Below are 57,671 nucleotides of genomic sequence, written 5' to 3' on the forward strand. Positions count from 1 at the left end.
TCAGCTGCGGGCGCGCCATAGCGGCTTCGTGGCAGACCTGCGCAAGCCCATCGCCGACCGCCTCGAGCCCATGATATTTCACAACGAAACTGCGGCCAAATTCACCCAGCGCATGGCGCGTTTCGCTGGACTGGCACAGGGTGTCCAGCGCCTCTTCCATCTCTAGGTTTTCAGCGCCGCCATCCCCAATGCCAAACATTCCGCTTTGCAAAAAATCGTCGGTGCTTTTGGGCGTGAAGAGGCGCGCAAACCCACGCTCGCCGATCACCACAAGCGGTTTGGCAAAGGCCAGACCACGCAGCGCCGAACCGCCCATGCCCAGCACGATATCGCTTGCGTCATAGGCCGGGCGCGGGTCGTTCATCGCGCCGATCAAAATCACCGCATCGCGTCCAAGCCGGGCATTGACCACATCGGCCATGTGCTGCAATTCAGCGCGCGCTTCACCATCGCCCACGATCACCAGTTTCAACGGCAGCCGAGCCCCCAATTCGCCGACCACCTTGATCGCGCGCACCAGACCTTCGGATTTCATCACCTTCGCAAGGCGCGACACCGAGACCAGCGCGATCTCGTCTGCGCGCACGCCATGGCGCGCCCGAAACGCCGCCGCCCCATCGCCAATGCCGGGCGCATTGGCGTGCACATCGACCGGGGGTAACAGCAGATGCGTGTGTCGCCAGCCCGCGCGCACCGCGCGATCACGCTGCTCGACAAAGCCAAAAGTCGTGGGCACCTCGCGCGGCATCGCGCGTGTGAGGCTCATCATCATGTCGGAAATCACCAGCGGCACCCCCATCGGAAGATGTACACCGCTATAGGCCTCAAGCCCCTGCCACCAATCCCACGCATGGATCAGATCAGGCTGCTCGCGCTGCACCAGCGCACGCAACGCCTTGATTCGCGCCATCGAGGGATGCAAACGCACATCCGGCGCGGGCGAGTAGATCAGTTTATGCGCCGCAACCAAGTCCAATGCTGGACCTGGCGCGGCGTGGAAGACGATATCGAACCCGTGCCGATCGCGAAGATCGGCAGCAAGTTCGATCGCATTCACCTGCGTTCCTCCGAGTTCCAGCCGGTGGCCGAACACGATGAGTTTCACAGATGCGCTCCGTTTGACATCATGCCGCGAGCCAAAGCCTCGGTATGGGGTTCCACGGGACGGGTCCGACGCAGCAGCGGCGCTTTGCGTTGCGGAGCACTCGAAGGGGCGGAAAGCTCGCCTTCGAAATAGGTGATCGTGCGCATCAGACCTTCGCGCAGCTCGATCGTGGGCGACCATCCCAGATACTCGCGTGCGCGCGAGATATCGGGCTTGCGCTGGGTCGGGTCGTCTTGGGGCAACGGCCGGGTCGTCAGGATCGAACGCGAGCCGGTCAGCTCCAGGATGGTTTCAGCCAACTGTCGCATCGTGAACTCAACCGGATTGCCCAGATTGCACGGCATCGGCACGGTATCTGGCGCATTCATCAGCCCCATGATGCCGCGAATGAGATCATCGACATAGCAGAACGAGCGTGTCTGCATCCCGTCGCCATACAGCGTGATCGGTTCGCCTTTCAGCGCCTGCATAATGAAGTTCGACACCACGCGACCGTCATCGGGGCGCATCCGCGGCCCGTAGGTGTTAAAGATCCGCGCCATCCGGATATCGACACCATATTGGCGGTGATAATCAAAGAACAGCGTCTCGGCACAGCGCTTGCCCTCGTCATAGCAGGCGCGCGGACCGATCGGATTGACGTTGCCGAAATAGCCCTCGACCTGCGGATGCATCGCCGGATCGCCGTAAACTTCGCTGGTGGAGGCCTGAAAGATCTTGGCATTGGCGCGCATCGCCAGATCCAGCATGTTGATCGCGCCATGCACATTGGTGCGCACGGTCTGCACCGGATCGATCTGGTAATGCACCGGCGAGGCAGGACAGGCGAGGTTGTAAATCTCGTCAATCTCGGCGCAGATCGGCACCGTTACGTCATGGCGGATCAGCTCAAAGCGGTAGTCATCCAGCAGATGCAGAATGTTGCTCCTGCTGCCGGTATGGAAATTGTCGAGGCACAGCACATCATTGCCATCCTCCAGCAGGCGTTCACACAAGTAAGAGCCGAGAAACCCCGCACCCCCCGTTACGAGAATTGTCTTATCCGCGCACATATTTCTGTCTCCTAATCATAAAACCAGCACGCCCAACCACGCGCATTTAGTAAGCTCCCTTGCGCCCGAGCAGAGCCGCAAAGGTTCCCAGAACGATCCACAGGTCGAGCCAGATGGACCGGTTATCGATGTAATGTTCGTCAAGCTGTTGCTGCAGCGCGAGATCGGCATCGCTGCGCGCCGTGATCTGCCAAAGCCCGGTGATCCCCGGCGCGACAGAGCCCCGCTTGATCCGAAACTCCGGGGGCATCGCAGCCAAGTGATAATCGGGAAACGGGCGCGGGCCGACGATGCTCATCTCGCCGCTGATCACATGCAGCAACTGAGGCAACTCATCACAGCTTGAGGCGCGCAGGAACTTCCCGATCACGGGCAAGATGCGCGGATCGTTATGCAGTTTGAAATGGGTTTCCCACTCGGCGCGCGCGACAGGATCATCGCGCAGCAAAGCTTGCAAACGCGCATCGGCATCGCGATACATCGTGCGCAGCTTGAGCATGCGCAACACGCGGCCATTATGGCCATCGCGCGCCTGACGGTAGAACACCGGGCCGGGATCGACCATCCAGATCGCCGCGCTCGCCAGCGCAAGAATTGGTGCCGCCACGATCATCGCAGGGATCGCAATCGCCAAATCAAAGGCGCGTTTGCGCGCGCTGATCGGAACGTAGGACAGATCGACAATCTTTTCGCCCACCGCGCCGCGCAACGCGCGCGGACCAATTCCCGAAATGCGCATCTGGGGAAGATCGGCCAGAACCAGCACCTGCGCATAACGGCGATGCAGATCGGCGGCGGCCTCGGGGCTGGGGGTGCGGTCCAGCGCGGCGATAGCGCCGGGCGCTTGGGTCGGGATCAAGCCATAGCGCCAATTAAGCGCGAAAAAGCTCTCAAGACGGCGCGCCATATCGGGCGCGGTGAGAAAATGGGTCGGCGTGCCCCATAGCCCTAACTGATGCAGCAAACGCTGTACGAGATAGCGCGCAGGCATCTGCAAGACCGTCGCGATCACCAAGAAAAACTCGGACATCGCAACGCCGCTCCAGCCGCGGGAATCAAATCCGCCAATCCCCGCCACCAGCACCGCTGCACCAAGAAACGCCAGCAGATCGCGACGCAGAATTTCTTGCGGCTGCAAGCGATCTCCGGGATAGAACCCGACCAGCCAATGCAGGGCCAAAACTGCGATCACGATCGCTACAGGCACCCACCCCAGCACACTGGCATCTACCACGAAGCTCAGGTGAAGATAGGCCGCGCCAAACGCCACGATATCGGCCAACGCAACCGCCCCGGCGCAAAGCGCGCGCCGCGTTGTCAGCGGCAGGGTGCGTTGCCATGGCATCGTTACCCCTGAGGGGGCTTCAGACACCGAACCGCTGCTCAAAACGGGGCTCGCCCCGGCCAAGGGGTCAGGCGCAATGGTGCTGTTGCTTGGGTTCGCAGAGGGCCACGAAAGCGAGGCGCGATGAATGTCACCAATAGGTTTTGTCATGATTGTGACCTTCCAGAATTTGAAACGTCGATAGCGGGCACAATCGGAAAGGCCCGCAGCCCGGTCTTTTGCAAAAACCGCAGCCAGATATAGGCGGGCACACACTTGGCGTAGCGCCGCCACAGCCGACGCGGTTCTGTCATCAGACGAAACGCCCATTCCAGCCCGGCGCGTTGCAAAAACGCGGGCGCGCTTCGCTTATTGCCTCCGATGAAGTCGAACGCGGCGCCAACGCCAATCAAGACCGGAGCTTCCAGCTTGTCGCGCATCGCGGCCATCCAACGCTCTTGCTTGGGCGCGCTTAGCCCGACCCAAACGACATCGGGCTTGACGGCATTGATCACAGCGCTCACCTCGCGCTCTTCCTGCGCACTCAGCGGGCGGAAGGGTGGCGCATGAACGCCGACGATTTCGGCCCCGGGATATTGGCTTTGCAACGCCACACTCAGCCGCTCCAGCGACTCGGGTGTGGTGCCATACAGGAAATGCCGCATCCCGCTGGAGACGCCTTTGGCAAACAACAGGCGCATCAGATCGGGGCCATAAACCCGCCCCGCGCTGTCATGCCCGTCGCCATGCAGTGCCCAAACCAGCGGCATGCCATCGGGCGTCACTGCCATCGCCGCATTATAAGCATCACGCAGACTGGGATCGGTTTGGCATTCGACAAGCCCATGCGCCCCTGCCACGCAGATATAGCCCCGCCGGCGCGTTCGCACCGCATCCTGAACCAAGCTCACCGCCTGATCCATATTCAGCGCCGACACCGCCACGCCCAACACATTGGTTGTTCCAAGAGGCTGCACTGGCGCTGCATGGCGCGCGGCCATCCCCTCGTTCAGCGGCACATCGATTGGCGTCGCGTCCCAGGTCTGATCTTGCAGGCTTTCACTACGCAGGGTCATCGCAAGCTCCGAGATGTTTGCACCCCTCGACGGTAGGCGCGCGCCAATCCACGGAAAACTTGGATGAATGACACAACGCTGCGCTTTCTGGCTGGGTGGCCCCCTTCATTGGAAGCAAGCCCACTGCACCAGGGGGATAGCCCTACGCCAAAAGGAGGTGTCCCCGCTCCTCCGGAGGATACCGCGCGCAACGATCGGTGGGATTTACTTGCGCCTCACAATGACCGTCGATGGAAAGAGACTTTGACTGAGGCTCGGGCGCGCGACTGCCGTGCGAGTGCACGCGCCATTCGCACGAGCGAGCCTTGGGGTCAGATGTGAAACAGCGCCGCATTGGCTCGGCTGCACAGCTTTGCAAAGGATGATCGACCATGGCAAACGGTATCGAAATGACTCATGCAGAGGCCCGCGGGCGCGTGCAAGACACGCCTGCCTCAGCGGCCGAAACACGTCGCGACAGTCGCCCCGGATCAGAGCCGAGACGCCCCAAGGGCGCGGCAACGATCACCCCTGCCCTTTTGTGCGGCGGCTCTGGAACCCGGCTTTGGCCGCTCTCGCGCAAAAGCTATCCCAAGCAGTTCGCGCCCTTGATGGATGACCAGACCCTGTTTCAGGCTGCGGCACGGCGGATGTCAGGCGCGGGGTTTCACGCCCCGATCATCCTGACCCATACCGATTTCCGCTTTATCGTGACCGAGCAGCTCGCCGCGGCCGGGATCACCCCGTCTGCCGTGCTGATCGAACCGCTGGCACGAAACACCGCACCAAGCGTTCTGGCCGCCGCCGTGCATCTAGAGCGCACATCGCCCGACGGTCTGTTATTGATCGCGCCCTCGGATCATGTCGTCACGGACAGCACGCGATTTCTGGCCGCCATCGAGGCGGGCCGAAGTGCTGCAATGGCGGGTAAGATTGTCACCTTCGGCGTATCCCCAACCCGACCTGAAACCGGCTATGGCTATATCGAACCCGCCCCGTCGAGCGATCCCGAAACGGACAGCCAGCAGCCACGCGACATCGTGCGTTTCATCGAAAAACCCGATGCGGCGCACGCGGCTGATATGCTGGCCCAAGGCGGCTATCTTTGGAACACCGGGATCGTGCTGGCCTCGGCGCGCACGATCATCGCAGCCTTTGCCGAGCACGCGCCAGACTTGCTGGATCCGGTCACGTCTGCTGTTGAATCGGCACGTCCAGATCTGGATTTTATCCGTTTGGATTCCGCCTCTTGGGCCGAAGCGACCGAGATTTCCTTTGACTACGCCATCATGGAGCGCGCGCGCAATCTTGCGGTGGTGACATTGGACACCGACTGGTCGGATCTGGGCGATTGGGCCGCGGTCTTGCGCGCCTCGAACCCGGATGCGCGCGGCGTTGCGCTGTCAGGGGCCGCCACGGCGATTGATTGCGATATGAGCTTGCTGCGATCTGAAGATGAGGGGCTGCAACTGGTTGGCCTTGGCCTGCACGGCGTGATCGCCGTGGCGATGCCTGATGCGGTGCTTGTCGCGGATGCCTCACGCGCCCAAGAGGTCAAAGAAGTGGTCGCAAAACTGCGCGCCCAAAAGGCCAAACAGGCGACGGAATTCCCCAAGGATCACCGGCCTTGGGGCTGGTTTGAAAGCCTCGCCACCGGCAGCCGGTTTCAGGTCAAGCGCATCGTGGTGCATCCCGGCGCGGCGCTATCGCTGCAATCGCATCACCACCGCTCGGAACATTGGATCGTGGTGGCAGGAACCGCCCGTGTGACGGTCAACGACAAGGTGAGCCTGATCAGCGAAAACGAGTCGGTCTATATCCCGCTTGGGGCGACCCATCGCATGGAAAACCCCGGCAAGTTTCCGATGGTGCTGATCGAGGTGCAAACCGGCGCGTACTTGGGCGAAGACGATATCGTGCGCTACGAAGATGTGTATGCGCGCAAGTAACCGCCCTGCGCGCGCCCGCTGAAACTAGTGCGGCGCGCGCAGCCCAAACATTGCGACAACGGTCATCATCATCAGGGATTGAATGTCGTTTTGCGCCAGAAAGTTGCTCTCCGACAGGTTGAGCACGACCATCACCCCGATGCTCACATTCATCCACGCCCAGCCCGCTTCGGGTTGCGCACACAGCAACACGCCCCCCCGCCGGATCGCGCGCACAATCGTCAGCACCAGCAGCACAAGCCCCGGAATCCCGAAGTTCAGCAACATATCGCGATAGCCATTATGGGCATGCGGCGGAATCCATTGCAGCGCCTCTTCGATGACAAATTTGGCCGGGTTGCTCTGGCTCCAGAACGCCCCATAGCCATAGCCCCGCCAAGGGCGCTCAGCGATATAACCATCCACCAAATGCCACAACGGCACACGACCCGTCAGCGTCGCATCCTTCCCCAGAGATTCCAGAACAGGCACCAGAAACTCGCTTAAAAACAGCAACAACAGCGCTGCCAGTTGCAACACAACCAACACCAAAAGCGCGCGCGCGAGGCCGCGCTTACGGTGCAACAGCGTGTAAACCCAAAACAGCACCAATCCCGTGACCGCCGCCAACAGGCTGGTCGAGGATTGCGACAGCACGAGGCACGCAATGCTGGCCAACAACAAGACGACGCCACGACGAAACAACCGCCCTCCGGCATCCGCCATCAAACCCAGGGCTAGAATGAAGCCCAGACAGGCCGCCCAGCCCAGAACATTCTTATGGGTATAGATGCCGCGCAATCCGGTATCATCGGGCATGAAGGCGATCTGCGGCGCGATCACCCCAACAATCAGGCTCAGGCCCAGACAACCGCCCAAGATGGATGAGAACAGCACCAAAAGCTGGCGCGGAGTGAACCGGATCGCCAAAAGATAGGCCAGCAACATCGCCGCTATCAACGCAATCGCGCGGCGCAACGTGATCGACGGAGAAATCGACCAGAACGCCGACGCAAACGCCAGCAAAGATAGCGAAAACATCGGCAGCGTGCGGCGAATGGCCAGCAGAAGCTCGCCCAGATGGCGGCTCAAAAGGATCAACGTGATCGCGATCACCGGCAATTGCATCAGGCGCAAAACGCCGCGCTCTGAATCGCCAAGACTGCCTGACTGCACCATCAAGAGCAGTGGAAACACCGCCCCCGATAACAAGAACAGCGAAATCGCAACGCCCCACCATTCCAGCAATCGCCAGCTTACATGCAGGCTTTGCCTGCGATAGCGGCGCGCCGATCGGGCTGCGGGCGTCACGACGGCCAAGGGCAAACCTCCAGTTCCAGACTCAAGACGGCTCCCCCCGCCCGGATGCGTCCACGCATCATCCTCACGGCAAGGGCGCTCGCCTTCGACTGTGACGGTGCGCAGAAGCTCAGGAAAGCCCCCTTTCCGCATGGGGGCGCATCAACTGGATGAGGGCTCATGCCCCCTTACGGCGTCAAAAGAGGTAGAGTGGCACGCAACTTACGCCTGATAGGCATGTTAGGTCTTGGGCAAGAACCCGCTAGTCTGACCTATGTGGCCACTATTGCCTCTGGAGGGAACCGTGGGGATATCTTCGCAAATGAGACGGATCATGCGTGGCGCGCGGGTTGTCTGCGCCCTTGGCGCGATCTGGCTGGCGCAGGGGATCGGCGCTCCGGTCCTCGCCGAGACCTTGGTTGAGCGCGGCGATGTGCTGTATGTCGCGGTCGTGGGAACGCCCGAGATGACGCGCGATGCACGGGTCGACGCCGATGGCCGCGTCCGCCTGCCGCTTGTCGGGGGCATTCCCGTGGCCGGCAGCGACCTTGATGAGATCAGCGCGCGGATCAAAGAGGCGCTGGTCAAGGCTAACATTCTGCTCGATCCGGTGGTGCTTGTCGAAATCTCGACCTACCGCCCGATCTATATCGGCGGCGCGGTGAAACGCAGCGGTGCTGTTCCCTATGAACCCGGATTGACGGTGCGCCATGCGCTGATCGCGGCGGGTGGGCTGGAGACCGCAACAAGCGTCGAGCCCGTGGGCATTGGTCAGGTTCTGGAATTGCTGGCGCGCCAGCGCGCAGCTTCGCTGTCGCTGGCACAGACCGATAGCGAGATCGCGCGCCTCAAGGCCCAGCTAGCCCAAGCCGATGCACCCGCTCAAGACCCGCCCGAGATGGCCCAAAACGCCGCTCCAGACGCCCCCGCCGAGGCCCGCGCGATCCAGAAAATCGACAGTGACCTGTTGCGGGATCTCTCGTTTCAGCGGTCCTCGAATCTGGCCTATGCCAAGACTGCGGTAAAGCTTGCCGAGGTCGAAATCGACGTGCTGGAACAACAGGCGACCTTTCAAAAACACGAACAGCAGTTGCAGCACGATGAGGTGGAGCGCACCCGCACCCTTGTGGAGCGCGGTCTGGTGCCGCTGCCTCAGTTGATGGAATTGCAACGTGAGGATTCGCGTCTGTCGCGCGACCTGCTTGAGAATTACGCCTTCGCCGCGCGCGCCCGCCAATCGATGGAGCGCATCCGTCACGAAACCAGCGTCGAGGCGACCCAGAACCGCATCAAGAACCGTGAATCCTATCGCGCAGCATTGCGCGAACGTGCGGCCCTGCAATCTGAACTGGATATCATCGCCGGGCATCTTTTGGCGGCAGGGCAAAAAAGCGATCCGCAGGCAGGGATCGCCGCTGTGGAGCCCAATGTGGTGATCTATCGCCGCGCCTCCAATGAAACCCGCAAGGTGCCCGCCACGATGGAGACCCCCCTTGAGCCCGGCGATATCGTCGAGCTGAACCTGCCCGATCTGGTGCGTGGCTAACGTGGCGCGTCCAATCGGATCTGGCGTTTCGCCCCCCCTTGCGTCTTGGCAAACCGGTCAAGGCGGCAAGGCAATCTGTCACGCCGAGCGGAGCATTGCTGCATGACCTCTCCTTTGATCAGCGTCATCATCAACAATTACAATTACGGCGCGTTTCTGGCGCGCGCCGTGCAAAGCGCGCTGGATCAACGCGACGTGCACGCCGAGGTGATTGTGGTGGATGACGGCTCTAGCGATGACAGCCGCGCCGTGATCAACAGCTTTGGCGATCAGATCGTGGCGGTGTTTCAGGCCAATGCCGGACAGGCGGCCGCGATCAATACCGGCGTGCGCTACAGCAAAGGCGAGATCCTGTGTTTTCTGGATGCCGATGACTGGTTTCCCCCGACCAGCTGGCCGCCACCGCCGCCGCTTTTGCGCGCGATCCGCGCATCGGGCTTGTGTATAACCGCCTGCAACCCGTGCACCCCGATGGCAGCGACGCTTTTGCGCCCATTCCGCGCAGCCTGTGTCAGGGCGATCTGGCGGCGCTGATGGCGCGCTCGGGCGGGCGCTGGCCGTTTCCAATGACCTCAGCCGTCTCGGTGCGCCGCAGTCTGTGGCAGCGCATCGGCGATATTCCCGACAGCTTTCGTATTTCTGCCGATGCCTGGCTGGTCGGGATCTATCCGTTTTTCGCGCGCGTCGCGGCCCTGCCCGAGGTCTTGGGGTTTTATCTTATTCACGCCAACAATTGGTATCGCGCGCAAGATGACGCCGAGATGCTGCAAAAACGCATGGTGCATTGGGCTGCGACTGTCGCGGCGAGCAATGAGTTTCTGATCACGCACGACCTGCCCCATCGCCTTGAATTAGATGATCATTTTCCCTACCAGGTCGCGCGCGCGCGTCTGGAAGGGGCCGCACCCAGCGCCCGGCTTGACCTGCTTTGGAACGGCTTGCGCGACCCCGGAGAGCCGAACCTTGCGCGCCGTATCCTCGACTGTTTGCGCGCGATGCAACAGGTGTCGAGCGCGGGCATTGGGGGCGCTGATCCGGTGCGCGCGCGATGAACCTGCTGTTGATCGGATCCGAGCCGGTCGATTACACCATTGCTTTCGCCAATGGGGTGGCGGCCAATATGCCCGTCACATTGGTGGCCCCGCGGGCGCGGTTCGCCGCGCTGACCGAGGCGCTTGATCCGGCGATTGAACTTATCTTGATGGATTGGCCACGCCATCGCAGCCTTGCCAACCCGGCCTTTCTGGCGCGCCTGACACGGCTGATCCATCAGCGCAAACCCGATCTTGTCCACCTGCTCTCCAACACCGCGCTTTGGCTCAATCTGGCGGTGCCGTTTTGGCGCCCAATCCCGCTTCTGACGACGATCCATGACACGCGCCTGCATCCCGGAGATCGCGACACCGCGACCCTGCCAGCTTGGGCGCCGCGCCTGATGGTGCGCCAGTCGCGCGATGTCGTGGTGCATGGCGAAAGCCTGCGCGACAGCGCCGCTGCGACCTTTCACAAGCCCGCCGAACGCATCCATGTGCTGCCCCATCCCGCGATGCCGCGCTACGCTGATCTGGCGCGCGCCAAGGGGTTGGCGCGGCGCGCCCCTGACGACAGTTTCACGGTTTTGCTGTTTGGCCGGGTCTTTGCCTATAAGGGGTTAGATACGCTTTTGCGCGCCGAGGCACTGCTGGGCGAACGCGTGCCGGGCCTGCGTATCGTGGTGGCTGGGCGGGGCGATGATCCGATGGCGCTGCGCGATCTGATGGGCCGCCCCGAGCGCTATGACATCCGCCACCGCTTTATCGAAGATCCCGAGGTGGCGCAGCTGTTTCTCGACGCGGATCTGGTGGTGCTGCCCTATCACGAAGCCTCGCAAAGCGGCGTGCTGCCAGTTGCCGCCACCTTTGGCAAGCCGGTGGTGGTCACCGATGTCGGAGAGTTGCGCGCCAGTGTCGAACCCCATGGAACCGGGCTGGTCGTTGCCCCCAATGACCCGGCGCAACTGGCGGATGCGATCGCACAGATGGCGCAAGATCGCGATCTGCTGGCGCGCTGCGGCGAACGCGCGCGCGCATGGGCTGACGGCGTGGTTGGCCCCGAAATTGTCGGCGCGCAGGCCCATCAACTTTACGCCCGCATCCTCCAAAGGGTCTAGGCAGTCCACCGAACAGATGGGCGCGATATCGGGAAGTCACGTTGTTTGGTGCCAAGGCCTGCCGGACAGTAAAAGCAGTATTGGACAGGTTTCAGGTAGGTTCACGTGCACAACAATACCCATAAACTTCCAGAGCCGATGCCAGAGCCGAGCGTTCGTCACTACGTCGCTGGCGGCACCGAACATGGCGGCGGCATCGGGCGGCTGATTGGCTATATTCTGGCCTCGCACCCGCAAAACAGCCATGACCACCGCGTCACCGACACGCGCGGCCCGCGCTGGGACAAGCTGCGCTCGCCGTTCATTCTATGGGGTGCGATGGCGCTGATGATCAAAGACCGGCTGGTCGCACCGGGGCGCGTGCATCATCTGCATATCGCGGGACGCGGCAGCACGGCGCGCAAGCTGGTTCTGGGGGCGTGCGCGCGCACGTTGGGCTGCACCCATGTGCTGCATCTGCATGACTTCGATTACGCCGCCGATTTCCTACGCCGCCCGATCTGGCAAAGACGCGCGATCCGCGCCTTGTTTCGCGGGGCCGACCGCGTCATCGTTCTGGGAGAGCGCGACCGCGCCACCGCCACCGAATTGCTGGGCGTGCCTCCGCGCAGCATCGGCGTGCTGCACAACGCCGTCCCCGACCCGCAGCAAGGGCGGGATGCGCCGGCCAAGACACAGGCCACAGCGCCACAGGCCGATCCGCAAGGCACACCCTGCAAAATCGTCTTTCTTGGCCAGCTTGGGCCGCGCAAAGGCGTGCCCGAACTGCTGAGCGCCTTGGCCCATCCGAACATGCAATCGCTGAACTGGTCAGCGGTTTTGGCGGGCGATGGCCCCGTCGATGAGTATCACGCCGAGGCAGAGCGTTTGAGTCTGCTGGACCGGGTAAGCCTGCCCGGCTGGCTGGGCAGCGCAGAGACCCGCGCGCTATGTGAGCGCTCGGATATTCTGGTGCTGCCGTCGCATGGCGAGGGCATGGCAATGGCAGTGCTGGAAGGTCTCGCGCATGGGCTGGCCGTCGTGACCACACGAGTGGGCGCACATGAGGAAATCCTGCGCGATTGGGAAACCTGTCTGTTCGTCCCTGTCGGCGATGTCGAGGCCCTGGCCAACGCGCTTGGCAATCTGATCGCCCACCCCGAGATGCGCGCAAAACTCGCGCAGGCAGGGCGGGCGCATTACCTGAACGCGCTGAGCATTGATGCCTATGTTGGCAAGCTCGACGCGCTGCACCGCTCTGTTTCCCAAGGTGCCCTGCAACGCGTGCCCACCCAGCGAGGGGCGGCATGAACCAGCTTCAACACAACCGCCATGCGCCGCTAACCTTTGCTGCGCCAGATCCCGCAATGCCGCGCGAGGCCGATTTCGACCTTAGCGCGATGCTGCGCATGATCCGGCGCAATGTGCGTTTTATCGGGGCAATCACCGCCCTGCTGACGCTTGCGGCACTGCCCTTTATCATCGCAATTGACCCGGTCTATCGCGCGCAGGCACGGTTTCTCATTCACCCCACGCTTGCGGTCGAAACAAACAAAGATGCGGCCGCGCCCGATCTGAGCGATGAGGTTGAACGCTTGCGCTCACGCGTGATCGCCGATCAGGTCATCGCGCGTTTCGATCTTGCAGCGCTACCCGCCTTCAACCCGAAAGCCAAACCGCCCAGCGCGATCCAGAGCACCGTCACAGAGCTGAAATCAGCCCTCAGCGTCACCGCAACACCCAATAGCCAACCCCTTGGCACCCAAGAGCGCATCTTGGCGTCGTATTATCAGCACCTCTCGGTCTGGCACGAAACCAAAAGCCAGGTCGTGCAAATCAGCTTTAGCGCGCCCACTCCAGAATTGGCAGCCGAGGTGCCCAACGCGATGATCGGCATCTATCTCGCCGATCGCGAAGCCAAGCATCGACAGCGCGTCTCAGCCGCATTGGAGCTGCTGGACGGGCAGATTGCCGAGCAAAAAGACAATGTCGCCAAGGCTGCCGCCGAAGTGCAGGCCTATCAGGTCGAAAGCGGCGTCACCTCGGTTGGGCGCGCGGAAACGCTGGAACAAAGCCGCATCATTCTGGTCAATGAACAGCTGTCCGATATTCAGCGTCAATCCTCGGAACTGCATGGCAAGCTGCGCTCGGTCGAGGCGGCACTGGCAGGGGACGGGGGCATTTCGCCCGACGAGCCCGAGGTCATCAGCGATCTGCGCAAGGCGTTGCAACTGCGCAAACGCGCACTCGCGCAGCTTACGGCCAGCTATGGCGATGCCTATGGCGGTGTCTTGACCGAACGCGCCCATGTCATCGAAATCGAGAACTCGATCCGCGATGAATTGACAGCCTGGGCGGCTTCGATGCGCGCCCAAATCGGCCAGCTTAACGACGACGAAGCGACCCTCACGAAAAACCGCAACACCTTGGAGGGCACGCTGTCAAAGACGACCGTTGCAGAGTTGAACCTGATCAACCTGATCCGGCGCGCCGATGCCCAGCGTGAAATTCTCGATGGCTATGAGGGCCAGCGCCGCCAGCTTGCCGCCCGTCTGGCGCAGCCCGCGCTGGATCTTGAAATGATCGCCCCCGCGACCCCGCCCCTCTGGCCAGAAGGGCGCGGGCGCAAGGTCTATCTTCTTTTCACGATGCTCGCCGCGGGGCTGTTTGCATTAACCCTTGCCGGGGCGCGCGATCTGACCGATCGCAGTGCCCGCTCGCATCTGCAATTTGAAGATGACCCCGATATTATTGACGCGGGAATGCTGCCGATATTGCGCCGCCGGGGCAAAACCCGCACTGCGGATCGACACCTCAAGATGGCGCTGAACGCGACGATCCGGGTAATTGCCACACAGGAAGGCGGGGCATTGCCGCGCAGCTTGATGGTCACGCCGGTGCAGGCCAATGACGGCGCGCGCTTTGTGGGCTATGAGCTGGCGCGCGAACTGGTTGCCAGCGGTCAGGGCGTTTTGGTGATCGACACGCTTGGCCCTAAGCAGCCATGGTTTGCCAAATGGCTGCCGCGAAAGCTTCGCCTTCGTCTGAAATCGGCCAAGCCGGGCCGAAAGGGCTTTGCCGAGCATCTGCGCGAGGGCACGGATCTGACCGAGTTGGTGGTCACCGGACGCGCCACCGGGCTTCGGGTTTTACAGCGTGGCAATGGGGTCATTCCGCCGCTTGACGATGCGTTGGCCATTCGATCGATCCTGAAATATGCCTCAACCTATCGCTTGATGGCGATCTTCATCTGCCCGCCTGCCCTAAGCAGCGCATCCACGACCAAGATCGCCTCGGTGATGGAGCAGGTTTTGGTGGTGATCGGTTGGGGGCATTCCCCCCAAGAGGCCGTGCGCGCTACGGCGGATCATTTGCAGATGGCGGGGGTGGATCGTGTGCTTACAGTGCTGAACCGCGTCGATGCGCGGCGCCAAGCGCTGTATCCGTTTGGCGACGGCACGGCCTTCGCCCATGCCGCGCGCGCGGATGCCTGGTAGACGCAAGGTCGTGGCCCGCAGAGGCGCGCAGCCACATCTTTTAGGCAAGTTCCATAGCTACGCGCGCGCCCTTTCGTGGCGCGCGCAAGTCCTTTTGCGCGGGGCAATTGATGATAGCCGAGCGAACCCCACCACTGCGCATCTCATCGCCTAAAGCTGAGAGACGCAGCGTGCATTGCGCCCTTTGGCACAGCCGCACTGAGCCGTGCGGCACGCGATCACTCATATTGTCAAACGGGGGGATGGGCGATGCACAGCCTGCGCATCGCCCGCAAGTCAGCCGCGGAAGGCGCGGGCGAAATAGTCGCTGAGCGGCTTGATCAGATAGGCCAGCGGGGTGCGATCCTGGGTGCGGATAAACACCTCGACCGGCATGCCGGGGATCAGGGTCACATCGTCGGGCAAACGGTCGCGCTCGGTTTCACTCAGGGTGATTTCAACGCGGTAATAGCTGGCCTTCGATCCCTCATCCTGAAACGCATCCGCCGAGATTTGCACAACTTTGCCGGTCAATTCCGGCGTGGTGCGCCGATCCAGCGCCGAAAAGCGCACGCGCACGTCCTGACCGATCCGGATCTGGTCGATATGGCTTGGCACGACCTGCGCGTGAATAACCAAGGGGCGATCCTGCGGCACGATGTACAAGATCGGCTCGGCGGGCTTCAACACTGAGCGCGGCGCGAACACCTGCAGGCCATAGACCACCCCCGAAACCGGCGCGACGATGTCGAGCCGGTCAATCTGTTCCAACAGCGACGAGCGTTGCTCGCGCAGCTCCAACTCACGATATTGCAGGTCTTGCAACGTCGTGTTGGTCTCTTCGCGCAGCCCCGATTGTAGCTTCAGCAGTTCGATGTCGATTTCGGTCATGCGGCCCTCGGACTGCGCTTTTTGCGCCGTCAAATCGCCCAGACTGCCCTGCAACCCGGCCTGTTCGCGCCGCAATGACAGCACGCGCGAGGCCTGCGCCAGCCCCTTGTCGAGAAGGGATTGCTGATCGCTCAATTCGCTGCCGATCAGGTCGGTCTGTTCGCGCAGCGCGTCTTGCTGCGCCACGATCCCTTTGATCTGATCTGCGATCTGGGATTTGCGTTTCGTGAGCTGGGCGATCTCGTTGGTCAAATTCCCCGCGCGCGCGGCCAGCAGCCGCTTTTGGCCCTCGATCAGACCGCGCACATCGGCGTTGTCACGCGCCGCCTGCACCAGCAGCGGATCAAAGCTGGCCTGCGCATTGCCATCGCGTTCGGCTTCCAGCCGGCCCCGGCGCGCCATCAGCTCATACAGCTCGTTCTCGGTGATCACGAGCTTGGATTTCAGCGTTGTCGCATCCAGACGCAGCAAGGGCTGGTCAGCGGCGACCATCTCGCCCTCATCGACCAAAATCTCAGAGACGACCCCGCCATCGGGATGCTGCACCACTTGGCGATTCTGATCGACCTCGATGCGTCCGTTGGCAATGACCGCGCCTGCGATATTGGTGAACGCCGCCCAGCTGCCAAAGCCGCCCAGCAGCAGAACAAGGCCCAACACCCCGATCGAAATCGGCCAGCGTGCCGACCATGCGGATTTCTGTGCGAGAGTCATTAGCGGATACCTCCCGTGCCGACGGATTGCACGATCTTGGTGCGGTTTTGCACGACTTCGCGCAACACATCATCTTTTGGACCAAAGGCACGGACTGCGCCGTTTTCGAGCATCAGCAAGATGTTACATTCCTTGATTGCAGCGGGGCGGTGGGCCATGATCAGCACCGACTTTCCCGCCTCCTTGAAGCCCCGGATCGCCCGGTTCACCGCCGCGCTGCCCTCGCTATCAAGATTTGAATTGGGCTCATCGAGCACCAAGATCACCGGATCACCATACATCGCGCGCGCCAGACCGATGCGCTGCATTTGCCCCCCTGACAAGCGCCCGCCATTGGCTGAAACCGGGGTGTCATAGCCTTGCGGCAGTTTGAGGATCATCTCATGGGCATCGGCCTTGGTGGCCGCAGCGACCACCGCCGCCGGATCCGGCGCATGTGAAAGCCGGGCGATATTCTCGGCAATCGTGCCGTCAAATAGCTGCACGCGTTGGGGCAGATAGCCGATATGGCGCCCCAGGACATGGGGCGCAAACTGATCCAGCGTCGCGCCATCCAGCCGGATGGTTCCCGAACGCGGCCGCCACACCCCGGTGATCGCGCGCGCCAGCGTGGATTTGCCAGACCCCGAGGTGCCGATCACGCCGATAGCCTGCCCCGGCTCGACCGTGAAGCTGACCGCTTTCAACACCGGATCGCTTTCGCCCGGCGCCAAGATCGTGAGGTTTTGCACCTCAAGTCGCGCCTTGGGGCGGGGCAATTCGGTGCGTGCGCTTTCAGGGGGAACCTGTTCGAGCAGCACTTCCAGACTGCTCCAGCCCTTGCGGGCGCGCTGGATCATCGCCCATTGGCCAACGATCTGTTCCACCGGCGCCAAAGCGCGCCCCAGAAGAATTGAGGAGGCGATCATCGCCCCGGCCGTCATCTCGCCGCGCAGCACCAGATAGGCCCCAAGCCCCAGCATGGCCGATTGCAAAAACAGCCGGAACGTCTTGGTGGTAACGCTGAACGTGCCCCCCAGATCAGAGGCGCGGATCTGCGCCCCCAGCGCACGCCCACGCGCCTTGTGCCAGCGGTCAAACGCCGCGTCGCGCATGCCCATCGCCTGAACCATCTCAGCCTCAGAGCGGATCTGATTGGCCATCACCCCGGCCTGAACCGCAGCTTGGTTGGCATTCGTCAGCGAGTTGCGCGTGGCGAACTGGTTGGCCAGCGCCACCAGCACCAGCAGCCCGCCCCCCGTCAGCGCCAGCGTTCCCAGGAACGGGTGGAAGATCCAGATCCCGGCGAGAAAAAGCGGCGTCCAGGGCAGGTCGAACACGGCGGTCAGCACTGGCGATGCGATCAACCGCTGCACCGATTCCAGATCGGCAAGCCCGGTCGTTGTGCGCTCATCCGGTGCAATCGCGGATTTGCGCACCACCGCATCAAAGACGCGACGATCAAGGCGGGATTGAAACCGCGCCCCCACCCGCCCCATGACGCGCCCACGTGCATAATCCAGAATCCCCATCATGCCATAAAGAAACGCTACCAGCGCTGTCAGCGCGACCAGCGTTTCTACTGATCGGCTACCCAACACCCGGTCATAGACCTGCAGCATGTAAAGCGGCCCCGTCAGCATCAGCAGGTTCACGAAAACGCTGAACACCGCGACAAAGACGTACAGGCCCCACGAGGCCCTGCGGGCCGCGCGCAGCTCGGCTCGGCCATGAGAGGGGACTTGCTGGGTCATCTTGGGATCATCCTTGCTGAGCGGCGGGTTGAACAGATGCGCATGAACCAGAGCGCGACGCATCCTGGATCGGGAGCTGGATCGGGGCTGCGCGCCGTGGTTGCTTGGGCTGCGGTCTTTGATCATGCAACGCGGCATTGAACCATTGCGGCCTTGCGTGGCAGGCTATTTCCCGCCACCCGTTCGGCAAGAAGCAAGCCGATGACCGCAAAACTCGAATCGTGCTAAGGTGATCGGGCCGTCGAGCAAACCGCCCACTGCGGCCCAACCCAGCTGAATGAAACGGGATTTTTCGGTGACACGACCTAAAGTAGTTCTGATCGGCCTGAGCGGAAATACGCGCGAAATTTTCGAAGCGGTGCAGGCGCAATTCACAATCATGGCGATCTTGTCGGATGATCCCGCGCATGCCTCCGGGTTTGAGGGCATTCCGGTGGCCCCGCTGGCGCAGGCCCATCGCTTTGCCGACTCGCAATTCCTGTTCCTGATCGGCTCGCAAGCGTCCTATCTGCACCGGCGCGAGTTGATCGCGCGCCTCGGCGTCCCGCAGGATCGCTACACTCAAATCATTCATCCGCGCGCAACCGTGTCGCGCTTTGCCCGGCTTGGCGCAGGGTGCGTGCTGCATTGCGGTGTGACGCTGACCTCGAACGCGGTTTTGGGCGCGCATGTGATGGTGTTGCCCCATACGGTCATTCATCACGATGTCACGGTCGGGGACTATTCGCTGATCGGCTCGAATGTGACCATCGCGGGGTCGGTCGAGATCGGCGAGAGCTGCTATATCAGTAGCGCCTCTTCGATCCGCAACGGCGTGCGGATCGGGGATGGCGCGTTGATCGGCATGGGCGCGAATGTGTTGAACGATGTCGCGCCCGGAGCCGTGATGGTGGGCAATCCGGCGCGCGCAATCCCACGCCGCAGCTAGGGATTTGCTTCTCTTGCGGCGTGGCGTGTGCCCCCGATCAAGGCCCGGTATCATCACCCCGGCTCGCGCATCGCGACCGCGTCAGAGGCAGTGTGCATCGACGCCGCTGGCACCGCCACCGGTTCGCGTCTGGGTTTGGCCGGACGGACGCCCCGGCGCGCCTTTGCCATCTCATCGCGCAGCCTGTCGGCGACGATACCGACCTCGCCATCGCTCATCTGCACATATAGCGGCAACAGGATCGCGTGATCGCGCGCCTCCTCAGAGCGCTTGAGCGAATGACGCAACTCGACATCAGCCTGCGCGGGTTCCAGATGCATGCACATGATGCCACGCCGCGTGGTCACGCCCCGATCCAGCAAGCCTTGCATCAAGGCGCGCTGATCAATCGCGCTGTCCAGTCGCACCGCATAGCTTTGCCAGTTCGAGCGCGCCCAATCGGGCTCGACCGGCGTGGACAGCCCCTCGATCCCGGACAGCATCTCGCCATAAAGCGCGGCAATCTCGCGACGGCGGCGCACGATTTCATCAAGCCGCCCAAGTTGCACCCGCCCGACAGACGCCTGAATATCGGTCATGCGATAGTTATAGCCGCGCTCGATATAGCTTTCGAACACGACACTTGCGGCGGCGTGACGCGCGGTGTCGGAAATCGACATCCCATGCTGACGCCACAGCCGGAATTTCGCATCATATTCGGCGTTGCGCGTGGTCAGCATCCCGCCCTCGCCGGTGGTGATGACCTTGCGCGGATGAAACGAGAAGCAGGCGATATCGCCATGCGGCGCGCCGATCTTGCCCCATTTCCCGTCAACGCGGATTTCCGAGCCGATGGCGCAGGCTGCATCCTCGATCAGCGGCAGATCATGGGCGCGCGCAATCGCGAGCAGCGCCGTCAAATCGCAGGGCATCCCGATCTGATGCACACACAAGATCGCCTTGCTGCGCGGCGTGATCGCCTGCGCGACCGCCTCGGGATCAATGTTATAGCCGTCCGCCTCGATATCAACGAACACAGGCATCGCGCCGCATTGCCGGATCGCGTTGCCGCTGGCGATGAAGGAATGGCTGACGGTGATCACCTCATCGCCAGGGCCCACGCCCAGCGCCTGACAGGCCAAATGCAGCGCAGTGGTGCAGTTGGACACAGCCACCGCATGGGGCGCGCCTACGAGGGCGGCGAAATCGGACTCGAACGCGGCGACCTGCGGCCCTTGTGAGACCCAGCCCGACAGGACGGCGGCATGGGCGGCATTGGCCTCGGCCTCGCCCAGAAACGGTTTTGCAATCGGTATCATGCGAACATCTCCCGTGCTTGCGTGGCCATGGTTTCCCCCTGCCACCATGCGATCAGATCGTGCAGCCCGATGTCGACGGGGATCTGAGCCGTAAAGCCAAGCTGTTTGGCGGCCAACGCGCCCGAGGCAAGACGCCGCGGCACCGGGTTGACGTTGCGCTCGGGCGCATGGGTTGGCACCAAATCGGGGCGCCCCATCCCGGCCGACAGCAGTTTCGCCAGTTCCAGCAGCGAGGTTTCGGTTTCGCTGCCGACGTTGAACACCGCATCCGACACCGGCACGCTGGCCGCCAGAATATTGGCCCGCGCCACGTCGCGCACGTCGATCATATCCATCGTCTGAAGCCCGTCGCCGAACACGATCGGGGGTTCGCCATTGGCGATCCGCTCCATCCAGCGCACCATGACCTCGGTGTAGCGACCATGCAGGTCCATACGCGGGCCATAGACGTTGAAATAGCGCAGCGCGACATAGTCCAGCCCATACATATCGTTGAACGAGCGCAGCATCCCCTCGCCAAAAGCCTTGGCTGCACCGTAAAGCGTGCGATTGGGATAGGGCGGTTCGGATTCGGTGGTCGGGAAATTCTCGGCCAAGCCATAGATCGAGGCCGAAGACGCCATCACCACCTTACGGGTGCCTGCACGCTGACACATCTGCAACAGATCAAAGGTCGCCTGCACCATCACCGACATCGCCTCATCGGGTTCGGCAGCGCAATGGGTGATGCGCAAAGCGGCCTGATGAAACACGGTATCGGTCCCCGCAACAAGGCGCTCCATCAGATCGCTGTCGCGAATATCGCCCTCGATCAGCTTGACCCGCTTGTCGCCCAGCGCCGTTGCAAGATTTTCGCGCCGACCCCGCACCATGTTATCAACCACGATGATCTCGCTGCAATTCTCGGCCAGCAGAAGATCGACGATATGCGACCCGACAAAGCCACTTCCGCCGGTCACCAAAACGCGCTTGTTCGCCAGAATACCTTGAGTGCTCATGGGACTATCCTTGCATTTCCATTGGCGCCATCGCGCCGGCAAATCGGTTCACCGACTCCACGATATGATCGACATGCTTGTCCGTGAGATCGGGATGGATCGGCAGCGAGACGGTGGTGTCGGCATAGGCCTCGGCCACCGGGAAATCGCCGCGCGAATAGCCCATGCGGGCATAGGCGGGTTGCAGATGCACCGGCAACGGGTAGTGCACACTGGTGGGCACGCTGGCGGTTTCCAGATTGGCTTGGAACTCGGCGCGATTGGCGACACGAATGGCATAGACATGACCGACATGATCCTCGCCAAACGGCCCCTTGGCGCGTGAAATGTCAGGCGCGAGCCCCTCGTGATACATATTGGCGATCCGGCGCCGCGCAGCATTCCACGCATCCAGATGGCGCAGCTTTACGTCAAGGATCGCGCCCTGCACCGCATCCATGCGGAAATTGTAGCCCTCGACCACATGGTTGCCTTTGCCTTTTTGGCCCCAGTCGCGCAGGCAGCGCACCTTCTCATCTAACTCTGCCGAGCTGGTGACAATCGCGCCACCCTCACCACATGCGCCAAGGTTCTTGCCGGGATAAAAGCTGAAACAGCCGATATCGCCGAATGTACCCGCACGCTGCGTGCCCCGCTGCGCGCCATGCGCCTGCGCGGCGTCTTCGATCACCAGCAAGCCATGACGGCGCGCAATCGCGACGATGGCCTCCATATCGGCCAACCGACCGTGCAAATGCACCGGCAAGATCGCGCGGGTGCGTGGCGAAATCGCGGCTTTGATCCCGCTTGGGTCCATGTTCCAGGTCTCGGGATCGATATCGACCAGCACCGGGGTTGCACCCGTATAAAGAATGGCCGCGATCGTGGCGACGAAGGTGGAGGGCGTGGTGATGACCTCATCGCCCGGCCCGATCCCGGCAGCCAACAACGCCAGATGCAGCGCCGAGGTGCCACTGCTGACACCAATCGCAGACCCCGCGCCACAATAGAGCGCGAAGTTCTCTTCAAAGGACTCGACCGGCTCGCCCAGCACATAATTCCCGCTGCGCAAGACCTGCAGCACGGCCTCTTCGAGCTCGGGGGCGATGGCGCGATACTGGGCGCGAAGGTTCAGGAACGGGATCATGACGCCTCTCTTTTCTGGCCAAGTTCGACGGGAAAGCCCCGACGCGTTGTGGAAAGGGTTGCCGCCGCGAGCAGTTCGACCACCCGCAGCCCGCCGACCCCATCGGTCAGAGGCGTGGCTTTGGTGTCGATGCAGCGTGCGAATTCCTGAACTTCGGTGACCAGCGCCTCCTTCGAGGACAGCGCGGGCGCACGCATGTCACCCAAGCGATACGAGACCAGCGGCTCATAGCGATCAACCCCGGGGGCAGCGCCGCGGTCATAGACCTTGACCTTCTCGCTGGTCTGCATGTCGTCATAGATCACCATACGCTGGCTGCCACCGATCACGGTCTGGCGGATCTTGACCGGAGCCAGCCAGTTCACGTTGAGATAGGCCATCACCCCGTCGTCATAATAGATCGACAGATGCGCCATATTGGCCGGGCTGCCCGCGATGCAGGTCGCCGCACTGGCCGAAACCGCAATCGGGCTGGCCCCGAGAAGGTGGTCGAGGATAGCAATGTCATGCACCGCGAGATCCCAGATCACATCGACATCGCGCTGGAAAATCCCAAGGTTCACCCGCGTGGAGTCGTAATAATACATCTTGCCGAGTTCGCCCGATGACATCAGCTCTGAAATCTTCTGCACCGCTCCGGTATAGATGAAGGTGTGATCGACCATCAGGATCACGCCTTTATGGGCGGCCGCTTCGACCAGTTTTGCCGCGCGCAAGGGCGTGTCGGCCATCGGCTTTTCGACCAGCACATGCTTGCCCGCCTGAATGGCCGCCATTGCCAGATCGTAATGGCTGGCGACGGGCGTGGCGATCATCACCGCATCGACTTTGGGATCCGCGATCATCTCATAGATATCGGTGCTCAGGCGGGCCGCCGGGTGGCGCTGTGCTGCGCGCCCCAAGGCCTTGCTGTCACGATCCGCGATCATCTCGACGCGCGCACAGCCCGATTCCGAGACCGCACGGGCGAGGTTGGGGCCCCAATAGCCGTATCCTGCGACTCCTACGTTGATCATGTCCGGTCCTCCGGTTGCTGTGACGAATGTGTCTTTGAAGGGGATTGGCCGCTGCCTTGCGCAGATGGCACATCCCCGATGATGCGCGCGGGCACGCCCGCCACGACGGTGCGCGCGGGCACGTTGCGCGTGACCACGGCCCCCGCGCCGATCAAAGCTCCCGGGCCAATCGAGATGCCGCAAAGAATGGTCGCATTGGACCCGATGGACGCGCCGCGCCCGATCACAGTCTCAAGGCATTCCCAATCCTGCGCACCTTTCAGCGAGCCGTCGGGATTGGTGCTGGCGGGATACATATCATTGGTGAACATCACGCCGTGGCCGACGAAGACCTCATCTTCAAGGATGACGCCGCTACAGATGAAACTGTGCGAAGACACCTTGCAGCGCGCTCCGATCCGGGTGCCTGACTGGATCTCTACGAACGGGCCAATCTGGGTGTGACTGCCAATGCTACAGCCATAGATGTTCACAAGATCAGGGTGCGTGATCTTTACGTCTTTGCCGAGAGAACAATTCACGATTGGCACATCACTGATCCGTTGCTGGGCCGCAGGGTCTGACGAGAGAGCCACTGGCAGCATTTATCCCTAGGACAAAGCTGACAAATCACGCGCCGATAAAGAACCGCGCTATTGGGCGTAGCGCGTTGCGGATCGGGGGAAATGGGCTGTGCTGTGCCACCGCCAAACGCCGCGCAGGCACCGCTGATTTGCGTCATGGCGCGCCAAAAGGCACAGGCGCATCTGCAAGCGCGCGCCCTTTTGACACCCGCGCTTCCGCCAAATGCGCCCCAGCATGACCATTCGGAGGAGCCCGCAAATCTTGCCCAGGCAGCCCAAGCAAGCGCGCCTTCGCAAGCACGAAAACGAGTCGCGTTTCGCTCTGTCAGGCAACCAGATATCGCCGTCGACAAGCGGATGATCGCCAAATAGCGGCATATTTTGCGGATTTAGCCCTGTCGCAAGGCCTTAATCGGCAACAATCCGCGCATCAGATTCGCAAGACCTCTCTCGGGCCAAGTTGCTGAGGACGGGGTGAAAATTTCGACGCGTTTGGGGCCGAAGACTCGGATCGGCATAAAATGCACCCATCCTTTGTAAGTTGCCGCTTATGCGCCCAGCCCTGTCTGACGTTTAAGGATTCCCAATGCTATCAATCCCTCGCAATATGCAATTGATCGAAGCAAAAGATCTTTCGGCCGATGCCACTACTTCAAAAGAAGTAGCCCCACAGAACGCAAGGCCGAAAGCCCATTGGAGGCGAACATGACTGTTTACTATGTCGACACGAACGGCAACGACAACGCGAACGGCAGCTCAGGCTCTCCGTTTCGCACCATCAACCAGGCGCTCAATGCCAATCTCAACCCTGGAGATGAGATTGTTGTGCGCCCTGGAACCTATAACGAAGCGCTCAATATCGACCAAGGTGGCTCGGCGGCAGGCGACGTCACCATTCGCGCAGAAACCCCCGGCACAGCCCTGATCCGTCCCCCCTCAGGGTCGTGGAACGCGATCAGCGTGAATGCGAACTATGTGAAGATCGAGGGCTTTGACATCGCCAACGCCAATGGCGACGGGATCGAGGCCAACAGCGTCCATCACATCACCATTGCCGACAATATCGTGCACAACAACGCCGAGTCGGGCATCCAGTTCAACTACTCGGAATTCATCACCGTCGTCGGCAACGAGACCTATGGCAACGCCTCGTCGGGTTGGTTTTCGGGTATCTCGATCTATCAAAACCGCAATGTCAGCGGCGATACGACGACGCCCGGATATCGCACGATCATCAAAGACAACATCACCCATGACAACGTAACGCAAAGCGGTGCGCATACCGATGGCAACGGCATCATCATCGATGATTTCCAAAGCACCCAAACCTCCGGTTATCCGAATTACACCTACCCCACGCTGGTCGAGAACAACGTCTCTTACGGCAATGGCGGCAAGGGTATTCAGGTCACCTGGAGCGACTATGTGACGGTGAGCAACAACACCGCCTATCACAACAATGTCGATCTGCAGAATGACGGCACCTGGCGTGGCGAAATCTCGAATGCGCAGTCGAGCAACAACACCTTCGTCAACAACATCGCCGTGGCCGATCCCAGCATCAATGGCAATAACACCGCGATCGATAACAACTCGTATGGTGGCTATTCCAACGACAATGTCGTCTGGCAAGACAACGTGCTGTATAATGGCACGGACGGAAAGCTCTCGGTCTCGACGGATGGCGGCAATGCCGCCCCAAGCGCGGCTGATGGCAACCTAATCGGCGTCGATCCGCAATTCGTCGATCCCGAGAATGGCGATTTCAGCCTTGCCTCGGGCTCGGCCGCGATTGATCTTGGCGCCTCTGTAGGGGGCTCTGACTCGGTTGTTTCGCCCCCCAGCACCCCAGACCCTGTCGTCACCCCCGACCCCGTCGTGACACCCGACCCGGTACCAGCGCCTGGTACACCCGCAGTCGAAAACACGGCCCCCGTGGCGCATGACGATATCAACTTTGAGACCACGCCAACCACGCCCTTGGTCTTGAAAGAGGCGCAACTGCTGTCCAATGACACGGATGCGGATGGCGATGTTCTGGTGTTGACCAATATCGTCGGCACCACGAAGGGCAGCGCGGTGATGAACGATCAGCACGAGATCACCTTCACGCCCGACAGCACGGCCAGTGGCACGGCAAGCGTGACCTATCGTGTGTCTGATCAGCAAGGCGGCACGGATACCGCAACGGCCTTTATCGACATCACCGCAGCTTCGGCACCCACGACGCCCGATACCACCTCCCCTGCCGCCGATGACGCGCTTTACAGCGTCTGGTCGGCGTCGGACACACCTGCTGTCACCGCAGAGAACGACCATAACTCGGTCGAGCTGGGGATGCGCTTTGAGGTCACTGCCGATGGCGAGATCGATGCCGTGCGCGTCTATCGCGGCGAGGGCAACACCTCGACGATGCCCGCCACGCTATGGGACGCCGATGGCAACAAGATCGCCACGGCAACCCTGTCGGATACCGGAACAGCGGGCTGGCAACAGGTCGCCTTTGACACCCCGGTGCAGGTCTCGGCGGGCGATAGCTATGTGATCTCGTATCACGCCCCGCAAGGCCAATACGCGGTGAGCCAGAACTACTTCGACGATACCATGTCGACGGGTCCGATCTCGACCGAGGCCAATGCGGGCGTCTATAGCTACGGCTCACAATCCGCACTGCCGACCCAAAGCTACCACGCCAGCAACTACTGGGTGGATGTGGTCTTTGACGCCGGCAACGGAGTGGACGCCAACGCCGATGAGTTTGTGTTCACGCCGGACACGCAAAGCGCTGTGGCTTCCAACCTGTCCGCCGCACCTTTGGACGTGGCAGCACCCGCAACGGATGTCGCGGCTGCGACCCATGATGCTTCATCCGTCGACCCGGCCACGATTGACCCCGCCGCAGCAGATAGCCTGCCTGCGCTTGAGACCTCTCATGTCTTTGGGCACCATTCTGGCTGGTCGTTCTGGGGCGACATGGCAAGCTGATCGACGCCACGCCCAAGGCGTAGCACGCAATCCCGACGCGTCCGGCTTTTGCCGGGCGCGTTTTTCGTTCTGGCCCCCCTCGCCTTTTGACGCCCTGAGCCGGCTCCCAACCCGCCCTTTGATCCGCGCAATCGTCAATCCGAAGATCGGCGCGCGCGCCCACCCCCATTTGCATAATGCAACGATCAATCGGTGAGGAAGAATCAGCCGTTCGGTGAGTATTCCCACGACGCGATCGCGCGCAGACTGTGGCTCGATAGGGCTGATTTCCGGCCAGACGCAGAAAAAGGGCGACACGTCATGGCAGACAACCCGATTGTTATCGAAAATCAGAAACCCGGCACCGCGCGCGCGATCTGGGATGCGCCTGCAAGCAACCAGATCGAAGGGTTCGCGACCGATATCAGCGTCGATACGGGCGATGAAATCTCGTTCAAGATCAACGTGAACGCCGCTGACGGGGTCGATGTGCCCTATCACATCGAGATTTATCGCCTGGGCTATTATGGCGGCGATGGCGCGACGCTGGTCACCACGATCAACGGCCTTGTCGGCAACGCACAACCCGACCCGATCACCGATGATCGCGGGCTGGTCGATGCCGGAAACTGGAGCGAATCGGCCTCGTGGCTGACGCCAGAGACCGCCGTGTCGGGCGTCTATCTGGCCAAGCTGGTGCGCGACGATACCGGAGACACCAACCAGATTCCGTTCATCCTGCGTGAGGATGATCTGCGTGCAGATGGCAGCCGCAGCGATATCGTGCTGCAGACCTCGGACACGACATGGCAGGCCTATAACGGTTGGGGCGGCAACAATGGCGAGGTCGCGGGCAATTTCTATGGCGGCTATGCGGACGCACCCCCGCCGCCCGAAGATGCTGGCCCGTTCGGTGCCGATCGCGCCTTTGCGCTCTCTTATAATCGCCCGATCATCACACGTGACGGTGGCGGCTATGCATCGGGTCCGCAGGACTATCTGTTTGGCGCCGATTACGCGGCGATCTACTGGCTTGAAGAGAATGGCTATGATGTCAGCTATATCTCGGGGGTCGACACGGATCGGCTTGGCCCGGGCGCGTTGCTGGGGCATGAGGCCTATATCTCGGTCGGGCACGACGAATACTGGTCGGGCGATCAGCGCGACAATGTCGAGGCAGCACGCGATGCGGGGGTGAACCTGCTCTTCTGGGGCGGCAATGACGTTTACTGGAAAACCCGCTACGAGCCCAGCATCGACGGCACGGACACCGATTACCGCACGCTGATCACCTATAAGGAAACCTGGGCGAATTATTCGCTTGCGGCGGGCCCGGATGACTACGCCAATATCGACCCCTCCAACGAGTGGACGGGAACTTGGCGCGATCTGCGCTTTGTTGATGCGGTGGATGCGCAGGGCAATCCGACGGCCGAGGGCGCGATCCCTGAAAACGCGCTGACGGGCCAGTTGTTCATCGGTGATGGCGGCGTGTCTGATGTGGGCCTTGATGTGCCGCAGGAATTGTCCGGGCTTCGGCTGTGGCGCGATACCTCGGTTGCGGGGGTAGGCGCGCAAGACCTTTCGCCTGCGATTATCGGCTATGAATGGAACACCGTGCCCGCAGATGAATATCGCCCCGCCGGGCTGATCTTGCTGTCGAGCACCGAGGTGGCGTGGGATGAAATCCTTGTCGATCAGGGCAGCCGGACGGCTCCGGGCACTGGCACGCACAGCCTGTCGCTGTATCGCGCGCCAAGCGGGGCGCTGGTCTTTGGCGCAGGCACCGTATTCTGGACCTGGGGTCTGAGCGACGAGCATGACTCCTCGCCCTATGGCGGCAATATCGAAAACGCAGCGCTGCAACAATTCACCGTCAACCTGTTTGCCGATATGGGCATCCAGCCCGGTGTGTCCGATCTGGTGCTCGCCTCGCAAGGTTTGGTGCGCGCAACGGCCTCGACCGACACGGTGGCGGCCACCGCCACGCTTGACGATTTGCCCAATGAGGTCGTTGCCCTCTCGCCCTACCTCATCACCGGCACGGCGACCGATGACGACGGCAATCCGCTGACCGATGACGGGCAAGTCGCGATGGTCGAAGTCTCGTTTGACAACGGCGTGACGTGGCGACCCGCCTCGGGGTTCAGCACGTGGAGCTATGAATGGACGCCCCAGCAAGAGGGCAGTTTCCAGATCGTGGCGCGCGCGATTGATGACAGCTTGAACATCCCCTCATCGGTCGGGTTGGCCTCGGATGTGGTCACGGTGACCCCGGCCCCCTTGCCCGAGACGTTCTCGTTGTTTGAGGGCGCGCCGATCACCCCGCAGGCGCAGAACGATGGCGCATCACTGGAACTTGGCATGCGCTTTGCGCCAAGCCAAAGCGGGATCATCACCGAGCTGCATTATTTCCGCGCCCTCAGCGATTCCGATGATACCGACCTGCGCGATGGCCATTTGTGGGACGCGAATGGCAACCTGCTGGCGACCGTAAGCTTCACCTCGGTGCCCGGCCAAAGCGGTTGGCAAACGGCCGCGCTGTCGGCCCCCGTCACCGTGATCGCGGGCACGACCTATACCGCCTCCTATCACACCGAAAATTTCTATGTCGGAACGGCGGGGTTCTTTACCAGCGATTTCAGCGATCCCTATGATCTGTTGACCGCGCCCTCTGGCTCGAACGGTGTCTATGCCTATAGCGTCACGCCCGTTGTGCCCGAAGGGTCGTATGAGGCGACGAATTACTGGGTCGATGTGACCTATCAGGTCGGTGTTCCGGGCAATGCGGCCCCGGTATTTACCTCTGATAGCGGGTTCAACATGATCGAGAACCAGATCCTTGCTGCGATCTTGGGCGCAGACGATCCCGATGATGATCCGCTGACGTTCTCGATAGCGGGCGGAGCCGATGCGGCCCTGTTCTCGATTGGCTCAAGCAACGGCGCGCTGTCTTTCCTGACAGCCCCCGATTTTGAGGCCCCGGGCGATGTGGGCGGGGACAATGTCTATGACCTGCTGGTCAGCGTCACCGATGGCATCACGGACCCGGTCATCCAGGCCATCCAGATTGCGGTGGGCGATCAAGTCAACGAATCGCCATCATCCAATCTGTATTCCCTGTTCAACGAGGGGGTGGTGTCGGCCACTACGATCAACGATTCCTCAACGGTCGAGTTGGGAATGCGGTTCACCCCGACCCAGACTGGCACGATCACCGAATTGCGCTATTTCCGCTCGGTTGGGGATTCCAACGATACCGACCTGCGCGATGGGCATTTGTGGGACGCGAATGGCAATCTGTTGGCCAGCGTGCAATTTGACTCCGCCCCCGGAGACAGCGGCTGGCAAACAGTGGCCCTGTCCTCTCCCATCCTTGTGAGCGCGGGGCAGACCTATACCGCCTCGTATCGCACAGCGGATAACTATGTCGCATCGCAGGGCTATTTCACCACCGATGTGACCGATGCGTCTGGCAATCTGACCGCGCCCGGGGTGGTCAATGGCGTTTATTCCTATGGCAGCGCGCTCAGCGTGCCAACGGCAAGCTATAACTCAAGCAATTATTGGGTGGATGTCGGGTTTGATCTGAACGTTCCGGCCAATGAGGCGCCTGTCATCACCTCGCAAGCGGCCTTTGATGCGGCGGAAAACCAGACCAGTGCCGGGGTAATCACCGCGACAGATCTTGATGGCAATACGCTGAGCTTTGCGATTGCGGGGGGAGCGGATGCGGCGCGCTTTGGTATCGACGCGCAAAGCGGTGCGCTCAGCTTCCTGTCCAAGCCCAATTTCGAACTTCCCTCCGATGCCGGGGCCGACAATATCTATGATGTGACCGTCAGCGTGTCTGACGGGATCGCGCCTGCCGTGACGCAAGCGGTGCAGGTCACGGTGACCGATGTCGAACCCGAAACCGCCCCGACATTTGCAACCCTCTTTGAGGCAAGCGACGCCCCCGCCGCGACGATCACAAGCGAGGCAACCGATTACGAGCTGGGGGTGAAATTCACCGCCAATTCAGCGGGCGAAGTGACCGAGCTGCGCTATTTCCGAGGTGCAGCAGATGCGGGCGACACCGATCTGCGCACGCTCAATCTTTGGGATAACAACGGGGTCAATCTGGGCTCTGTCACGGTGCAATCCGATCCGGGTGACTCGGGCTGGCAGGTCGGCGCGCTGGCGACGCCCATCGCCTTGACGCCGGGGGCCAGCTATGTGGCGTCTTACGGCACGACGCAGAACTATGTCGCGACCAACAACTATTTCGACACGGGCCATGACGGGACCGATGGGCTTCTCAGCGCTCCGGGCGGAAGCAACGGGGTGTTTGCAGCCAATACCACCGGGATCTTCCCGACCCAAAGCTGGGCGTCGTCGAATTACTGGGTGGACGTCGGGTTCACACCGGATTTGCCCGAGGATGAGTTCATCTTTGCCCTCGATCCGGCCCCGGCTTCGGGTGACTTGCTGTTCTAAACAACACAGGCCCGCAGTCCGATACGTGACTGCGGCCTGTAGCCATGGCTAGAACACCGTCTTGGCCCTGAGATAGCCCGGATCGAACCCGGCCAGCTTGCTGAGCTGGTCGTAGTCGTCGATGAACACCTCGCCCTTGCGAAAGGTCAAAAGCCCGTCTTCACGCAGCTCGCGCAGGACGCGATTGATGTGGATCGCGCTAAGACCCAGCGCATCGGCCATGTGATATTGCGTCAGCGGGCAGGCGTAATTGTCTTTGCGCCCCTGCCCGGCCTCCTCCAGCCGCGCGCCCAGTTCCAAGAAGAAATGCGCAGTGCGTTCGGGCGCACCACGCCGCCCGATACTGACCAGATGCTCGACCGTAATCGCTTGATCGCGTGCAATTCCCGCTAGGATGGCCGACATCAAACGTGGCACTTTTGTGCCCGCGCCCAGCAACTCGCCAATCTGGAACTCGGTGACCTCGACATCCGTAAGCGGCTCGATGAACAGATCCGACATTGGTGACAGCAACCCGCGCAGGCCCAGAAAATCCCCCGCCACGCGAAAATCCACGATCTGGCGCGACCCGTCATGCAGCAAAATATACGAAAACGCCCAGCCCCGCGTCAGGATAAACGCCGCGCTATTGGCCTGCCCTTGCTGGGACAGCCCCTGATCCGTGCTCAGCGTCAACTTGCGTTGCGCCACCCCCGCCAGCGTTTCTATTTCGGCTGCGGTCAGAGCCATAAACTTGCTCAGTTTTTGCGTCAGAGCATTGGAATGCATTTGGTCCATTTGAGCGGGCTCACCGAAATACTCTGTTGCGAGAACAATCCCTTAATCTGACACAGAGCGGACAACATAAGCCAGTTAATCATTTGGCCAGCTTTGCCCAAAATATAGGCAAAGCTGAATCCGCCACCCGCCCCGACTGCAACAAGGCGGGGTTGGCTAGGTTCCAGACCAGTTTGGCGGACGCTTTTCAAAGAACGCAGCAATCCCCTCGGCCACGTCCTGGCTGCGCGACAACGCCTGCAAAGAGCGGTCATTGGACTGCCAAAGAGAGGCCTCTTCACTGCGAAACATCTGATCTGAAAGCGCAAGACTTTCGGTGATGCTTTGCGGCGCGTTTTGCGCGATCTCGCGTGCCAATCCCAGTGCGGTTTCAACCAAGTCCTGCGCGGCCACCACTTGGTTGATCAGCCCCCAGCGCAGCATTTCTGAGGCCGGATAGGTCTTGCCCGTCAGCAGCAACTCATTGGCCAGCACGCGCGGGATGCGCTGCGCGAGCCGGATCGCCCCGCCCCCGCCTGCAATCAGCCCCAGCTTCACCTCGGGCAGACCAAACACCGCCTCTTGCGTGGCCACAACCAGATCGCAGGCCAGCATGATCTCAAACCCGCCCGCAAGGGCCGCGCCATGCACAGCGGCGATCACCGGCTTGCGCCGTTCACGCGCCACGAACCCGGCAAAGCGATGCGGGCCATTCAGGATCGCATCGGCCTCACCCTTGGTGAAACTTTTCAGATCCATCCCGGCGCAAAATACCGGCCCTGCGCCGCTAAGGACCGTGACGCGCACGTCCGGGTCCGCCTCGATACGGTCGAACGTGGCGCGCAGGGCGGTGACCATCTCGGGGTTGATCGCATTGCGCTGCTCGGGGCGGTTGAGCACGACCGAGGCCACCCCGTCCGACACCTCGACACGCACCAAATCACTGCTGTTCATTGTCTGCCTCCTCCTGCGCCAAAGCGCGCAATTGCGCGCGGATAATCTTGCCCGTCGTGGTGGCGGGCATCACCTCGATGAACCGAACCACGCGCGGAAATTCATAGGCGGCAAGCTTGTCTTTCACATGCAGCGCAATTTCATCTGCCAGCTCCGGGCTTGGCGTAAAACCTTGGGAAAGCTGGATATAGGCGGCCACGATTGACCCGCGCACCGGGTCGGGCTTACCCACGACCCCAGCCAGATGCACCGCGGGATGCGTTAGCAGACAATCCTCAATCTCGGCGGGGCCGATGCGATAGCCTGACGAGCCGATCACATCGTCATCGCGCCCGATAAAGGCGATCCGCCCCGAGGGCGTCACCCGCCCCTTATCCCCCGTCAGCAGCCATTTCTGATCGCCCACGCTCAGGAATTTCGCCGCCGTGGCCTCGGGGTTGTTCCAATAGCGCAGGAACATCACCGGATCAGGGGCAAGCACGGCGATAGCACCCTCAGCCCCCGGCTCGGCCTGCGTGCCGGTTTCCTCGTCCAGAATAGCCAACGTGTGACCGGGCACCGCAAAGCCCATCACGCCCGGCTCGGCGGGCTCAAGCGCGGCGCAAGACGACACGATCATGTTGCATTCGGTCTGGCCGTAGAACTCGTTGATCGTGCAGCCAAACACCCGCTGCCCCCAAGCGATCAGCTCTTTGCCTAAGGTCTCGCCGCCGCTGGCAACCGAGCGCAGATCAAGGCGCTGCGTCTCGGCTTCGGGCCAAAGCCGCATCATCTTAAGCGCGGTGGGCGGCAAAAACGCATTGCGGATTTTCTGGGCACGCATCAGATCAAACGCCGCCTGCGCACTGAATTTGCGAAACCGGCAGGCGACCACCGTCACCCCGTGATGCAGCGCGGGCATCATCACATCCAGCAAGCCGCCGATCCACGCCCAGTCGGCGGGCGTCCAGATGCGATCGCCCGGTTGGGGAAAGAAATCATGGCTCATCTCGACACCGGGCAGATGCCCCAGCAACACCCGATGCGCATGCAGCGCGCCTTTGGGATTGCCCGTCGTGCCCGAGGTGTAAATCAGGATCGCCGGGTCTTCGGCCAGAGTTGGGGTAAACGCGAACTCAGCGCTTTGCGCAGCACAGATGGTTGCGAAATCAAGCACTGGCGCAGGCGCGGGATCGACGCAAATGACATGGCGCAGATCGGGCAGTTGGTCGCGGATCTGGGCGATCTTGGCGACCCCATCGGCATTGGTGATCACCACGCTGGCCCCGGAATCGCGCAGCCGATGCAGCAGCGCATCGGGGCCAAACAGCGTGAACAGCGGCAGCGCGATACGTGCGGATTTGGTGATCGCGATATGGGCCTGTGCGGTCTCGATGGATTGCGGCAGCAAGACGCCGATCCGGTCGCCCTTGGCGCTGATCTCGCCCAGCGCATTGGCCAAACGGTTCGAACTTTGGCGCAAGGCCTCGAAACTGCACTGCCGGGTGGAGCCATCTTCGGCTACGTCGATGATCGCAATCGCTTCGGGGCGCTGCGCCGCATGGCGGTCGCAGATATCCACGCCGATATTATAGTGCTGTGGGATATCCCAAGCGAACTGATCGCGCGTCTGCGCATAAGTTGGCTGTTGTCCTAACATCGGCCCTCCCCTCCGAATAATTGAACTTACGTTCAATTAAACGCTAGCGCCTGACGGAAGACCATTCAAGGCTTTGTCATCGCGAGTTACAGGGCGCGATGCGAATAGGCGCTTCGCGCTGTGCCCCGATCACCGTGCAGCCCACCGAACACAGCGTCCAACCCGACACCGTCGCCCCCGAGGCCGCCAGTTCGAGATTGGGCACCTCGGGGCCGGTCGTGCTCCAGACCCACCAGCCGTCTTCGAAATGTCCGCCCGGCCCCGGCTCCATCCCCGCACCCGAGCCCTTGACCGCCGCCCCGACCAGCCGCAGCGTTTGGTGATCGGTGAGCTGCCAATGCTCGCGCCAGCCCTCATGTTCGACCGAATGGGTCCATTCGAGACTGAACTGGCCCGAGGGCGCCAGCGCGATCATCATGGCACCGACCATCAGGCACGCGCTCATGCGGTGGCCGCGCCTTTGCGCATCCACAACACGGCGGCAAAGCCCGCAACCAGCGCAAAGCCGATCTCATCGGTGAGCGGCAGCGCGGCGATCAGCGTAAAGGCCGCGACCATCGCAAGGCCGCGCTCCCATAATGCCAGCGGACGGCCCAACCAGCCGATCACTGCCACACCCCAAAGCGCAATCGCGATCACCGCCTTGAGAATAACGTAGGCGACCGCAGGCCAATAGCCGATTGCCACCGCCAAAGGCCCGCCATCTTGCAGCATCAAAGCGGGCGTGTAGACCGCCATGAAAGGCACCACGAATCCAGCAGCAGCAACCTTGATCGCCTCAAAACTGATCTTGAGCCCACTTTCCTTGGCGATGGGCGCGGCGGCAAAACAGGCCAGCGCCACGGGCGGTGTCAGATCGGCGAGAATGCCGAAATAGAACACGAACATATGGCTCACGATCAGCGGCACGCCCAGCGCCAGCAGCGCAGGCCCGGCAATCGACGAGGTGATGATGTAATTCGGGATCGTCGGAATCCCCATGCCCAGCACGATACAGGTGATCATCGTCAAGATCAGCGACAGGAACAACGAGGATTTGCCAACCCCCACGATGAACTGTCCGAATGTCGTAGCCGCCCCGGTCAGCGTCATCACCCCGATGATCGTACCCACCAGCGCGCAGGCGATCCCCACCGGCAGCGCGGTTTTCGCGCCTTCGGCCAGACTGTCGCGGCACAGCGCCAGCGTCGCATGACCGCCCTTGATGAAGGCGTTGATCGCGATCAGCACCGCCACGGCAGCCAGCACCGCCCAGATGCCGACCTCAAAAAACGCACCCGCCACCAGCGCGATGATGATCCAGAAAATCACCCGCAACACCTGATTGGGCAGCCCCAGCGCGACCGAACCGCCCAAGATCAAAAGCCCGGTCAGCGACAGTCCTACGGTGCCGGCAAATAGCGGCGTGTAGCCCGAAAACAGCAGGTAAACGAGCACGCCCAGCGGCAGCAGCAGATACCAGCCCTCGCGCAGCGCCTTACGCGGGCTGGGCAATTCAGATTTCGCCAAGCCGCGCAGATTGCGCTTGCCCGCCTCAAGATGCACCATCCAGAATGCGCCCAAGAAATACAGGATCGCGGGGATCAGCGCGGCCTTGACGACCTCGACATAATCGACACCCAAGGTCTCGGCCATGATGAAGGCCACAGCCCCCATCACCGGCGGCATGATCTGCCCGCCCATCGAGGCCGTGGCCTCGACCCCGCCCGCAAAAGCCGAGCGATAGCCAAAGCTTTTCATCAGCGGAATCGTGAATTGCCCGGTGGTCACGACATTGGCCACGCCCGAGCCCGAGATTGTGCCCATCAGCCCCGAAGACAGCACCGAGACCTTGGCCGCCCCGCCCATCTTGTCGCCCACCAGCCCCAGCGAAACATCGGTGAAAAGTTTGATCATCCCGGCCTTTTCAAGGAACGAGCCGAACAGGATAAACAGGAAAATATAGGTCGCCGAGACATAGGTCGGGATACCGTAAATCCCCTCGGTGCCATAGCTCATCTGCTCGATCACCTGTTCAAACGCATAGCCGCGATGGTTGAACGGTGAGGGGAGATATTGGCCAAACATCGCATAGGCCAGAAACGAGCCCGAGATGATCGGCAGCGCAGGCCCCATCAGCAGCCACGCTGCGGTAAAGACGGTGACCAACAGGATCACCCCGAACACCAGATCGACGCTGGTGGGGTCGCCTGCGCGCATCAAAAGCGGCGTATATTCCACCCATTGATAGGCCGCTACAGCGACACCACAGGCGGCCAGAACATAGGCGATCGACTTGCCCAACGGCCCGTAGCCCTTGGCGATCGACAGCAGCGGAAAGCCCAGCGCCAGCAGAAATCCAACATGCACCGCGCGCGCGATCTGGCTGGAGGGCGTCACGATATGCGCGGCAAAGGCGATCTGCCAGACCGAGAAGGCCACGGCCAGCCAGAACAGCGCCCGCCCCTCGAAACTGGCGGGAAACCCTCCGGCCAGCGGATCGTGCTGCACCAATTCGGCTTCTGCGGTTTGTGTCGTCACGCCCATGCATCCCTCCCTCATGGATCAGGGGCGACCCGTCTGCGCGCGCCGCCCCTGCTTGTGTTAGCTCTGACCTTACTTGATCAGGCCTTTTTCTTTGTAATATTTCTCGGCACCCGGATGCAGCGGGATCGGCAGCCCTTGGATTGCTGCCTCAAGCGAAATACCGCCCGCAGCCGCATGCGCCGCCTTGAGCGTATCGAGGTTTTCAAACAACAGCTTGGTCATCTGATAGGCCTCTTCGTCGGACACATCCGACTGCGTGACAAGAATATTGGTGATCGCCACGGTGGGCACATCCGCGTCCTGACCCGGATAGGTACCCGCCGGAATGACGCCCGGCTTGTAGGGCGCGCCCAGCTTGTCAGCAATGTCGGCCGGGATCGCCACAAAGGTTACGTCCTGCGTCGTCGACAGATCCTTGAGCGCGGCATTGCCCAGACCCGAGGATTGGAAGGTCGCATCCAACTGGCGGTTCTTCATCAACTCGACCGATTCCGAGAAGGGCAGATATTCCACCTTGCCCAGATCGTCATAGCTCATCCCGGCTGCGTCAAAAATCTTGCGCGCGTTCAGCTCGGTGCCCGACTTCGCGGCCCCGACCGAGATGCTTTTGCCCTTCAGATCGGTGATCGTGGTGGCATTCGCGTCCTTCAAAGCGGCGATCTGGATGAAGTTGGGATAGATCGCTGCGATGGCGCGCAGCTTGCTCAGCGGTGCCTTGAAGCCCGCATCGGCATTGCCTTCCCAGGCGTCTTTAACCGAGTCACCCAGCGCAAAGGCCAGCTCACCCCGTCCCTGTTGCAGCAGGTTCAGGTTCTCAACCGAGGCCTTGGTCGATTGCACCTGAACGCGGGTATCGGCCATGTTCTGGCCGTAGATTTCCGACAGCGCCACGCCCAGCGGGTAATACACCCCCGAGGTGCCCCCGGTCAGAATGTTAATGAATGTCTCGGCCTTGGCGACCGGAGCCGACAGCGCGATAATCCCGGCGACCAGCGCGCCGAGCTTGATGTTGTGAAACATCATCTCCTCCCGTTTTATCATTGCCCGCATTGACTTGCAGGACTGCGCCTAGCCTTAACATATTCGCGCGCAGATCAAATCAATTCACACAGTTGCGACAAGAAAACGCGTTTGCAGCGATATGATTGCCTAAGCGCTGTGCAGGCATGGCTTTTGGCCCATTGCTGCACATTTCGCGCGGCTCAATCCAGCGTCTGGTGATAGCGGCGCAGCGCGACAAACACGATCACCGCCATGATCACGGCGATCCCAAGCATGTTGCCTGAGATATCGCCAACCCCTGCGCCTTTAAGCATGACCTTGCGCACGAGGCGCAGAAAATGGGTCGTGGGGATCGCGCTTCCGATCGCCTGCGCCCATGAGGGCATCGCGGCGAAGGGAAACATGAACCCCGACAGCAAGATCGAGGGCAGCAAGGTAAAGAACGACAGTTGCATCGCCTGCATCTGGCTGCGCGCCACCGTCGAGATCAAAAATCCCAGTGCCAGATTGGTCACGATGAACAGGTTGAACCCCAGAAAGAACGCCAGCGCAGAGCCGGTGAACGGCACATTGAACAGCGCCCGCGCGGCCAGCAGAAACACCCCCGTCTGCACATAGCCCACCAGCACATAGGGCGCGATCTTGCCCAGCATCACCTCAAACGGGCGCACGGGGGTGGCGATCAACGTCTCCATCGTGCCGCGCTCGGTTTCGCGCACGATGGCGACGGCGGTGATCATCACCATCGTCATCGAGAGAATGACACCCAAAAGCCCCGGCACGATATTGATCGAGGTTGAGCCTTCGGGATTATAGGCGCGATGCACAACCACCGAAAACGGCGATTTGCCTTGCGCGGCAAAGGCCAGCGGCCCGCTCAGCGTTTGTGCCATCGCGGTGTCCACGATGCCAGAAATCGCGCTGGCAGCCCCACCCACAGCGGTTGGATCGGAGGCATCGGCCGATAGCAGAATTTGCGGTGCTAACCCACGCATCACGTCGCGCTCAAAATCGGGCGGAATCACCACGACGAAATTCGCGCTGCCATCGCGCAGCGCCGCCTCGCCCTGCGCAGGGCTGGTCACCACGCCTTCGAAATCGAAATAGCTTGAGGTCTTCATGCCCATCAGCACCGCGCGGCTCACCGGGCCCTCATCGGCCATCTCAACCAGCGTCGGCAAATGGCGCGGATCGGAATTGATCGCGTAGCCAAAGATCATCAGCTGCATGATCGGCACCCCGATCATCATCACAAAGGTGATCCGGTCGCGCCGCATCTGGATGAATTCCTTGGACAGCACCGCAAGAAACCGTCGCCAGGAGAAGCGAAAGAAGGGGAATCTTGCGCTCATTTCAGATCCCCGCGAAAGTTGTCCGCAGCTCCGGTCATCAAATAGATAAAAGCTTCTTCCAGCTCTGCGGGCTTCTGCTCCCAGTTATGGGTGCCCTTGGCACGGTAGCGATCCGCCAGCGCGCTAAGCGCCGCCTCATCGGTGCCCGATACATGCAACACCGCGCCGAACCGTGCGACCTGCACCACGGCAGGTTCGGATTTCAACGCCACCTCAAGGGACGTTATATCGGGCCCGGTGACGCGGTAAGTATGCAGCCCGATCATTTTCGGGATGTCCTGCGCCACGCCCGAAATCAGCTTTTTGCCATAGGCGATGTAGGCGATGAAATCGCATTGCACCGCCTCGTCCATGTAATGGGTCGAGACCAGCACCGTCACGCCTTGCGCCGAGAGTTTGCGGATCTCATCCCAGAAATCGCGCCGCGCCTTGGGATCGACGCCCGCAGTCGGCTCATCCAGCAACAACAACGCGGGGCCGTGGATCATGCAGGCGGCCAGCGCGAGGCGCTGCTTCCACCCACCCGACAAGTTGCCCGCAAGTTGCGCGGCGCGATCGGCCAGCCCCAGATCCTCAAGCGCCGCCTGAACCCGTTTCTTGCGCCCCTTCACGCCAAACATCTGCGCGATGAAATCAAGGTTTTCGCGGATCGTCAGATCCTCATATAGCGAGAATTTCTGCGTCATATAGCCGACATTGGCCTTGATCCGGTCCTGCTCGCGCAGGATGTCAAAGCCCAGACAGGTGCCCGTGCCCTCATCGGGCGTGAGCAACCCGCACATCATGCGAATGGTGGTCGTCTTGCCCGAGCCGTTGGGCCCCAAGAAACCGTAAATCGCGCCTTTGGGGACATCCATATCAAAGTGATCGACCACTGTGCGCCCCGAAAACCGCTTGGTCAGGCCAGACACGGAAATGGCGGGCGCGTCACTCATGGTTTTGCGCTCAACGTGAGGGGTTGGCCGGGCAGCAGCCCTTGGGCGTTGTTCACCCGCGCCTCAACGCGAAACACGAGGCGCGCACGCTCCTCGCGGCTATAGATGATCGGCGGGGTGTATTGTGGGCTTGAGGCCATGCGCGTGACCTTGGCTGTGATGCCGCTGGCACATCCGGTGCAGCTGACGTTGAATACCTCGCCCAGCTTGATCTGCGCGCGATCCGGTTCGGGCACGAAAAACAGCGCCTTGAGCGCATTGGGCGGCAAGATCGCCACCACTGGCGCGCCTGCGCCTGCCACCTCGCCCAGATCGTAATAGACCTTGTCCACCAAACCGCCCACTGGCGCGTCAACCGTGCGATCACTCAGCGCCGATTGCGCCCCCGCCTCTTGCGCAAGTGCGGCGGTGTGGCTGGCCTCGGCGGCGACACGTTGGGCATTGCGCGCAGGCAACTCGGCCACCTTGAGCTGTGCTTCAAGCTGGGCGACATGCGCCGTGGCGCTGTCATAGCTGGCCTGATCGACATCGACCTTGGCCTGCGAGACCGCCCCGCTTGCGCGCAGCTGTTGGGTGCGCGCAAGGGTCGAGGCGGCCAGCGTCTGATCGGCGCGCGCTTGATCCAGCGTGGCGCGGATCACGTCAATCTCGGGCAACCGACTGCCCGTCGAGAGGTTTTCCAGATTGGCCTGCGCCACCGCCGCATTCGCCTTGGCCGCGTTGAGCGCTGCCACTTGTTGGGAATTCTCAAGGCGAAACAGCAGATCCCCTTTGTGCACCTGCATGCCCTCAACCGCGTCAAGCTGCGCAATCCGGCCAGCGGCAGCGGGCGCGGCATAGACGTAATCACCCTCGGCATACCCGTTGTAGCTTGGCACTCCATCGCCGCCAAAGCCCGGAAAAATCGCCGCCGCAAAGGTCGCAATCCAATCGACAAAAGCGCTCATGGCGTTTCTCCCACAGGGGGGTCGAGCCCCGCAAAAATCAGGGTCAGATGGTTTTCAACCAACCGATCCATCTGCAACCCGCCCTCGGGGCGAATGGCGAAAACCTCGGACAGCAAGAGATGCGCAATCATCGGGCCAATCACGCTGCGCGCGGTCAGCTCCGGGTCGATTGCGCGGATATGCCCGCCCGCCACGCCCTGCGCCAAAAGCGCGATCATCGCAGGCAGCGCACGTTCCAGAACCGATTTGCGATAAAGCGCTGCGATATTGGGCGCGACGGGCGCTTCTTGCAGGATGATCATCACCACGGCGCGGGTTTTGGGCACCGCAAGCGCCTGCGCCATCGCGCGCAGGAATTGCGCCAGCACGGGGCGCGGATCGCCGCGAAAATCGGCCATCGTCTCGAAAGCCGCCTCTGCGACCGGCTCAACCGTGCGCCGCACCAATCCTTCAAGGATCGCCTCTTTCGAGGCGAAATACAGATAGACCGTGCCCTTGGAGAACCCCGCCCGCTTGGCCACCTGATCGACGGTGGTGCGCGCATAGCCCTTTTCGGTGAACAGGCTCAGTGCAGCATCCAACACCTCATCCGGGCGCGCCTCGGCACGTCTGCGGAACTTTGGTTCTTTGGGGGTATTTTGCGTCATGTCAAAATAAATAACTGACCGGTCAGTTATCAGCAAGAGGCTTTCGATATCCGCGTCCAATCCGCTTCTTCCCTTGCAGCATTGCGCAAAATTGAGTAGCCGCGCAGGTTCCGCTTTTCCTGATGAGGCCGCCGCAGATGACCGCCCCAACCCTTGCAATCGACTTTGGGACCTCCAATTCCGCCGCCGCGATTCTTGAGAATGGCACCGTGCGCCACCTGCCGATCGAGGCAGAGGCACTGACCTTGCCCACGGCCGTGTTTTTCCCCGCAGACGAGGCCGAGATGCTGATCGGCACGGCCGCGGCACAGGCGCTGATGGCGGGCGATGAGGGGCGCTATATGCGCGCACTCAAAAGCGTTCTGGGCCTGCCGTTGCTGCATGAAACGCGTCTGATCGGGGGCAAGCGGCGCACGCTGTCCTCGATCATCACAGCCTTTCTGGGCCAGATCAAAGCGCGCGCCGAGGCGCAGACCGGACAGCCCTTCACCCACGCGCTGTCAGGCCGCCCCGTGCATTTCCACTCCAACGATCCCGAGCGCGACGCGCGTGCCGAGACCGACCTGCGCGCCTGTTATCTGGCAGCTGGGTTCGAAACGGTCGACTTCCTGTTCGAACCCGAGGCCGCAGCCCTTACCTATCAAAGTCGCGGTGCGGCGGGCGAGATCGGGTTGATTGTCGATATCGGCGGCGGCACCTCGGATTTCACCGTCTTTCGCAGCCACGGCCCGCGCATCGAAGTGCTGGCAAGCCACGGCATTCGCCTTGGCGGCACCGATTTTGATCAGGCCGTGTCGATGGCGCATGTGATGGCGCATCTCGGGCATGGCGGCACGCTAAAACGCAGCTTTGGCACCGGGCTGCTTCCCGTTCCAAACGCGATCTATGTTGACCTTTCCACCTGGGCCAAAATCCCGTTCCTTTACACACGCGACACCGAACGCGCGGTCGAGGATATGGTCAAACACGCCAGCGATCCGCGCAAAATGCGCCGTCTGGAAAAGGTGATTGAGGATCATTTGGGCCACACGCTGGCGTTCGCGGTCGAGCGCGGCAAGATCGAGGCCAATGGCGCGACCGCAAGCGAGATCGCGATGGGCTTTATCGAACCCCGATTGAACGCACCAATCACGCCGGACTCTCTGAACGCGGCGCTGCAGGGGTTTCGCCCCGATCTGCGCGCGGCGATGGCCGAAACGCTCTCGCTCGCGGGAGTTGACGCACGCCAGATTGACGCGGTGATCCTTGTGGGTGGCTCCAGCCTGATGGGGATGATTTCGCAAGAGGCGCAGGCGCTGTTCCCACTCGCCACACAGGACCGCGCCGATGCCTTTACCGCCGTGGTCGATGGGCTGGCACGCGCGACCGCCCTGCGCGGATAGATCAGCGCGCGTCTTTACGCTATGGCTAGGGCGCAGCCAGCCGGAGGAGACATGCGCGAGGCCGATCTATACCCGCCGATCAAGACCTATCTTGAAGCTCAAGGCTATGAGGTGAAAGCGGAAATCGGTGCCTGCGATGTGATGGCGCGGCGTGGCGATGAACCGTCCCTCGTGGTCGAGTTGAAGACGACATTCTCGCTGGCGCTGATCTTTCAGGGGATTGAACGCCAGACCCATAGCGACCTCGTGTATCTTGCCGTTCCGGTGTCGTCCGAACGTGGCTGGAAGCTGCGCTACAAGGATATTGCGCGGCTGTGTCGACGGCTGGGGCTGGGGCTGCTGGCGGTGGATGTGAGCCGCGCCAAGGTCGAGGCGCATCTTGATCCCGGCGATCATACGCCGCGCAAAAACCGCAAGGCCGCCACGCGGTTGCTGCGCGAGTTTGAGCGCCGGGTGGGCGATCCGAATGTCGCGGGCACAACACGCACAAAACGCATGACCGCCTATCGCCAAGACGCGCTGCGCTGCGCGGCTTACTTGGGCACGCATGGCATATCGAAACCCGCGACGATTGCCCGCGCCACCGGAGTCACGCGGGCTGCAACCCTGATGCGCGCCGATCATTACGGATGGTTCGAGCACCCCGAGCGCGGGCTTTACGCGCTGTCTCCGACTGGTCAGGCGGCGGTGCTTGAGCATGCCGCAGAATTGGACATCATTGCAGCCGCAACCCCGCCAGAGACGCCTTAAGCGTGCTGTCCGTGTCATCGCTATCAGCCGAAACAGCCAGACCAACGAGCGTCGTTTTCGCCCCGCCAAATGCCTTGGTATAATCCGTCGCCAGATCGACGTTTTCGCGATGATCGCCCGTGCCCGCCTTGCGCATGATCAGCGTCTTGCCGCGCGCGCCCAAATATGGCGAGGACAACACCGAGCCGCGCGCATGCTCGCCACCCCAGACATACATCAGCACCCGCGCCTCCTTGACGCTCAGCAACTTGCGGATCGAGGCGTTGCGGTTTTGTGCGGCCACGTTTTCGGGCATGAACACGAAATAGAGCGACAGATCGCGGTCATCCCCACCCTTTTGCGTCAGATCGGTCGCGGGCACGCTTTGCGCCACCGACCAGCGCCATGACGCCTTGCGCACATTCCCCTGCGCAGGCGATAGCGCCGTCCAGATCAGCGACACCGCCCCATCAGAAACCACCGATACGCCATCCGCCGATTGCTGCCAGTCATTGCCGGAAAACAGCGAAAAGCGCTGTTCCTTCCAATTCCCGAAAGGCTGCGCCAGTGCCAGCCCCGGCACCAGGATTGCCAGCGTGAGGGCCAGAATACGTTTCATCGCGATCTCCTTGAGTGTCGGAAAAGGTTACGTCATCACGCGACATCGCAATCACTTTCATACGGCGCGTCTAGCCGACAACCGGTGCCAGAAGCAGACAGCTTTCGCTATTCTGCACCCCGGGAATTTCGCGGATCTCGCGCAGCGCACGGTCAAAACTGGCCAAGGAATCCGTGCGGATTTCGGCCACCAAATCCCAGTTGCCATTGGTGGCATAAACGGTCGAAACATCAGCGATACGATGCAGCGCGCGGATCACGGTGCGCGACATGCGCCCTTGCAACTGCACCAACGTAATCGCGCGCACCTGCCCCTCAACATCGATATCGGTCTCAATGGTGAAGCGCCGGATCCGTCCGCTCTCCATCAGTGATTGCAACCGCACCCGCGCAGTGGTGCGCGAGATCCCGGCCTTATGCGCCAGTTCGGTCACCGAGACCCGCGAATCTTGACGCAAGGCGGCGATGATTGCGCGGTCGATGGTGCTAGGCAGGTCGCTCACTGATCACTTCGCACAAATAATTGCTCTATTCGATTAATTATACCTTCATTTCGCGCAAATTGACAATCGAAACCGCAAGAAAATTCCCCCATCTTGGCGCTTAACTAGGGAGATCATGATGAAAAAGACCTGTTCGCTTTTGGGCGCACCGATTCAGACGGGCGCATCTCAGCCGGGCTGTGTGATGGGGCCTGCGGCCTTGCGCACAGCGGGACTGGCGCGCGTGCTTGCTGATCTGGACTGGACCGTCACCGATCTGGGCGATCTGGCGATTGGCCCGCAAACACCCCTGCCCCATGCCAACCCCGCGATCCACGATCTGGCCGAGACCCGCGCCTGGATCACGATCCTTGCACAAGCCGCGCAGGAGGCCGCGCGCACCCACGACCTGCCCGTCTTCATGGGTGGCGATCACGCGATGGCGGCAGGAACGGTCAGCGGCATTGCGGCACATGCGGCCAGCCTGAACCGCCCGCTTTTCGTGCTGTGGCTGGATGCCCATCCCGATCTGCACACGCTCGACACCACAACCAGCGGCAATCTGCACGGCACGCCGGTCGCCTATTTCACCGCCCAGCCGGGGTTTGAGGCCTATCCGCCGCTCAAACATGCCGTGGAGCCAGCCAATATTTGTATGATGGGCATCCGCTCGGTCGATCCGGCAGAGCGTGACCGCATCACCGCGACGGGCATTGAGGTGCATGACATGCGCGCACTCGATGAGACCGGCGTGCTGGCCCCGTTGCGTGCGTTTCTGGCCCGTGTGCGCGCCGCCAATGGACTGCTGCATGTCAGCTTCGACGTTGATTTTCTCGACCCTGCAATCGCGCCTGCCGTGGGCACAACCGTGCCCGGTGGGGCGACCTTCCGCGAGGCGCATCTGATCATGGAGGAGCTGTGTGACAGCACCCTCGTAACCTCGCTTGATCTGGTCGAGCTGAACCCGTTTCTCGATGAGCGCGGGCGCACTGCAAAACTGATCCGCGACCTCACCGCCAGCCTGTTTGGCCGACGCGTTCTTGACCGCATGACCCGGAGCTATTGATGACCTCGCAGGCCCCTACCCCTTCGGCGCTCGCCTTTGTGCCCTTCGTCTCTGTCGCCAACATGATGCGGCTGGTGAACTCCATCGGCCCCGAGCAGGTACTGCGCGACTTGGCCGCATATATCGAGCAGGATTTCCGCCGCTGGCCGGAATTCGACAAGACCCCGCGCGTGGCGAGCCATTCGCAAGAGGGCGTGATCGAGCTGATGCCCACGGCAGACGCCGAAAATTACGGCTTCAAATATGTCAACGGCCACCCCAAGAACGGGCGCACCGGGCATCAGACGGTGACGGCCTTTGGCGTGCTGTCCTCGGTCGCGACGGGCTATCCGCTGCTGCTGTCGGAAATGACGGTACTGACGGCGCTGCGCACGGCGGCGACCTCGGCTTTGGTGGGTAAATACCTCGCCCCGAAAGGCGCAACCGTGATGGCGATGATCGGCAATGGCGCGCAATGCGAATTTCAGGCGCTGGCCTTTCGCGCGATCTGCGGCATCAACCGCTTGCGCCTGTATGACATCGACCCTGCGGCCACCGCGAAAGCCATGCGCAACCTCAGCGCGCAGGGCTTTGGCGTGACGGCCTGCACATCGGGCGCGCAGGCCGTGGAGGGCGCGCAGATCATCACCACCTGCACCGCCGACAAGCAATGCGCGACGATCCTGAGCGATAACATGGTCGGCGCGGGCGTGCATATCAACGCGATTGGCGGCGATTGCCCCGGCAAGACTGAGCTGCATCGCGATATCCTCACCCGCTCGGATATTTTCGTGGAATACCCGCCGCAAACCCGGATCGAGGGCGAGATCCAGCAGCTTGACGCCGATCACCCCGTGACCGAGCTGTGGCAGGTGATGCGCGGCGAGGCCGAGGGGCGGCGCGATGCGCGCCAGATCACGCTATTTGACTCTGTGGGTTTCGCAATCGAGGATTTCAGCGCCCTGCGCTACATTCACGACCAGATCGCGGGCAGCGATTTTTACCAGCCGCTTGATCTGCTGGCCGATCCCGATGACACGCGCGATCTGTTTGGCATGCTTATCCGCGCGGCGTGAACGCCCCTCGCGGTCTTGGGGGCGCGGCAGGTCTGCCCTGCCCCCTTTGGCCTGCCAAAAGCGAAGTCAACCGATCTTAGCCCCTCGCGAAAGCGCAGCGTCTTGCAAGCTGCGGCAAATCTCGGCGATGATCTGTTCTGGCGGCTGCGCAATATCACAGATCAGCGCGCCTTCCTCTTCGCTGGGCGCCTCAAGATCGGCCAACTGACAGTCAAGCAACGTGGCTGGTTTCAAATGGTCTGTCCGCTGCGCCAAACGCGCCTTGATCAAAGCGCGCGTACCGCTCAGATACACAATCGGAATCTTGCCGAGCTTACTGCGCAAGCGGTCGCGATAGGCATGTTTGAGCGCGGAGCAGGCGAAAATCACACGTTGCCGACTGAGCATACCCACGCGCAGTACCTCATAGGAAACCCGGTCAAGCCACTCCGATTGCATCGCATCATCCAGCGCCTTGCCCGATGCGATTTGCGCTTCATTCGCAGGCAGATGATAGTCATCGGCGTCAAGAAACCGCCCACCCAAGGCCTGCGCGACACCTTTGGCAATCGTACTTTTGCCGGTGCCACTCACGCCCATCACAAGCACTGATTCAATAGGATCTCTTGAGTTTACAGCCATTTCGCCCAACCAGAGTTAACGATATTTTCTGTCATTGCTTGGCTTTTTAGTCCGATCTTATCTTTAACAGGATAGGCTGATTTCCCTAATGGGAAAGAACGCAAAAGAATATGCAAAACCGAAAGTGGGGAAACAAAGCGTCGGACAATCGCCAAGCGTGCCGATTTCGCCACAACCGCAGTTGCGTGCCCGCGCCTTGCGGTGTCGCGCCGGTACCAAGGTTCGCAAATGACGCGGGGGCCTGCCCCCAAGCGACAGTTTCAACTGATGAACTCAGGGGAAATTCAGCCCCCAGCACGGCCCAATGCGCCAGCTTCCAAAGTGCTCGCCCCAAATATCGCGTGACAGCTTTCAGCCATTGGCGTGGGGCATAACTGTGCTATCTGACAGGCATAACAACAAGATGACGGCACCAATATGCTTGCCTCTTTGCTGACCCTCCCCGCGAAATGGCCCACACCGCTGCGCTGGGGTGTCTTGATCTTGGGCTCAAGCCTTTTGGCGCTGCTGCTGGGACAGGCACATCTGTCTGCGGCGCTGCTTTTGGGACCGATGATCGTCGCGATTGCGATGGCCGGGCTGGGCTCTGGCGTGGCGATCCCGCGGGTTGTTTTCATCATCGCGCAAAGCGTGGTCGGCATGATGATGGCCTCAAAACTGCCCCCCGAGCTGTTTCCTGAAATTGCGCGCGACTGGCCAATCTTTGCGGCGGGAATCCTGTCGACCGTGTTGGGCGCGATCAGTCTGGGCTGGTTGCTTTCGCGCACGGGCATGCTGCCCGGTAGCACGGCGATCTGGGGATCGTCGCCCGGGGCCGCGACGGTAATGACGCTGATGTCGGAAAGCTACGGCGCCGATATGCGGCTGGTCGCGATGATGCAATATCTGCGCGTGGCGTGCTGCGCGATCGCGGCCACGGTGGTGGTGAAACTCTTTGGGATCGCGCCGAGCCACACCGTGAGTTTAGCGCCAAGCGTCGTGCCCCATAGCGCGCTGGAGATTGCCAAGACCCTGACATTGGCGATTGGCGCGGGGTTGATCGGTTGGCGCTTGAAAGTGCCCGGTGGCGGGTTGCTGACACCGCTGATCGCAGGGGTGATCTACAATCTCGGCGGTCTGGGCGTGATCGCATTGCCCCAGCCCGTGCTGGCGCTGAGCTATGCTATCGTCGGCTGGGGGATTGGCATGCGGTTCTCTCACGAGGTGTTGCGCCATGCCGCGCGGGTGTTGCCGCTGGTGCTGGGCATGATCGTGACGCTAATTGCGCTTTGCGCGGGCTTTGCCGCCCTTTTGGTGCATTTTGCCGGCATCGAGCCGGTGACCGCCTATCTGGCGACCAGCCCCGGTGGCGCCGATTCCGTGGCAATCATCGCGGCGGGCACGCAGGTGGATATCCCCTTTGTGATGGCGATGCAGATCGGGCGATTCCTGCTGGTGCTGATCGCGGGTCCGGCAATGGCGCGCTACCTGTCACGCGGGGCACGGAGCTAACATTTGCCGCCAAATCAGGCGCGCCAAAAGCAAAAGGCCGCGCCCAACGGCACGGCCCTTCAACCAATCCAAAGCGGCGATCTTATTTGATCTTGCCTTCTTTGTATTCAACATGCTTGCGCACGACCGGATCGTATTTGTTCACGGCCATTTTTTCCGTCATGGTGCGGGCATTCTTCTTGGTCACATAGAAGTGCCCGGTGCCCGCCGTCGAGTTCAGACGGATCTTGATCGTCGTCGGCTTCGCCATTTTAATTCTCCTAGCTCCGGGCACATCGGCGCGCCCGCGGAATCCTTGAAGCCCGCCTTTTAGCTATACCCCATGCGGAGTCAACACCAAAACCCAGGCCGCACCCCAGATTTCCCGCGCGGCTTGGCGCAGAAAATAAAATAGACGCCCGTTTTTCGACAGTCCCACGCGCAAGCGGGTGCTAAGTTGGCGTCATGCTATTTGATTTGCCAGATCACGCCACCCTGTATCGCGCCCTGCTAGAGCGCGACTCGCGTTATGACGGGCAGGCCTTTGTCTGCGTAGCCACCACAGGCATTTTTTGCCGCCTGACCTGCCCTGCGCGCAAACCGCTGGCTCAAAACTGCACCTTTCACGACTCGATCGGGGCCTGCTTTGAGGCCGGGTTTCGTCCCTGTAAACGCTGCCATCCGATGCAAGCCGCCGCCAAAGCCGAGCCAGTCATCGCCACACTTCTTGACGCACTCGAGGCCGATCCGGCGCGGCGCTGGCGGGAAGGCGATCTCGCGCAGATGGGCTATGATCTGTCCACCGTGCGGCGGGCTTTCAGGCGTCATTTCGGGATGACTTTTCTGGACATGGCCCGGCTGCGTCGCTTGCGCGAGGGGTTTGAGACGCTGGCCGAGGGCGGCAAGGTGATCACCGCGCAGCATCAGGCCAGCTTTGATTCGCCCAGCGCCTTTCGTGCGGCCTTTGCCCGACTGATGGGATGCGCGCCGGGCGCCTTTCGGGCAGATGCCGCGCTGCGCGCCAGCTGGATCGCCACGCCTTTGGGCGACATGATCGCGCTGAGCAGCGCGACCCATCTGCATCTTTTGGAATTTCTCGACCGCAAGGCGCTGCCCGCGGAGTTGAAAAAGCTGCGCGAAACCACGCCCGGCGGAATCGGTATCGGGCGGTTTACCCCCACCGATCAGGCCGAGGCGGAACTGACCGAATATTTCGCGGGCCGCAGCGCGCAGTTCGCCACGCCGCTGGCCCAGCACGGATCAGAGTTCTCCCGCGCCGTCTGGGCCGCGTTGCGCACCATCCCCGCAGGCCAAACCCGCAGCTATGCCCAGATCGCCCAAGCCATCAATCGCCCCAGTGCGACCCGTGCCGTCGCGCGTGCCAACGGGGCCAATCAGATCGCGCTGATGGTGCCCTGCCATCGGGTGATCGGCGCGGATGGGTCGCTGACGGGCTATGGTGGCGGGCTGTGGCGCAAGCAACGCCTGATCGAGATCGGGCGCGGCTTCAAGTCTGCCACCCCCTGAAATGCAAGATGCGGGCCACGGCGCTTGGCCCCGACCCGCATCCCAATGTCCAAGCCCAGATCAGACCAGCGGCTTGCCCATCGTCTGATGGATTATCGCCACTTTCTCTGTCTGCAAGCCAAGCGCTGCCGCCAGATTCGCAAGATATTGCTTTTCGGCCTCGGTATCGACGGTAATCGCCATCAGCGCGGCGGAATAGACCTGCGCTTTCATGCTTTCAGCCGTATCACGGGCGAGGCCCGTCACGTCGATCTCGGCGTCGAGTTCGGATTTCACGAAGGCGATTTCCTCATCGGAGGCATCCGAAAGGTGATCAAGAATGGTCGTGCGTTCCTGATCGTCGATCGACCCGTCGGCCTTGGCCGCCTGAATCATCGCGCGGATCATCAGTTTCGCCTGATCCTCCATCGCGGGTTCTGCCGCCGTGCCGCCCGTAACCGCGCTAAGCATGCCGCCCAGACCGCCTGCGCCCGTCTTGGCCGCACTTGTCAGCGCGCCCATCAACGACCCAAGCCCCGCCTCAGCCGCTCCCGTCGCCGAGGCTGCCTGATCACCAAATTTGGCGAACATATCGCGCACGCTGTCCTTGCCGCCGGGGACGCCCATTTTTTCCGCCATATCGCCGATCTGATCGGCTACGCCGCCGGGTTGACCGGCACTTCCGAGGGCGTCTTTCATGCCCTGCAAGCCACCCATTTTCGAAAACTTCTGCGCCCCTTTGGCAGCAGCAAACCCCACCGCCAAAGTTGCCAATGTCTTGACGAAGCTCATGTCAGCCTCCCGAGTTGAGTTAAATCCACGCCAGTCTTGCGCGTGATCCCCCGGAAGGCCAGCAAAAACGCTATATCAGGTCAAAGCGCCGCGATGACGTCCTTGAGCATTGCGCGCACCTTGGTTGCGACTTCGGCTAGCCCGTCACTTTTCACCGCCTGCATCGAGACCACCGGATCGACGGCTGACACCTCGACCCCACCTTCGACTTCGCGCAGGATCACGTTGCAGGGCAACATCGCGCCAATTTTGGGCTCGTGCTGGATCGCTCTAAAGGCCAGTTTCGGATTGCACGCGCCAAGGATCTTGTAGCGCGGCATGTCTTCATCCAGCTTGGCCTTCATCGTGGCCGAGACATTGATCTCCGTCAGCACGCCAAACCCCGCCGCGCCCAAAGCCGCGCGCACCTGCGCCTCAACGGCGTCAAAATCTCCGTCCAATGTCTTGTCGATCGTATAAGTCATCTTCGCTCCTCCTGAAGGTCGTATAAGTCTACCTTCTAAGCTTGGGGTCTGGCGCGAAAAAGAAAGGTCCACTCGCGCAGAGGTGCGATTGCAATTTCGCACAGTGCGGCGCCACTGCGGCCAAGACCCCGAGGGAACCCCCTCCCTCAAAGCCATGAAAAATTTGCGCGGATGGCCTGTAAGCCGGATTCTGTCCAAGGGTTGCCCCTCTGGATGACCATTCCTCTCGCCCTGTCGTTGCCAACAGGGTCCAGCCGCCAACCCGGATCGCTCGGGGCGAAGTTCCCCTGCCGTCACCCGTTGCCGGGGCGGCGCACGATCCCTATTCGGCGTTGCTCCCGGTGGGGCTTGCCATGCCAGGACTGTTACCAGCCCCGCGGTGGGCTCTTACCCCACCGTTTCACCCTTACCCACAAGATCCGCCGAGGCGAACCGATTGGGCGGTATCTTTTCTGTGGCGCTTTCCGTCGGGTTGCCCCGCCCGGGCGTTACCCGGCACCGTTACTTCATGGAGTCCGGACTTTCCTCGGGCACCCAGCTGTCCGCAGAAACGGAGCTATGGGCACTCGCGGTCATCCGGCCATCCGCGCATCGTTGCAGATAGGCAATCACATGCGGCGGGTCAATCGCCTAGGCGCGCGCCGCCCGTGCTTCACGTGCCAACAGGACCAGCGTGATCAGGCACAACAGCGCCACGACGGCGGCAAAGCCGATCGCGCTGGCGTAAAGCCCAAAGACCGCGCTGGCCAAGCCAACCCCGACCACCGGCAGTGACAGCGCAACATAGGACACCGTGAAAAAGGTCGAGGTGACGGCAGCGCGTTCGTCAACGGGCGCGGCTTGCGCGACCCGGCCCAGCCCGGCACGCAGCACCAACCCGTTCCCCACACCCGCAATCATCGCCCCAACGAAAATCACCGAGAGTTGCGCCAACACAAGCCCGGCGCCCAAGACCAACACCCCCGTCAACAGCAGACCGACCCCGATGGGCAAGCGACGATGCGCCGGAAAGAGCGGCAACAACATCTGTCCCAGCACCGCCATCAGCAGGAAAGAGGCCACATCCAACCCGACCAGAATCTCGCTGTGACGCCCCAAAACCGCGCCTAGAAACGCGGGCGACACGGCCGTGAAGAACCCCGCCACCATGAAACCGGCAAAGGCCGCCGTGGCTGCGGGCACAAAGACCGGACGGACCTCGGGCGGCACTTCGAGACGCTGCATCTGCAGCCGTGGATGCGCGGGTTTGTTGACGGTTTCCGGCGCGATCAAGATCAGCACGGCACCGATCACGGCCAGCCCAAGATGGCTAAGGTAGGGTGTCACCAGCGGGTCAGACACGTCTTGCAAGATAAGCGCCGCAAATAGCGGCCCCAGCCCCAACCCGCCCAGATTGGCCGCAACGGCCACCAGCGGGCCATGCGCGCGCCAACGCTCTGGCATCAGCTCGATCACCGACACCGTCGCAGCACCCGTGTAAATCCCCGCCGACATCCCCGAGATCAACCGCCCCAGTAACAGCCAGCTCAGCCCGTCGGCCTGCGCCAAGATCACGTCGCTCAGCGCCGCACAGCCCAGCCCTGCCAGCAGCATCGGCCGTCGCCCGATCTGATCCGACCAGCGCCCCATGCCCAAAAGCGCCCCGATCACCCCCACCGCATAGACTGCAAAAATCACCGTGATCAGCGGCTCGGAAAACCCAAAACCCTGCCGATAGAGCGGATAAAGCGGGGTTGGCACCGTGGTGCCCAGCATCACCACGAAAAATGCGAATACCGTGCCCGGCAGACCCAAAACATGGCGTAATCTGGAAGCGGCGTGAAACGACGTCATACGAAAGGGTCTCCGGGCAGTTGGGCAATCGGGCAAGCGCGACGCGCGCCGTCACGAGCGCTCCACTTGGCGCGGCGAAGCGGCGCGGCCATTCACGAATGAGTGAGCGCCCTGCGCGGTTTTTGTTGCAATTCGCAAGCGCTTTGCCAAGGCTGTAGGTTCAGAATGTGAAAGGGAGAGTCACATGATTAAGGGAGGAACCCGCCTCGGGCTTGCGCTCGCGGCGACACTATGGGCCTTGCCGGTCTTTGCCGAGCAAAAGGTCGCCATTCAGGTCGATGAAGCCGACCCGAAAGTGATGAATATCGCGCTCAATAACGCCGCGAATATCATCAAATATTATGAGGAGAAGGGTGAGAAGATAAGCGTCGAGATCGTCACCTATGGCCCCGGCCTGAACATGCTGCGCTCGGACACGTCGCCGGTGAAGGCGCGAATCGAGGAAATGGCGATGACCGATCAGCCGATTCATTTCCGCGCCTGCGCCAACACGATTGCGGGAATGACGCGAAAACTGGGCAAGGCGCCGCCGCTGGTTGACGAGGCCGAAGTCGTGCCCTCGGGCGCGGTCTATCTGATGGAGCTTCAAGGTCAGGGCTACGCGTATTTGCGCCCCTGAGCGTCCAAGCGCGAAAATACAAAAGAGAGGGGCGCGCGCGCAGGCTGCGCCCCTTTTCGCGGACCAGAATTCCCAAGTGATGGGCGGACAGCAACGCGTTAACAATTATTAGCGCCTCTTCAACACTTCGTTGATATCAATGGGCATGGCTGCGTAACTTACTGTCAGTGAACAGAAACATCCTTGCATGAGCGATCGAGCAGGATCATCTCAGATGTGTTGCAGCGTCGTCACGACCAAATTTGTAACTGTCGCATCGCTAGCCTGCGCCTTTTCACCCATGTCCGCATTTGCCCAAGATAACGCTTGGCGGCAACCTGATGCGCACCCGTCTTTCGGGGGGCGGCAGTCATATTGATCTCGATATGATTGGCGTCGCTGGAATACGCCCGCACCAAAGCCGATCTGGGCGGTGGAAGCGCCTCGTTGAACACGGTGCGCCTTGGCGTGCCCCTCCCGTTCGGTCAGGCGACGGGAAAAGTGCCGCTGAACAGCGTGGCGGATTCGATCTTGAACCCGACCCATAGCGCGCTGTCCTCAACCGTTCTCAGCGCGTTCTGAGACGGCTGAAACGCAATAGCGAAAGGCCGAAGGCGTCAACCTCCGGCCTTTTTCATTTGAGACATGACTGCCCGGCGGCGCCTAGCTCGCGCGCCACGCCCCACCATCATTGCCAAAACGCATCGCAAGATCCGCGACCAGCGCCATGTCGGTGGCATCGAGCGGCCCCTGATAGCGCGGACGAAAGCGCAGCCGAAAGGCGGGCAGCAGCGTCTCGATCCCCAGATCGCCATAGCCAAAACTTAGCGCCAAGGCGCAAAACGTGTCGGCATTGGGCGCAGGTGCATTGCGCGGCTCGGGCCAGATCGACAGCCCCTGACACGCCAAACGCTGCCAATCGAACCGTGAACCGGGATCGATCTTGCGCCCCGGCGACATATCGGAATGGCCGATGATATTTTCAGGCGGGATCGCCCAGCGCGCCATGATAGCGCCTAGCAAGCCCTCAAGCGCGGCCATTTGTGGTTCGGGAAAAGGGCGTTCGCCAAGATTGTCCAACTCGATCCCGATCGAGCGGGAATTCACATCGTCACAACCGCGCCATTGCCCTGCCCCGGCATGCCAGGCGCGCATCTCTTCGGGCACCAGTTGCTCGGCCTGCCCATCACTGCCGATCAGCCAATGCGCCGAAACTTCGGCCTCGGGCAGGCACAGACGCGTGCGCGCCGAGCCAAAACTGGGCATCGCGGTGTAATGGATCACCACCAGCTCCGGGCGCGCGCCGCCCCGCCGCTCACCGAAATTGGGTGAGGGCAGCGCGCAGATCACTGGCGGGCGGCCTGAAACGGTGTCGGATCCCAGCCACAGGCAAATCCATCCCCGTCGGGATCAAGGTTCAGCTTGTCGCGCTGCGGCCCCCCCGACGACAGAAACGCAATCTGCGCCTGGTCGGCCGAGATATATTTCGCGCAGGCTTTGTCCGTCGAGGTCAGGTGAATTCCGCCGCGTTTATAGACCGACTGGCCCGGGCGGTTGGACACCGACAGCGCATAAGCCGCAAGATTTGGCCCAGACGCATCATTATCCAAGATCGGTTGCGCAGCTACGGGCGCAGGCGTGGCAGGCAGGCTTGACGCCGTTGTGCTGGACCCGCTTGTCGCGTTCATTGTATCGCCGCTCGGCGCGGTCTGTTGCAACGCCGCCATCGCATCCGCACCAATCGTGTCCCCGGCCGTCCCCGACATCGCGGGGGCGGGCACGCTTGGATTATTCCCAATCGTGCCCGTCGCATCAATCGAGGGGGCCGAAAGCGCATCGGTCGTGCCCGGCATCGCCGTGCCCGTTGCATTGAGGGGCGCGCCAGCGGGCGAGGGGTTGGTGCCCGGCTCGCCCGGCATCACGCCTTGGGCAGTAGGCGGCACGATCGGCTGACCACGCAACTGCGCCTCGCGCTGTGACTCGGGGCCAGAATCGGGGATTGAGGACACACAGCCCGCAAGGGCCACAACGCCACCAAGAACAGCCAAAGCACGCATCATATCACCACCATTTTTTCGGTTTCGCGGCAAAGCCTGCCGCCTGTTCCAAAACGTAGGCGTGGTTCAAAAGTTCCCCTTCTTCCCACGGACGTCCGATCAATTGCAGCCCCAGCGGCAAGCCCTTGGCATCCAGCCCACAGGGAACCGAAATGCCCGGCAGGCCAGCAAGGTTCACGGTCACGGTGAACACATCGTTGAGATACATCGCGACCGGATCAGCATCCGCCATCTCGCCCAGACCAAAGGCCGACGAGGGCGTGGCAGGCGTCAGGATCGCGTCGATCCCTTGGGCAAAGACCTGTTCGAAATCGCGTTTGATCAGGGCACGCACCTTGCGGGCGCGGTTGTAATAGGCGTCGTAAAAGCCCGCGCTCAGCACATAGGTGCCGATCATCACGCGGCGCTGAACCTCGGCGCCAAAGCCCTCGGCGCGGGTTTTTTCATACATGTCGGTAATGCCTTCGCCCGCCGCCAGCTTGGCGCGGTGGCCATAGCGCACCCCGTCATAGCGCGCGAGGTTCGAGGAGGCCTCGGCAGGGGCCACGACATAATAGGCGGGCAGCGCGTATTTCGTTTGCGGCAACGAGATATCGACAATCTCGGCGCCGGCATCT

50 protein-coding genes and 1 other RNA gene (1 of these 51 running past the window's edge) are annotated in these 57,671 nt (G+C 61.6%); 18 read left to right on the forward strand and 33 right to left on the reverse strand.

The window, feature by feature from the left end:
• The 4 genes from QZ571_RS05880 to QZ571_RS05895 form a co-directional block, all read right to left on the reverse strand.
• The coding region (locus tag QZ571_RS05880) for a glycosyltransferase family 4 protein (RefSeq protein ID WP_295532784.1) at positions 1–1,105 on the reverse strand (1,105 nt) is incomplete at its 3' end.
• The gene (locus QZ571_RS05885) at positions 1,102–2,157 is read right to left on the reverse strand and encodes a UDP-glucuronic acid decarboxylase family protein (RefSeq protein WP_295532785.1); all 1,056 of its coding nucleotides are present in this window, start codon (positions 2,155–2,157) and stop codon (positions 1,102–1,104) included. The genes QZ571_RS05885 and QZ571_RS05880, both read right to left, overlap by 4 nt.
• A 46-nt stretch (positions 2,158–2,203) precedes the next feature.
• Positions 2,204–3,652: a sugar transferase gene (locus QZ571_RS05890; protein ID WP_295532786.1), complete on the reverse strand. Its 1,449-nt coding sequence runs from the start codon at positions 3,650–3,652 to the stop codon at positions 2,204–2,206.
• A complete protein-coding gene (locus tag QZ571_RS05895) occupies positions 3,649–4,557 on the reverse strand; it encodes a WecB/TagA/CpsF family glycosyltransferase (RefSeq protein ID WP_295532787.1) in 909 nt (302 codons plus the stop codon). The genes QZ571_RS05890 and QZ571_RS05895 overlap by 4 nt, the downstream gene beginning before the upstream one ends.
• Positions 4,558–4,928: 371 nt before the next feature.
• On the opposite strand from QZ571_RS05895, the gene QZ571_RS05900 reads away from it, so the two are divergent.
• Positions 4,929–6,485 carry a mannose-1-phosphate guanylyltransferase/mannose-6-phosphate isomerase gene (locus QZ571_RS05900; RefSeq protein WP_295532788.1) on the forward strand — a complete coding sequence of 519 codons (1,557 nt, stop codon included), beginning with the start codon at positions 4,929–4,931 and terminating at the stop codon, positions 6,483–6,485.
• Positions 6,486–6,509: 24 nt separating this feature from the next.
• Here QZ571_RS05900 and QZ571_RS05905 read toward each other — a convergent pair whose 3' ends face one another.
• Entirely contained in the window at positions 6,510–7,775 is a 1,266-nt protein-coding gene (locus QZ571_RS05905) for an O-antigen ligase (RefSeq protein ID WP_295532886.1), read from the reverse strand.
• 310 nt (positions 7,776–8,085) lie between these two features.
• On the opposite strand from QZ571_RS05905, the gene QZ571_RS05910 reads away from it, so the two are divergent.
• From QZ571_RS05910 to QZ571_RS05935, 6 genes are all read left to right on the forward strand, one after another.
• Complete coding sequence (locus QZ571_RS05910; RefSeq protein ID WP_295532789.1) at positions 8,086–9,309, forward strand: polysaccharide biosynthesis/export family protein; 1,224 nt, start codon at positions 8,086–8,088, stop codon at positions 9,307–9,309.
• Between the two features lie 102 nt (positions 9,310–9,411).
• A complete protein-coding gene (locus QZ571_RS05915) occupies positions 9,412–9,843 on the forward strand; it encodes a glycosyltransferase (protein WP_295532790.1) in 432 nt (143 codons plus the stop codon).
• The gene (locus QZ571_RS05920; RefSeq protein WP_295532791.1) at positions 9,750–10,361 is read left to right on the forward strand and encodes a hypothetical protein; all 612 of its coding nucleotides are present in this window, start codon (positions 9,750–9,752) and stop codon (positions 10,359–10,361) included. Before QZ571_RS05915 ends, QZ571_RS05920 begins: the two co-directional genes overlap by 94 nt.
• Positions 10,358–11,458: a glycosyltransferase family 4 protein gene (locus tag QZ571_RS05925; protein WP_295532792.1), complete on the forward strand. Its 1,101-nt coding sequence runs from the start codon at positions 10,358–10,360 to the stop codon at positions 11,456–11,458. The genes QZ571_RS05920 and QZ571_RS05925 overlap by 4 nt, the downstream gene beginning before the upstream one ends.
• A gap of 105 nt (positions 11,459–11,563) precedes the next feature.
• On the forward strand, positions 11,564–12,748 hold the full coding sequence (locus QZ571_RS05930) for a glycosyltransferase family 4 protein (RefSeq protein WP_295532793.1): 1,185 nt from the start codon (positions 11,564–11,566) through the stop codon (positions 12,746–12,748).
• Positions 12,745–14,934: an exopolysaccharide transport family protein gene (locus QZ571_RS05935; protein ID WP_295532794.1), complete on the forward strand. Its 2,190-nt coding sequence runs from the start codon at positions 12,745–12,747 to the stop codon at positions 14,932–14,934. The genes QZ571_RS05930 and QZ571_RS05935 overlap by 4 nt, the downstream gene beginning before the upstream one ends.
• Positions 14,935–15,210: 276 nt before the next feature.
• Here the strand turns inward: QZ571_RS05935 and QZ571_RS05940 are convergent, their stop codons facing one another.
• Both QZ571_RS05940 and QZ571_RS05945 read right to left on the reverse strand, forming a co-directional pair.
• A complete protein-coding gene (locus QZ571_RS05940) occupies positions 15,211–16,518 on the reverse strand; it encodes an HlyD family type I secretion periplasmic adaptor subunit (protein WP_295532795.1) in 1,308 nt (435 codons plus the stop codon).
• Entirely contained in the window at positions 16,518–18,251 is a 1,734-nt protein-coding gene (locus tag QZ571_RS05945; protein WP_295532796.1) for a type I secretion system permease/ATPase, read from the reverse strand. Before QZ571_RS05945 ends, QZ571_RS05940 begins: the two co-directional genes overlap by 1 nt.
• 295 nt (positions 18,252–18,546) lie before the next feature.
• Between QZ571_RS05945 and QZ571_RS05950 the strand changes: the two genes are divergently transcribed.
• Positions 18,547–19,179 (forward strand): acetyltransferase, encoded by a 633-nt coding sequence (locus tag QZ571_RS05950; RefSeq protein WP_295532797.1) that lies wholly within the window; start codon positions 18,547–18,549, stop codon positions 19,177–19,179.
• Positions 19,180–19,232: 53 nt separating this feature from the next.
• Here QZ571_RS05950 and QZ571_RS05955 read toward each other — a convergent pair whose 3' ends face one another.
• The 5 genes from QZ571_RS05955 to QZ571_RS05975 are packed head-to-tail and all read right to left on the reverse strand — an operon-like array spanning position 19,233 to position 24,201.
• A complete protein-coding gene (locus QZ571_RS05955; protein WP_295532798.1) occupies positions 19,233–20,477 on the reverse strand; it encodes a DegT/DnrJ/EryC1/StrS aminotransferase family protein in 1,245 nt (414 codons plus the stop codon).
• Positions 20,474–21,475, reverse strand: a complete 1,002-nt coding sequence (locus QZ571_RS05960; RefSeq protein ID WP_295532799.1) for an SDR family NAD(P)-dependent oxidoreductase — start codon at positions 21,473–21,475, stop codon at positions 20,474–20,476. Before QZ571_RS05960 ends, QZ571_RS05955 begins: the two co-directional genes overlap by 4 nt.
• 4 nt (positions 21,476–21,479) lie before the next feature.
• Positions 21,480–22,601 carry a DegT/DnrJ/EryC1/StrS aminotransferase family protein gene (locus QZ571_RS05965; RefSeq protein WP_295532800.1) on the reverse strand — a complete coding sequence of 374 codons (1,122 nt, stop codon included), beginning with the start codon at positions 22,599–22,601 and terminating at the stop codon, positions 21,480–21,482.
• A complete protein-coding gene (locus QZ571_RS05970) occupies positions 22,598–23,617 on the reverse strand; it encodes a Gfo/Idh/MocA family oxidoreductase (RefSeq protein ID WP_295532801.1) in 1,020 nt (339 codons plus the stop codon). The genes QZ571_RS05965 and QZ571_RS05970 overlap by 4 nt, the downstream gene beginning before the upstream one ends.
• Positions 23,614–24,201 (reverse strand): acyltransferase, encoded by a 588-nt coding sequence (locus QZ571_RS05975; RefSeq protein ID WP_295532802.1) that lies wholly within the window; start codon positions 24,199–24,201, stop codon positions 23,614–23,616. The genes QZ571_RS05970 and QZ571_RS05975 overlap by 4 nt, the downstream gene beginning before the upstream one ends.
• 684 nt (positions 24,202–24,885) lie before the next feature.
• On the opposite strand from QZ571_RS05975, the gene QZ571_RS05980 reads away from it, so the two are divergent.
• Both QZ571_RS05980 and QZ571_RS05985 read left to right on the forward strand, forming a co-directional pair.
• Positions 24,886–27,165: a DUF4082 domain-containing protein gene (locus tag QZ571_RS05980; protein WP_295532803.1), complete on the forward strand. Its 2,280-nt coding sequence runs from the start codon at positions 24,886–24,888 to the stop codon at positions 27,163–27,165.
• Between the two features lie 300 nt (positions 27,166–27,465).
• Positions 27,466–31,623, forward strand: a complete 4,158-nt coding sequence (locus QZ571_RS05985; RefSeq protein ID WP_295532804.1) for a DUF4082 domain-containing protein — start codon at positions 27,466–27,468, stop codon at positions 31,621–31,623.
• A 48-nt stretch (positions 31,624–31,671) separates the two neighbouring features.
• On the opposite strand, the gene QZ571_RS05990 is transcribed toward QZ571_RS05985, so the two are convergent.
• From QZ571_RS05990 to QZ571_RS06035, 10 genes are all read right to left on the reverse strand, one after another.
• On the reverse strand, positions 31,672–32,352 hold the full coding sequence (locus QZ571_RS05990) for a Crp/Fnr family transcriptional regulator (RefSeq protein WP_295532805.1): 681 nt from the start codon (positions 32,350–32,352) through the stop codon (positions 31,672–31,674).
• A gap of 204 nt (positions 32,353–32,556) precedes the next feature.
• A complete protein-coding gene (locus QZ571_RS05995) occupies positions 32,557–33,333 on the reverse strand; it encodes an enoyl-CoA hydratase-related protein (RefSeq protein ID WP_295532806.1) in 777 nt (258 codons plus the stop codon).
• A complete protein-coding gene (locus QZ571_RS06000) occupies positions 33,320–34,972 on the reverse strand; it encodes an AMP-binding protein (protein WP_295532807.1) in 1,653 nt (550 codons plus the stop codon). Before QZ571_RS06000 ends, QZ571_RS05995 begins: the two co-directional genes overlap by 14 nt.
• Before the next feature lie 76 nt (positions 34,973–35,048).
• Positions 35,049–35,417: a DUF1850 domain-containing protein gene (locus QZ571_RS06005; protein WP_295532808.1), complete on the reverse strand. Its 369-nt coding sequence runs from the start codon at positions 35,415–35,417 to the stop codon at positions 35,049–35,051.
• Entirely contained in the window at positions 35,414–37,498 is a 2,085-nt protein-coding gene (locus QZ571_RS06010; RefSeq protein WP_295532809.1) for a TRAP transporter permease, read from the reverse strand. Before QZ571_RS06010 ends, QZ571_RS06005 begins: the two co-directional genes overlap by 4 nt.
• 69 nt (positions 37,499–37,567) lie before the next feature.
• The gene (locus QZ571_RS06015; protein ID WP_295532810.1) at positions 37,568–38,518 is read right to left on the reverse strand and encodes a TAXI family TRAP transporter solute-binding subunit; all 951 of its coding nucleotides are present in this window, start codon (positions 38,516–38,518) and stop codon (positions 37,568–37,570) included.
• Between the two features lie 182 nt (positions 38,519–38,700).
• Positions 38,701–39,852, reverse strand: a complete 1,152-nt coding sequence (locus QZ571_RS06020; RefSeq protein ID WP_295532811.1) for an ABC transporter permease — start codon at positions 39,850–39,852, stop codon at positions 38,701–38,703.
• Entirely contained in the window at positions 39,849–40,787 is a 939-nt protein-coding gene (locus QZ571_RS06025) for an ABC transporter ATP-binding protein (protein ID WP_295532812.1), read from the reverse strand. Before QZ571_RS06025 ends, QZ571_RS06020 begins: the two co-directional genes overlap by 4 nt.
• Positions 40,784–41,734 carry an HlyD family efflux transporter periplasmic adaptor subunit gene (locus QZ571_RS06030; protein WP_295532813.1) on the reverse strand — a complete coding sequence of 317 codons (951 nt, stop codon included), beginning with the start codon at positions 41,732–41,734 and terminating at the stop codon, positions 40,784–40,786. Before QZ571_RS06030 ends, QZ571_RS06025 begins: the two co-directional genes overlap by 4 nt.
• A complete protein-coding gene (locus QZ571_RS06035; protein ID WP_295532814.1) occupies positions 41,731–42,381 on the reverse strand; it encodes a TetR/AcrR family transcriptional regulator in 651 nt (216 codons plus the stop codon). Before QZ571_RS06035 ends, QZ571_RS06030 begins: the two co-directional genes overlap by 4 nt.
• Before the next feature lie 137 nt (positions 42,382–42,518).
• Here QZ571_RS06035 and QZ571_RS06040 point away from each other — a divergent pair, with 137 nt between their 5' ends.
• On the forward strand, positions 42,519–43,763 hold the full coding sequence (locus QZ571_RS06040) for an Hsp70 family protein (protein WP_295532815.1): 1,245 nt from the start codon (positions 42,519–42,521) through the stop codon (positions 43,761–43,763).
• Between the two features lie 51 nt (positions 43,764–43,814).
• On the forward strand, positions 43,815–44,513 hold the full coding sequence (locus QZ571_RS06045) for a DUF2161 domain-containing phosphodiesterase (RefSeq protein ID WP_295532816.1): 699 nt from the start codon (positions 43,815–43,817) through the stop codon (positions 44,511–44,513).
• Here the strand turns inward: QZ571_RS06045 and QZ571_RS06050 are convergent.
• Together QZ571_RS06050 and QZ571_RS06055 are read right to left on the reverse strand one after the other, a co-directional pair.
• Positions 44,479–45,111 (reverse strand): DUF3047 domain-containing protein, encoded by a 633-nt coding sequence (locus QZ571_RS06050; RefSeq protein WP_295532817.1) that lies wholly within the window; start codon positions 45,109–45,111, stop codon positions 44,479–44,481. The genes QZ571_RS06045 and QZ571_RS06050 overlap by 35 nt on opposite strands.
• A 70-nt stretch (positions 45,112–45,181) precedes the next feature.
• Positions 45,182–45,613: an Lrp/AsnC family transcriptional regulator gene (locus QZ571_RS06055; protein ID WP_295532818.1), complete on the reverse strand. Its 432-nt coding sequence runs from the start codon at positions 45,611–45,613 to the stop codon at positions 45,182–45,184.
• 118 nt (positions 45,614–45,731) lie between these two features.
• On the opposite strand from QZ571_RS06055, the gene rocF reads away from it, so the two are divergent.
• Positions 45,732–46,658 (forward strand): arginase, encoded by a 927-nt coding sequence (gene rocF / locus QZ571_RS06060; protein WP_295532819.1) that lies wholly within the window; start codon positions 45,732–45,734, stop codon positions 46,656–46,658.
• Entirely contained in the window at positions 46,658–47,713 is a 1,056-nt protein-coding gene (locus tag QZ571_RS06065; RefSeq protein ID WP_295532820.1) for an ornithine cyclodeaminase, read from the forward strand. Before rocF ends, QZ571_RS06065 begins: the two co-directional genes overlap by 1 nt.
• A gap of 66 nt (positions 47,714–47,779) precedes the next feature.
• On the opposite strand, the gene QZ571_RS06070 is transcribed toward QZ571_RS06065, so the two are convergent.
• Positions 47,780–48,292 (reverse strand): gluconokinase, GntK/IdnK-type, encoded by a 513-nt coding sequence (locus QZ571_RS06070; protein WP_295532821.1) that lies wholly within the window; start codon positions 48,290–48,292, stop codon positions 47,780–47,782.
• A 459-nt stretch (positions 48,293–48,751) separates the two neighbouring features.
• Here QZ571_RS06070 and QZ571_RS06075 point away from each other — a divergent pair, with 459 nt between their 5' ends.
• Positions 48,752–49,825, forward strand: coding sequence for an AbrB family transcriptional regulator (locus QZ571_RS06075; RefSeq protein WP_295532822.1), 1,074 nt, complete (start codon positions 48,752–48,754; stop codon positions 49,823–49,825).
• An 82-nt stretch (positions 49,826–49,907) separates the two neighbouring features.
• On the opposite strand, the gene rpmG is transcribed toward QZ571_RS06075, so the two are convergent.
• Complete coding sequence (rpmG, locus tag QZ571_RS06080) at positions 49,908–50,075, reverse strand: 50S ribosomal protein L33 (protein WP_028719409.1); 168 nt, start codon at positions 50,073–50,075, stop codon at positions 49,908–49,910.
• Between the two features lie 194 nt (positions 50,076–50,269).
• Between rpmG and QZ571_RS06085 the strand changes: the two genes are divergently transcribed.
• Complete coding sequence (locus QZ571_RS06085; RefSeq protein WP_295532823.1) at positions 50,270–51,331, forward strand: bifunctional transcriptional activator/DNA repair enzyme AdaA; 1,062 nt, start codon at positions 50,270–50,272, stop codon at positions 51,329–51,331.
• Between the two features lie 60 nt (positions 51,332–51,391).
• Here the strand turns inward: QZ571_RS06085 and QZ571_RS06090 are convergent, their stop codons facing one another.
• From QZ571_RS06090 to QZ571_RS06105, 4 genes are all read right to left on the reverse strand, one after another.
• A complete protein-coding gene (locus tag QZ571_RS06090; RefSeq protein ID WP_295532824.1) occupies positions 51,392–52,102 on the reverse strand; it encodes a tellurite resistance TerB family protein in 711 nt (236 codons plus the stop codon).
• An 80-nt stretch (positions 52,103–52,182) separates the two neighbouring features.
• Complete coding sequence (locus QZ571_RS06095) at positions 52,183–52,566, reverse strand: DUF302 domain-containing protein (protein WP_295532825.1); 384 nt, start codon at positions 52,564–52,566, stop codon at positions 52,183–52,185.
• 163 nt (positions 52,567–52,729) lie between these two features.
• An RNA gene (gene rnpB, locus QZ571_RS06100) (RNase P RNA component class A) lies at positions 52,730–53,154 on the reverse strand.
• Between the two features lie 42 nt (positions 53,155–53,196).
• Positions 53,197–54,399: an MFS transporter gene (locus QZ571_RS06105; protein WP_295532826.1), complete on the reverse strand. Its 1,203-nt coding sequence runs from the start codon at positions 54,397–54,399 to the stop codon at positions 53,197–53,199.
• Positions 54,400–54,583: 184 nt separating this feature from the next.
• On the opposite strand from QZ571_RS06105, the gene QZ571_RS06110 reads away from it, so the two are divergent.
• Positions 54,584–55,018 carry a DsrE family protein gene (locus QZ571_RS06110; RefSeq protein WP_295532827.1) on the forward strand — a complete coding sequence of 145 codons (435 nt, stop codon included), beginning with the start codon at positions 54,584–54,586 and terminating at the stop codon, positions 55,016–55,018.
• A 369-nt stretch (positions 55,019–55,387) separates the two neighbouring features.
• Positions 55,388–55,579 (forward strand): hypothetical protein, encoded by a 192-nt coding sequence (locus QZ571_RS06115; protein WP_295532828.1) that lies wholly within the window; start codon positions 55,388–55,390, stop codon positions 55,577–55,579.
• Between the two features lie 81 nt (positions 55,580–55,660).
• On the opposite strand, the gene QZ571_RS06120 is transcribed toward QZ571_RS06115, so the two are convergent.
• The 3 genes in view from QZ571_RS06120 to gatA are tightly spaced (at most 4 nt apart) and all read right to left on the reverse strand, a layout consistent with a single transcriptional unit that may run on beyond the window.
• Positions 55,661–56,347, reverse strand: coding sequence for an N-acetylmuramoyl-L-alanine amidase (locus tag QZ571_RS06120; protein ID WP_295532829.1), 687 nt, complete (start codon positions 56,345–56,347; stop codon positions 55,661–55,663).
• Positions 56,344–57,054 carry a hypothetical protein gene (locus QZ571_RS06125; protein WP_295532830.1) on the reverse strand — a complete coding sequence of 237 codons (711 nt, stop codon included), beginning with the start codon at positions 57,052–57,054 and terminating at the stop codon, positions 56,344–56,346. Before QZ571_RS06125 ends, QZ571_RS06120 begins: the two co-directional genes overlap by 4 nt.
• Positions 57,055–57,058: 4 nt before the next feature.
• Positions 57,059–57,671: the end of an Asp-tRNA(Asn)/Glu-tRNA(Gln) amidotransferase subunit GatA gene (gene gatA, locus QZ571_RS06130; RefSeq protein WP_295532831.1), read on the reverse strand. It continues 866 nt past the right edge of the window; 613 of the gene's 1,479 nt are visible here — the last part of the coding sequence; the start codon falls outside the window, past its right edge; it ends in the stop codon at positions 57,059–57,061.

Origin of the sequence: uncultured Thioclava sp., from assembly GCF_913064665.1 — a bacterium.
Classification (GTDB): domain Bacteria; phylum Pseudomonadota; class Alphaproteobacteria; order Rhodobacterales; family Rhodobacteraceae; genus Thioclava; species Thioclava arctica.

What these genes read in the sequence shown, in the direction of transcription:
- QZ571_RS05925 (WP_295532792.1), top strand. Translation starts at nt 10,358, where the DNA reads ATGAACCTGCTGTTGATCGGATCCGAGCCGGTCGATTACACCATTGCT.
- QZ571_RS06075 (WP_295532822.1), top strand. Translation starts at nt 48,752, where the DNA reads ATGCTTGCCTCTTTGCTGACCCTCCCCGCGAAATGGCCCACACCGCTG.
- QZ571_RS05945 (WP_295532796.1), bottom strand. Translation starts at nt 18,251, where the DNA reads ATGACCCAGCAAGTCCCCTCTCATGGCCGAGCCGAGCTGCGCGCGGCC.
- QZ571_RS05985 (WP_295532804.1), top strand. Translation starts at nt 27,466, where the DNA reads ATGGCAGACAACCCGATTGTTATCGAAAATCAGAAACCCGGCACCGCG.
- QZ571_RS05885 (WP_295532785.1), bottom strand. Translation starts at nt 2,157, where the DNA reads ATGTGCGCGGATAAGACAATTCTCGTAACGGGGGGTGCGGGGTTTCTC.
- QZ571_RS06090 (WP_295532824.1), bottom strand. Translation starts at nt 52,102, where the DNA reads ATGAGCTTCGTCAAGACATTGGCAACTTTGGCGGTGGGGTTTGCTGCT.
- QZ571_RS05970 (WP_295532801.1), bottom strand. Translation starts at nt 23,617, where the DNA reads ATGATCAACGTAGGAGTCGCAGGATACGGCTATTGGGGCCCCAACCTC.
- QZ571_RS05990 (WP_295532805.1), bottom strand. Translation starts at nt 32,352, where the DNA reads ATGGCTCTGACCGCAGCCGAAATAGAAACGCTGGCGGGGGTGGCGCAA.
- QZ571_RS05900 (WP_295532788.1), top strand. Translation starts at nt 4,929, where the DNA reads ATGGCAAACGGTATCGAAATGACTCATGCAGAGGCCCGCGGGCGCGTG.
- QZ571_RS05915 (WP_295532790.1), top strand. Translation starts at nt 9,412, where the DNA reads ATGACCTCTCCTTTGATCAGCGTCATCATCAACAATTACAATTACGGC.
- QZ571_RS05960 (WP_295532799.1), bottom strand. Translation starts at nt 21,475, where the DNA reads ATGAGCACTCAAGGTATTCTGGCGAACAAGCGCGTTTTGGTGACCGGC.
- QZ571_RS06015 (WP_295532810.1), bottom strand. Translation starts at nt 38,518, where the DNA reads ATGTTTCACAACATCAAGCTCGGCGCGCTGGTCGCCGGGATTATCGCG.
- QZ571_RS05975 (WP_295532802.1), bottom strand. Translation starts at nt 24,201, where the DNA reads ATGCTGCCAGTGGCTCTCTCGTCAGACCCTGCGGCCCAGCAACGGATC.
- QZ571_RS06035 (WP_295532814.1), bottom strand. Translation starts at nt 42,381, where the DNA reads ATGACGCAAAATACCCCCAAAGAACCAAAGTTCCGCAGACGTGCCGAG.
- QZ571_RS06095 (WP_295532825.1), bottom strand. Translation starts at nt 52,566, where the DNA reads ATGACTTATACGATCGACAAGACATTGGACGGAGATTTTGACGCCGTT.
- rocF (WP_295532819.1), top strand. Translation starts at nt 45,732, where the DNA reads ATGAAAAAGACCTGTTCGCTTTTGGGCGCACCGATTCAGACGGGCGCA.
- QZ571_RS06085 (WP_295532823.1), top strand. Translation starts at nt 50,270, where the DNA reads ATGCTATTTGATTTGCCAGATCACGCCACCCTGTATCGCGCCCTGCTA.
- QZ571_RS05940 (WP_295532795.1), bottom strand. Translation starts at nt 16,518, where the DNA reads ATGACTCTCGCACAGAAATCCGCATGGTCGGCACGCTGGCCGATTTCG.
- QZ571_RS06025 (WP_295532812.1), bottom strand. Translation starts at nt 40,787, where the DNA reads ATGAGTGACGCGCCCGCCATTTCCGTGTCTGGCCTGACCAAGCGGTTT.
- QZ571_RS06105 (WP_295532826.1), bottom strand. Translation starts at nt 54,399, where the DNA reads ATGACGTCGTTTCACGCCGCTTCCAGATTACGCCATGTTTTGGGTCTG.
- QZ571_RS06070 (WP_295532821.1), bottom strand. Translation starts at nt 48,292, where the DNA reads ATGGGCGTGAGTGGCACCGGCAAAAGTACGATTGCCAAAGGTGTCGCG.
- QZ571_RS05965 (WP_295532800.1), bottom strand. Translation starts at nt 22,601, where the DNA reads ATGATCCCGTTCCTGAACCTTCGCGCCCAGTATCGCGCCATCGCCCCC.
- QZ571_RS05980 (WP_295532803.1), top strand. Translation starts at nt 24,886, where the DNA reads ATGACTGTTTACTATGTCGACACGAACGGCAACGACAACGCGAACGGC.
- QZ571_RS06005 (WP_295532808.1), bottom strand. Translation starts at nt 35,417, where the DNA reads ATGAGCGCGTGCCTGATGGTCGGTGCCATGATGATCGCGCTGGCGCCC.
- QZ571_RS05910 (WP_295532789.1), top strand. Translation starts at nt 8,086, where the DNA reads ATGAGACGGATCATGCGTGGCGCGCGGGTTGTCTGCGCCCTTGGCGCG.
- QZ571_RS05890 (WP_295532786.1), bottom strand. Translation starts at nt 3,652, where the DNA reads ATGACAAAACCTATTGGTGACATTCATCGCGCCTCGCTTTCGTGGCCC.
- QZ571_RS06030 (WP_295532813.1), bottom strand. Translation starts at nt 41,734, where the DNA reads ATGAGCGCTTTTGTCGATTGGATTGCGACCTTTGCGGCGGCGATTTTT.
- QZ571_RS06125 (WP_295532830.1), bottom strand. Translation starts at nt 57,054, where the DNA reads ATGCGTGCTTTGGCTGTTCTTGGTGGCGTTGTGGCCCTTGCGGGCTGT.
- QZ571_RS05895 (WP_295532787.1), bottom strand. Translation starts at nt 4,557, where the DNA reads ATGACCCTGCGTAGTGAAAGCCTGCAAGATCAGACCTGGGACGCGACG.
- QZ571_RS06010 (WP_295532809.1), bottom strand. Translation starts at nt 37,498, where the DNA reads ATGGGCGTGACGACACAAACCGCAGAAGCCGAATTGGTGCAGCACGAT.
- QZ571_RS06045 (WP_295532816.1), top strand. Translation starts at nt 43,815, where the DNA reads ATGCGCGAGGCCGATCTATACCCGCCGATCAAGACCTATCTTGAAGCT.
- QZ571_RS06050 (WP_295532817.1), bottom strand. Translation starts at nt 45,111, where the DNA reads ATGAAACGTATTCTGGCCCTCACGCTGGCAATCCTGGTGCCGGGGCTG.
- QZ571_RS05995 (WP_295532806.1), bottom strand. Translation starts at nt 33,333, where the DNA reads ATGAACAGCAGTGATTTGGTGCGTGTCGAGGTGTCGGACGGGGTGGCC.
- QZ571_RS05955 (WP_295532798.1), bottom strand. Translation starts at nt 20,477, where the DNA reads ATGATACCGATTGCAAAACCGTTTCTGGGCGAGGCCGAGGCCAATGCC.
- QZ571_RS06110 (WP_295532827.1), top strand. Translation starts at nt 54,584, where the DNA reads ATGATTAAGGGAGGAACCCGCCTCGGGCTTGCGCTCGCGGCGACACTA.
- QZ571_RS06000 (WP_295532807.1), bottom strand. Translation starts at nt 34,972, where the DNA reads ATGTTAGGACAACAGCCAACTTATGCGCAGACGCGCGATCAGTTCGCT.
- QZ571_RS06040 (WP_295532815.1), top strand. Translation starts at nt 42,519, where the DNA reads ATGACCGCCCCAACCCTTGCAATCGACTTTGGGACCTCCAATTCCGCC.
- QZ571_RS06065 (WP_295532820.1), top strand. Translation starts at nt 46,658, where the DNA reads ATGACCTCGCAGGCCCCTACCCCTTCGGCGCTCGCCTTTGTGCCCTTC.
- rpmG (WP_028719409.1), bottom strand. Translation starts at nt 50,075, where the DNA reads ATGGCGAAGCCGACGACGATCAAGATCCGTCTGAACTCGACGGCGGGC.
- QZ571_RS06020 (WP_295532811.1), bottom strand. Translation starts at nt 39,852, where the DNA reads ATGAGCGCAAGATTCCCCTTCTTTCGCTTCTCCTGGCGACGGTTTCTT.
- QZ571_RS05935 (WP_295532794.1), top strand. Translation starts at nt 12,745, where the DNA reads ATGAACCAGCTTCAACACAACCGCCATGCGCCGCTAACCTTTGCTGCG.